Annotated in this window: 51 protein-coding genes and 1 riboswitch (2 of these 52 running past the window's edge); of the genes, 26 read left to right on the top strand and 25 right to left on the bottom strand. The window is 74.8% G+C overall.

Annotated features, from left to right (window positions below; translation table 11 throughout):
* From HL663_RS00505 to HL663_RS00485, 5 genes are all read right to left on the bottom strand, one after another.
* Positions 1–1452 carry the 5' portion of a DUF2339 domain-containing protein gene (locus tag HL663_RS00505; protein WP_173026545.1) on the bottom strand. 552 nt of this gene lie to the left of the window's left edge, so the window shows 1452 of its 2004 coding nt (coding positions 1–1452); it begins with the start codon at positions 1450–1452; its stop codon lies beyond the left edge, outside the window.
* An 84-nt stretch (positions 1453–1536) separates the two neighbouring features.
* The gene (locus tag HL663_RS00500) at positions 1537–2943 is read right to left on the bottom strand and encodes a S1C family serine protease (protein WP_173026544.1); all 1407 of its coding nucleotides are present in this window, start codon (positions 2941–2943) and stop codon (positions 1537–1539) included.
* A 65-nt stretch (positions 2944–3008) separates the two neighbouring features.
* Entirely contained in the window at positions 3009–4451 is a 1443-nt protein-coding gene (locus HL663_RS00495; protein WP_502709036.1) for a sensor histidine kinase, read from the bottom strand.
* A 2-nt stretch (positions 4452–4453) separates the two neighbouring features.
* Positions 4454–5167 (bottom strand): response regulator transcription factor, encoded by a 714-nt coding sequence (locus HL663_RS00490; RefSeq protein ID WP_173026542.1) that lies wholly within the window; start codon positions 5165–5167, stop codon positions 4454–4456.
* A 73-nt stretch (positions 5168–5240) separates the two neighbouring features.
* Positions 5241–5972, bottom strand: a complete 732-nt coding sequence (locus HL663_RS00485; RefSeq protein WP_173026541.1) for a hypothetical protein — start codon at positions 5970–5972, stop codon at positions 5241–5243.
* 108 nt (positions 5973–6080) lie between these two features.
* Between HL663_RS00485 and HL663_RS00480 the strand changes: the two genes are divergently transcribed.
* Positions 6081–7019 carry a hydroxymethylglutaryl-CoA lyase gene (locus tag HL663_RS00480; protein WP_173026540.1) on the top strand — a complete coding sequence of 313 codons (939 nt, stop codon included), beginning with the start codon at positions 6081–6083 and terminating at the stop codon, positions 7017–7019.
* Between the two features lie 10 nt (positions 7020–7029).
* Here the strand turns inward: HL663_RS00480 and HL663_RS00475 are convergent, their stop codons facing one another.
* Positions 7030–8319 (bottom strand): MFS transporter, encoded by a 1290-nt coding sequence (locus HL663_RS00475; RefSeq protein WP_286175812.1) that lies wholly within the window; start codon positions 8317–8319, stop codon positions 7030–7032.
* 296 nt (positions 8320–8615) lie between these two features.
* On the opposite strand from HL663_RS00475, the gene HL663_RS00470 reads away from it, so the two are divergent.
* Both HL663_RS00470 and HL663_RS00465 read left to right on the top strand, forming a co-directional pair.
* On the top strand, positions 8616–9014 hold the full coding sequence (locus HL663_RS00470; protein WP_173026539.1) for a cold-shock protein: 399 nt from the start codon (positions 8616–8618) through the stop codon (positions 9012–9014).
* Entirely contained in the window at positions 9014–9760 is a 747-nt protein-coding gene (locus HL663_RS00465) for a DUF3027 domain-containing protein (RefSeq protein WP_173026538.1), read from the top strand. Before HL663_RS00470 ends, HL663_RS00465 begins: the two co-directional genes overlap by 1 nt.
* A 39-nt stretch (positions 9761–9799) precedes the next feature.
* On the opposite strand, the gene HL663_RS00460 is transcribed toward HL663_RS00465, so the two are convergent.
* Positions 9800–10063: a DUF2530 domain-containing protein gene (locus tag HL663_RS00460; RefSeq protein WP_286175810.1), complete on the bottom strand. Its 264-nt coding sequence runs from the start codon at positions 10061–10063 to the stop codon at positions 9800–9802.
* Positions 10064–10136: 73 nt separating this feature from the next.
* Here HL663_RS00460 and HL663_RS00455 point away from each other — a divergent pair, with 73 nt between their 5' ends.
* The 3 genes from HL663_RS00455 to HL663_RS00445 all read left to right on the top strand — a co-directional run bounded on the left by HL663_RS00455 (position 10137) and on the right by HL663_RS00445 (position 13560).
* Entirely contained in the window at positions 10137–11636 is a 1500-nt protein-coding gene (locus tag HL663_RS00455; protein WP_173026537.1) for an NCS2 family permease, read from the top strand.
* A 176-nt stretch (positions 11637–11812) separates the two neighbouring features.
* Positions 11813–12256, top strand: coding sequence for a MarR family winged helix-turn-helix transcriptional regulator (locus tag HL663_RS00450; protein ID WP_286175809.1), 444 nt, complete (start codon positions 11813–11815; stop codon positions 12254–12256).
* The gene (locus HL663_RS00445) at positions 12253–13560 is read left to right on the top strand and encodes an MFS transporter (RefSeq protein ID WP_173026536.1); all 1308 of its coding nucleotides are present in this window, start codon (positions 12253–12255) and stop codon (positions 13558–13560) included. Before HL663_RS00450 ends, HL663_RS00445 begins: the two co-directional genes overlap by 4 nt.
* 181 nt (positions 13561–13741) lie before the next feature.
* Here the strand turns inward: HL663_RS00445 and serC are convergent, their stop codons facing one another.
* The 3 genes from serC to HL663_RS00430 all read right to left on the bottom strand — a co-directional run bounded on the left by serC (position 13742) and on the right by HL663_RS00430 (position 17693).
* Positions 13742–14869 (bottom strand): phosphoserine transaminase, encoded by a 1128-nt coding sequence (gene serC, locus HL663_RS00440; protein ID WP_173026535.1) that lies wholly within the window; start codon positions 14867–14869, stop codon positions 13742–13744.
* Between the two features lie 628 nt (positions 14870–15497).
* Positions 15498–16613 carry a citrate synthase 2 gene (locus tag HL663_RS00435; protein ID WP_173026534.1) on the bottom strand — a complete coding sequence of 372 codons (1116 nt, stop codon included), beginning with the start codon at positions 16611–16613 and terminating at the stop codon, positions 15498–15500.
* 129 nt (positions 16614–16742) lie between these two features.
* Positions 16743–17693, bottom strand: a complete 951-nt coding sequence (locus HL663_RS00430) for an NYN domain-containing protein (RefSeq protein ID WP_173026533.1) — start codon at positions 17691–17693, stop codon at positions 16743–16745.
* A gap of 66 nt (positions 17694–17759) precedes the next feature.
* Between HL663_RS00430 and HL663_RS00425 the strand changes: the two genes are divergently transcribed.
* Positions 17760–19043: an MFS transporter gene (locus HL663_RS00425; protein WP_353654108.1), complete on the top strand. Its 1284-nt coding sequence runs from the start codon at positions 17760–17762 to the stop codon at positions 19041–19043.
* 80 nt (positions 19044–19123) lie between these two features.
* Positions 19124–19801: a pyridoxamine 5'-phosphate oxidase gene (gene pdxH / locus HL663_RS00420; protein WP_173026532.1), complete on the top strand. Its 678-nt coding sequence runs from the start codon at positions 19124–19126 to the stop codon at positions 19799–19801.
* A gap of 21 nt (positions 19802–19822) precedes the next feature.
* On the opposite strand, the gene HL663_RS00415 is transcribed toward pdxH, so the two are convergent.
* The 3 genes from HL663_RS00415 to HL663_RS00405 all read right to left on the bottom strand — a co-directional run bounded on the left by HL663_RS00415 (position 19823) and on the right by HL663_RS00405 (position 22003).
* Complete coding sequence (locus HL663_RS00415; protein ID WP_173026531.1) at positions 19823–20353, bottom strand: hypothetical protein; 531 nt, start codon at positions 20351–20353, stop codon at positions 19823–19825.
* 145 nt (positions 20354–20498) lie between these two features.
* The gene (locus HL663_RS00410) at positions 20499–21266 is read right to left on the bottom strand and encodes an SDR family NAD(P)-dependent oxidoreductase (protein WP_173026530.1); all 768 of its coding nucleotides are present in this window, start codon (positions 21264–21266) and stop codon (positions 20499–20501) included.
* Positions 21263–22003 carry a hotdog fold domain-containing protein gene (locus HL663_RS00405; protein ID WP_173026529.1) on the bottom strand — a complete coding sequence of 247 codons (741 nt, stop codon included), beginning with the start codon at positions 22001–22003 and terminating at the stop codon, positions 21263–21265. The genes HL663_RS00410 and HL663_RS00405 overlap by 4 nt, the downstream gene beginning before the upstream one ends.
* Positions 22004–22106: 103 nt before the next feature.
* Between HL663_RS00405 and HL663_RS00400 the strand changes: the two genes are divergently transcribed.
* The 7 genes from HL663_RS00400 (at position 22107) to HL663_RS00370 (ending at position 30473) form a co-directional block, all read left to right on the top strand.
* Entirely contained in the window at positions 22107–23297 is a 1191-nt protein-coding gene (locus tag HL663_RS00400; RefSeq protein WP_173026528.1) for an MFS transporter, read from the top strand.
* A gap of 143 nt (positions 23298–23440) precedes the next feature.
* Positions 23441–24139, top strand: coding sequence for an iron-dependent transcriptional repressor DtxR (locus tag HL663_RS00395; RefSeq protein ID WP_173026527.1), 699 nt, complete (start codon positions 23441–23443; stop codon positions 24137–24139).
* A gap of 119 nt (positions 24140–24258) precedes the next feature.
* Positions 24259–25056, top strand: a complete 798-nt coding sequence (locus HL663_RS19275) for a VldE C-terminal domain-containing protein (protein WP_173026526.1) — start codon at positions 24259–24261, stop codon at positions 25054–25056.
* Positions 25057–25294: 238 nt separating this feature from the next.
* Positions 25295–25460, top strand: a riboswitch (cyclic di-AMP (ydaO/yuaA leader).
* Positions 25461–25463: 3 nt separating this feature from the next.
* Positions 25464–26261, top strand: a complete 798-nt coding sequence (locus HL663_RS00385; protein ID WP_173026525.1) for a C40 family peptidase — start codon at positions 25464–25466, stop codon at positions 26259–26261.
* Positions 26262–26419: 158 nt separating this feature from the next.
* On the top strand, positions 26420–26911 hold the full coding sequence (locus HL663_RS00380; RefSeq protein WP_173026524.1) for a DUF3253 domain-containing protein: 492 nt from the start codon (positions 26420–26422) through the stop codon (positions 26909–26911).
* Positions 26912–27018: 107 nt separating this feature from the next.
* Positions 27019–28809 carry an ABC transporter ATP-binding protein gene (locus HL663_RS00375; RefSeq protein ID WP_216842639.1) on the top strand — a complete coding sequence of 597 codons (1791 nt, stop codon included), beginning with the start codon at positions 27019–27021 and terminating at the stop codon, positions 28807–28809.
* 56 nt (positions 28810–28865) lie between these two features.
* On the top strand, positions 28866–30473 hold the full coding sequence (locus tag HL663_RS00370; RefSeq protein ID WP_216842638.1) for a phytoene desaturase family protein: 1608 nt from the start codon (positions 28866–28868) through the stop codon (positions 30471–30473).
* Here HL663_RS00370 and HL663_RS00365 read toward each other — a convergent pair.
* Positions 30460–30957 carry an SRPBCC family protein gene (locus HL663_RS00365; protein ID WP_173026522.1) on the bottom strand — a complete coding sequence of 166 codons (498 nt, stop codon included), beginning with the start codon at positions 30955–30957 and terminating at the stop codon, positions 30460–30462. The two genes, HL663_RS00370 and HL663_RS00365, sit on opposite strands and share 14 nt — an antisense overlap.
* 289 nt (positions 30958–31246) lie before the next feature.
* Between HL663_RS00365 and HL663_RS00360 the strand changes: the two genes are divergently transcribed.
* From HL663_RS00360 to HL663_RS00350, 3 genes are all read left to right on the top strand, one after another.
* The gene (locus HL663_RS00360) at positions 31247–32026 is read left to right on the top strand and encodes a sigma-70 family RNA polymerase sigma factor (protein WP_173026521.1); all 780 of its coding nucleotides are present in this window, start codon (positions 31247–31249) and stop codon (positions 32024–32026) included.
* Between the two features lie 518 nt (positions 32027–32544).
* The gene (locus HL663_RS00355) at positions 32545–32829 is read left to right on the top strand and encodes a hypothetical protein (RefSeq protein WP_173026520.1); all 285 of its coding nucleotides are present in this window, start codon (positions 32545–32547) and stop codon (positions 32827–32829) included.
* 126 nt (positions 32830–32955) lie between these two features.
* Positions 32956–33804 (top strand): SDR family oxidoreductase, encoded by an 849-nt coding sequence (locus tag HL663_RS00350; protein ID WP_173026519.1) that lies wholly within the window; start codon positions 32956–32958, stop codon positions 33802–33804.
* A 160-nt stretch (positions 33805–33964) separates the two neighbouring features.
* Here HL663_RS00350 and HL663_RS00345 read toward each other — a convergent pair whose 3' ends face one another.
* The 7 genes from HL663_RS00345 to HL663_RS00315 form a co-directional block, all read right to left on the bottom strand.
* The gene (locus HL663_RS00345; RefSeq protein ID WP_173026518.1) at positions 33965–34705 is read right to left on the bottom strand and encodes a GAF and ANTAR domain-containing protein; all 741 of its coding nucleotides are present in this window, start codon (positions 34703–34705) and stop codon (positions 33965–33967) included.
* 124 nt (positions 34706–34829) lie between these two features.
* Entirely contained in the window at positions 34830–37199 is a 2370-nt protein-coding gene (gene ppsA / locus HL663_RS00340; RefSeq protein ID WP_173026517.1) for a phosphoenolpyruvate synthase, read from the bottom strand.
* A gap of 94 nt (positions 37200–37293) precedes the next feature.
* Positions 37294–38133, bottom strand: a complete 840-nt coding sequence (locus HL663_RS00335; RefSeq protein ID WP_173026516.1) for a pyruvate, water dikinase regulatory protein — start codon at positions 38131–38133, stop codon at positions 37294–37296.
* A 4-nt stretch (positions 38134–38137) separates the two neighbouring features.
* A complete protein-coding gene (locus tag HL663_RS00330) occupies positions 38138–38791 on the bottom strand; it encodes a LutC/YkgG family protein (RefSeq protein WP_173026515.1) in 654 nt (217 codons plus the stop codon).
* Entirely contained in the window at positions 38788–40257 is a 1470-nt protein-coding gene (locus HL663_RS00325; RefSeq protein WP_173026514.1) for a LutB/LldF family L-lactate oxidation iron-sulfur protein, read from the bottom strand. The genes HL663_RS00330 and HL663_RS00325 overlap by 4 nt, the downstream gene beginning before the upstream one ends.
* Entirely contained in the window at positions 40254–40955 is a 702-nt protein-coding gene (locus HL663_RS00320) for a (Fe-S)-binding protein (RefSeq protein WP_286176076.1), read from the bottom strand. The genes HL663_RS00325 and HL663_RS00320 overlap by 4 nt, the downstream gene beginning before the upstream one ends.
* A 65-nt stretch (positions 40956–41020) precedes the next feature.
* Positions 41021–42799, bottom strand: coding sequence for an L-lactate permease (locus tag HL663_RS00315; RefSeq protein ID WP_173026512.1), 1779 nt, complete (start codon positions 42797–42799; stop codon positions 41021–41023).
* A 161-nt stretch (positions 42800–42960) separates the two neighbouring features.
* Between HL663_RS00315 and HL663_RS00310 the strand changes: the two genes are divergently transcribed.
* The 3 genes from HL663_RS00310 to HL663_RS00300 all read left to right on the top strand — a co-directional run bounded on the left by HL663_RS00310 (position 42961) and on the right by HL663_RS00300 (position 46261).
* Positions 42961–43704, top strand: coding sequence for a FadR/GntR family transcriptional regulator (locus HL663_RS00310; protein ID WP_286175804.1), 744 nt, complete (start codon positions 42961–42963; stop codon positions 43702–43704).
* 128 nt (positions 43705–43832) lie between these two features.
* On the top strand, positions 43833–44567 hold the full coding sequence (locus HL663_RS00305; RefSeq protein ID WP_173026511.1) for a response regulator: 735 nt from the start codon (positions 43833–43835) through the stop codon (positions 44565–44567).
* Complete coding sequence (locus HL663_RS00300; RefSeq protein WP_173026510.1) at positions 44564–46261, top strand: sensor histidine kinase; 1698 nt, start codon at positions 44564–44566, stop codon at positions 46259–46261. Before HL663_RS00305 ends, HL663_RS00300 begins: the two co-directional genes overlap by 4 nt.
* A gap of 16 nt (positions 46262–46277) precedes the next feature.
* Here the strand turns inward: HL663_RS00300 and HL663_RS00295 are convergent, their stop codons facing one another.
* Positions 46278–46709: a PNPOx family protein gene (locus tag HL663_RS00295; RefSeq protein ID WP_173026509.1), complete on the bottom strand. Its 432-nt coding sequence runs from the start codon at positions 46707–46709 to the stop codon at positions 46278–46280.
* A gap of 231 nt (positions 46710–46940) precedes the next feature.
* Between HL663_RS00295 and HL663_RS00290 the strand changes: the two genes are divergently transcribed.
* From HL663_RS00290 to HL663_RS00275, 4 genes are all read left to right on the top strand, one after another.
* Positions 46941–47639: a helix-turn-helix transcriptional regulator gene (locus HL663_RS00290; protein ID WP_173026508.1), complete on the top strand. Its 699-nt coding sequence runs from the start codon at positions 46941–46943 to the stop codon at positions 47637–47639.
* 304 nt (positions 47640–47943) lie between these two features.
* On the top strand, positions 47944–49494 hold the full coding sequence (locus HL663_RS00285) for an AMP-binding protein (RefSeq protein ID WP_173026507.1): 1551 nt from the start codon (positions 47944–47946) through the stop codon (positions 49492–49494).
* Positions 49495–49657: 163 nt separating this feature from the next.
* Complete coding sequence (locus HL663_RS00280) at positions 49658–50644, top strand: LLM class flavin-dependent oxidoreductase (RefSeq protein WP_173026506.1); 987 nt, start codon at positions 49658–49660, stop codon at positions 50642–50644.
* 178 nt (positions 50645–50822) lie between these two features.
* Complete coding sequence (locus HL663_RS00275) at positions 50823–51776, top strand: DMT family transporter (RefSeq protein ID WP_173026505.1); 954 nt, start codon at positions 50823–50825, stop codon at positions 51774–51776.
* A gap of 33 nt (positions 51777–51809) precedes the next feature.
* Here HL663_RS00275 and HL663_RS00270 read toward each other — a convergent pair whose 3' ends face one another.
* From HL663_RS00270 to HL663_RS00260, 3 genes are read right to left on the bottom strand one after another with little or no spacing between them, the layout of a single operon-like run.
* Entirely contained in the window at positions 51810–52637 is an 828-nt protein-coding gene (locus HL663_RS00270; RefSeq protein ID WP_173026504.1) for a glycosyltransferase family 2 protein, read from the bottom strand.
* Positions 52634–53659 carry a hypothetical protein gene (locus HL663_RS00265; RefSeq protein ID WP_173026503.1) on the bottom strand — a complete coding sequence of 342 codons (1026 nt, stop codon included), beginning with the start codon at positions 53657–53659 and terminating at the stop codon, positions 52634–52636. The genes HL663_RS00270 and HL663_RS00265 overlap by 4 nt, the downstream gene beginning before the upstream one ends.
* Positions 53656–54780, bottom strand: a complete 1125-nt coding sequence (locus HL663_RS00260; protein ID WP_286175803.1) for a glycosyltransferase family 4 protein — start codon at positions 54778–54780, stop codon at positions 53656–53658. Before HL663_RS00260 ends, HL663_RS00265 begins: the two co-directional genes overlap by 4 nt.
* 302 nt (positions 54781–55082) lie before the next feature.
* On the opposite strand from HL663_RS00260, the gene HL663_RS00255 reads away from it, so the two are divergent.
* On the top strand, positions 55083–56880 hold the 5' portion of the coding sequence (locus tag HL663_RS00255) for a putative bifunctional diguanylate cyclase/phosphodiesterase (protein ID WP_173026502.1). It continues 386 nt past the right edge of the window; the window shows 1798 of its 2184 coding nt (coding positions 1–1798); the start codon lies at positions 55083–55085; its stop codon lies beyond the right edge, outside the window.

The following is a 56880-nucleotide window of genomic DNA, read 5'->3' as shown; positions in this document are numbered from 1 at the left end:
GCCGATCCCGGCTCCGAGGCCGAGCGCGATCCGCGAGCGCGTCGCCCCGGCGACCGCGAGGTGGGCGAGGGCGAGGAGCAGGAGGCCGCTGCGCACGAACCCGTCCGGCGTGCCGGAGAGGACCGCCAGCACGGCGGCGACGCTGCCGGCGGTGGCCGTCGTCACGAGCAGGTGGGACGCGACGCGCCCGACCGGCGCCCGGCCGAGGGCCGTCGCGGCGAGCAGGAGCACCGCGCCGACGGCGCCGTGGACGAGGGAACGCGGGGTCTGCGGCAGGGCGGCCGCGGCGGCCAGCGCCCCGGTCGCGACGATGGCGAGCGCGGCGCTCGAGGCGATGTCGTCGGCGTCGCGGCGCACCGACAGCGCGGAGGTGACGAGGGTGCCGGCGAGGACGAGCAGCCCCACGGCGACGAGCGGCACGGCGCCGGGCCGTCCCGCCGTGGAGGCGGCGCCGGCCAGCAGGGCCAGGGTCACGGGCACGACGCGGACGAGCGTCAGCCACGGGGTCGTGCGCCCTGCGGTGGCCCACCACCCGACGGCGGCGAGCACGGCGAGGACGGCCGCGAGCAGCCAGTCGGCGCGGCCCGCGACGACCGGGGCGAAGAGACCGGCCCCGCCGACGAGCAGCACGGCGAGCAGCTCGCTGCCCCAGCGCCGCGCGAGCGCCGAGCCGAGGGCCGCGACCCCCAGGCACAGCAGGACGCCGGCCCCCGCGGGCAGCCATCCGTAGAGGGCCGTGACGGCGACGACGTCGAGGTAGGCGACGGCCGCCCCGGTGGCCACGAGGGCCACGGGTGCGCTCCCCGCGGGAGAGCCCGAGTCGCGGTCGCGCGCCCCTCCGCGCACGCCGAGACCACCGAGCAGTCCTGCGAGGAGCGCGCCGGCGGTGACCCGCGCGCCGGGGCCGAACCATCCGTGCCGGACGGCGAGCACGAGGAGCATCGCCACGCCCGAGAGCGTGATGACGGCGCCGGAGACGGCGAGGACACGGGTCACCGCGCCCTCCCGGCGGTACCAGGGCTCGACGGGGGCCGACGGCGCGAGCGGGCCGACGAGCGGGCGCCCACCGGGTGCCCCGGTCGGCGGCGCTCCCCACGTGGGGGGTGCCACCGGGTGGCCCGACGCCACCCCTGCGGGCGACGGGCCGACCGGTGCCGGGCCGACGGGAGCCGGACCGGCCGGTGCACCGGCCACCGCCGGGACGGGGACTCCCTGGTGTCCCGTCCCGGCGGCCTGGTGCGGGACGCCGCCCTGCGCGGCTCCCGCGACCCCGCCCTGCGCGGGGTCACCCGACCGGACGGCGGCCGACGCCGTGCGGGGGGTGGTCGTGACGACCGGCGGCACCTCGAGCTCGCGGCGGAGCCGGGCGAGGCCGTTGCCGACGGTGTACATCCGCTGCATCGCGTCGGCGAACTCGACCTCGAGGCGTGCCACGTCGTCCCGGTGCGTCATGCCCCCAAGACTCCCGTCGGACGCCCACGGGGCGCCTGAGCACCGGTACTCAGCCGGGCTCGGGCGCCCCGTGGAGCGGGCGGCTCAGCCCTGGCTGCCGGCGGCCGCGGCGAGCGTCGCGCGGATGTCGGTGCTCCTGCCGTCGCGCAGGACGGTCAGGGTGACGGTGCTGCCGACCGACTGCTCGCGGACGTACCCGATGAGCGACTCCGCGCCGTCGACCGGGTCGCCGTTCATCGCGACGATGACGTCACCCTGGCGCAGGCCGGCCTTCTCGGCGGGCGTGCCGGCCTCGACCTTGGTCACCTCGGCGCCGGAGCGGGTGGCCGAGCCGTCGGAGGCGCTGCCGTCCTGCGGGTAGACCCCGAGGTAGGCGTGCTGGGCCTTGCCCGTGTCGATGAGCTGCTTGGTGATCGACTGCACCTCGGTGACCGGGATCGCGAAGCCGATGCCGATGCTGCCCGACTGCCCGCCGGAGGACTGGCCGAGCGAGGCGATCGAGGAGTTGATGCCGACGAGGCGGCCCGACGCGTCGACGAGGGCGCCGCCGCTGTTGCCGGGGTTGATCGCGGCCGAGGTCTGGATGGCGTTGGTCACCACGGGCTCCGCGGTCTGCTGCTGCTGCTGGAACCCGCCGTTGAACGGGTTCTGCTCCTGCTGCGGCTCCTCGGCCTGGGTGCTCACCGGGCGGTTGAGCGCGCTGACGATGCCGGTCGTCACCGTGCCGGCGAGGCCGAGCGGGTTGCCGACGGCCATGACCGGGTCGCCGACCGAGAGGGCCTCGGAGTCGCCCATCGCGATGGGGGTGAGGTCGTCGGGGGCGTTGTCGATGGTGATGACCGCGAGGTCGGTCGAGGGGTCGGTGCCCCGGACCTGCGCGGAGAAGGTGCGGCCGTCGGCGAGGGTCACCTGGAGCTTCTGCGCGCCGGCGACGACGTGGTTGTTCGTCACGACGTGCGCGTTGCCGTCGATGATGACGCCCGAGCCCTGCGCCTCACCGTTCGCGAGCTGCGCGGTGATGGCCACGACGCTCGGCGAGACCGCCTTCGCGGTGGAGGCCCAGTTGGGGGCCGAGGCGTCGGCCTGCTGCACCGGCACGACGTCCGCGCCGCGACCCGACTGGGAGGTGGACACCGTCGACGTCGTCGAGGTGTCGTCCATCAGCCGGGTCGCGGCCAGGGTGCCGCCGGAGGACAGGACGGCGGCGAGGACCGCGACGCCGACGATCTCGGCGCCACGGCGACGCCCGGACCCGCGGGAGGGGACGCCCGAGGGTCCGGACCCCCCGGCCGGCCCGAACGGCCCCGACGGAGGGGGAGGGGCCATCGGACCGGTCGGGGTGCTCTGGGGGTACCCGGTGGGGACCGGGGTGGTCGGCGAGCCCTCGCCCGTCGGCTGCGTCGCGGTGGTGGCACCACCGTGCGGGGTGTACCACTGCGGGGCGGTCCACGGGCCGGGGTTCTCCGGGGTGCGGGGCTGCTGGTCGTTCATCGCCGACGGGTCTCCTTCTGCTCGACTGGATCCCACTCAACGCCCCCGAGGTGGACGTGCGCTGGTCAGTGGCTGGGAGTCCGCTGTGCGAACCGGACGACGAACGTCGCGCCGCCGCCCGGGGTCTCCGCGACACCCACCCGGCCGTGGTGCCCGGCGACGATGGCGGCGACGATCGCCAGCCCGAGGCCGGTGCCGCCCCCGCCGGCGCGCCCGCGCGAGGGGTCGGCCCGGTAGAAGCGCTCGAACACCTTCGTCGAGATCTCGGGGGGCACGCCGTGCCCGTGGTCGCGCACCTCGAGGCTCGGCACGCCGTCGCGCAGGCCGACGGCGACCTCGACGGGCGTCCCGTCGGGGGTGTGCCGCAGCGCGTTCGCGACGAGGTTGGTGACGACCTGCCGCAGCCGGGGCTCGGACCCCCGCACGACCGTGGGCTCGACGCCGCCGTCGAACCCCACGAGCTGGATGCGTCGCTCGGGGGCCCGGGCCCGCGCGTCGGCGACGGTGTCGGCGGCCAGGACCGTGAGGTCGACGTCGGTGTGCTCGACCTCGGGCTCCTCGTCGAGGCGCGCGAGGGTCAGCAGGTCCTCGACGAGGGTGCTCATCCGGCCGGACTCGGCCTCGATGCGCTCCATCGCGGAGCCGACGGCCTCGGGGTCGCGCACGGCGCCCTGGCGGTAGAGCTGGGCGTAGCCGCCGACGGTCGCCAGCGGGGTGCGCAGCTCGTGCGAGGCGTCGGCGACGAACTGGCGCATCCGCTCCTCGCTGGCCTCCCGGACGGCGAAGGAGGTCTCGACCTGCGCGAGCATCGCGTTGAGGCTGCGCGCGAGGGAGGTGACCTCGTCGTCGGCCTGTCGCACCGGGATGCGCTGGGTGAGGTCGCCCTCGGCGATGGCCGCCGCGGTGTCCTCGATGCGGCGCAGGGGCCGGAAGGCGCGCCGCACCGCGAAGTGCCCGAGCACGAGCGAGAGCACGAGCGCGATGGTGCCGATGAGCGCGGTGGAGACCAGGAGGCGGGTCACCGTGTGCGACACCGGTTCCAAGGGCACGCCGACGGCGATGACCGCGTCGCTGTCGGTGACGCGCGCGGCGATGAAGCGCCACTTCATCCGGTCGTTCTTCGACCCGACGGTGAAGGGGGTCTGGGTGCGCACCCGTGCGTCGGACGAGACGAGCGAGGGCAGGAGGGGCTCCGACTCCTGGCCCGCCGGGCGGCGCACGAGCTGGCCGGCGGGGGTCTGGATGGCGAACGCGTAGCTCGTCGGGAGGGACTCGGTGGAGCGGTCCTGGATGTCGGCGATCGCCTGGGTGGCGACCGGGCTGAGGACGCTGCGCAGCTCGGCGTCGACGCGGGCGTCGAGGTCGCTCTTGAGCAGGTACGCCGTGACCATGCTCGTGAGGATGAGCGCCGCGCCGACGAGGACACCGACGATGAGCAGGAGGCGGGTGCGCAGCGGCACCGCCTCCAGCCGGCCGACGACACGGGCCGCCGACCGGGAGCGGGACACCATCAGGCCTGAGGGGGCAGGCGCAGGACGTAGCCCACGCCGCGCTTGGTGTGGATGAGCGGCGGGGCGCCCTCGACGTCGATCTTGCGCCGGAGGTAGGAGATGTAGGACTCGACGATCCCGGACTCGCCCCGGAAGTCGTAGTCCCAGACGTGGTCGAGGATCTGCGCCTTGGACAGCACCCGGTTGGGGTTGAGCATGAGGTAGCGCAGCAGCTTGAACTCGGTCGGGCTCGTCTCGATGACGCGCGCCCCGCGGCGGACCTCGTGGCTGTCCTCGTCGAGCTCGAGGTCCTCGAAGCGCAGGACGGGCCGGTCCTCGTCGAGGTCACCGCGGGTGCGGCGCAGGACGGCCCGGATGCGCGCGACGACCTCCTCGAGGCTGAACGGCTTGGTCACGTAGTCGTCGCCGCCGACGGTCAGGCCCTTGATCTTGTCGTCGACCGAGTCGCGCGCGGTGACGAAGACGATGGGCAGGCGCCGGCCCTGGTCGCGCAGCCGGCGGGTGACGGTGAAGCCGTCCATGTCGGGGAGCATGACGTCGAGGACGCACAGGTCGGGCTGGTGGTCGTCGGCGACCTTGAGGGCCTCCGAGCCGCTCGCGGCGGTGGCGACGTCGAACCCGGCGTACCGCAACGAGGTGGCGAGGAGCTCGCGGATGTTCGGCTCGTCCTCGACGACGAGGAGCCGGGCCTCGGGGGGCTGCGTGGTGCTCACGTCTCCCAGTCTCGCGCCGAAGTCTGGGAGTCGGCTGGACGTCCGCTGGGCGGGACCGGCGAGCCGCGGCCCGTCAGGTGCCGGTGAAGGCCCCGTTCGTGCCCGCGAGGACGATGATCCCGACGAGCGCGAGGACGCCGAGGCCGATGGCGACGCCGAACGAGATCCAGCCCCAGCGGGCCATCCTGCGGGAGCTCTCGGGGTCCGAGGACTGCTTGGTCAGGCCGACGATGCCGAAGACGAGCGCGGGGATGAACACGATCCCGACGCAGAACGCGATGGTGATGACCGTGGTCAGCCCCGACACGATCGTCAGGACGAGGGCGCTCGTGTTGTTGCGGGGCGCGGCGTAGGGGGAGCCGGGGGCCCCGGGGGCCCAGGCCGGGTCGATCCCGTAGGGCGAGGGCGCGCCGGGGGCCGGCGGGTACCCGGCACCGGGCGGCGGCGGGTAGGCGGCCGGGGCGGGCGAGCCGTAGGGGTTCGCGGGCGGGGTGGGAGGGGCGGACGGGAACGGGCCCGCGCCGTACGGGTCGGACGCGGAGGGGGCGGGAGGGGCCGGGGCGTCCTGCGCGGCGTCGTACGCCGGCAGGTCGTAGGACGGGGTGGAGTAGTGCGGCGGGTCCGCGGCCGGGGGCGCGGGCGGCGCCGGCGGGGTGAAGGGCTGGGTCGCCTCCGGCCCGACCGCCCGGGTGTCGTCCGCACCGGGCGCCGCGTCGGTCGACCACGGGTCCGTCGTCCCCTGGTCCGTGGGCTCCGGGAGCGGCGGGGGCGCGGTCGGGTCGCGGTGGTCGTCGCTGCTGCTCACGGTGTCTGGGTTCCCCTCGGGTCGGGGCGGCTGCGGATCGGCCACCGCGCACGAGGATAGAGGGCGGGCGGCATCCCCCGTGGAGGTCCGGCGTGTCAGGATCGAGGGGTGAGCCGTGCACTGCCGCAGGTCGAACCGGACCCCTCCCTCCCGGAGCGGGTCACCGTCTACGAGGTCGGGCCGCGGGACGGGCTGCAGAACGAGTCGGCCGTCGTGCCCGCCGCCGTCAAGGCCGAGTTCGTCCGGCGCCTGGTCGCCGCGGGGCTGGAGACCGTCGAGACGACGTCGTTCGTCGACCCGCGCTGGGTGCCGCAGCTCGCCGACGCCGAGGAGGTCCTCGGGCTGCTCGGCGAGGGCGGGCGCGGCCCCCGCCGGCCGGTGCTCGTCCCCAACGTCCGCGGCCTGGACCGGGCGCTCGCCGCCGGTGTCGGTGCCGTCGCGATCTTCGGCAGCGCGACCGAGACCTTCGCCCGCAAGAACCTCAACCGCTCGCTCGAGGAGTCGGTCGCGATGTTCGCACCGGTCGTCGAGCGGGCGCGGGCCGAGGGGCTGTGGGTGCGCGCCTACGTGTCGATGTGCTTCGGGGACCCGTGGGAGGGGCCGGTGCCGGTGACCCAGGTCGTCGACGCCTGCCGACGGCTCATGGACCTCGGCTGCGACCAGCTGTCCGTCGGCGACACCATCGGTGTCGGCACGGTCGGGCACGTCCACCGGCTGCTCGAGGGGCTCGACGCGGCCGGCATCGGGCCGGAGCGCACCGGCGTGCACTTCCACGACACCTACGGCCAGGCCCTCGCCAACACCCTCGCCGCCCTGCGCGACGGCGTGAGCGTCGTCGACGCCTCGACCGGCGGCCTCGGCGGGTGCCCCTACGCGAAGTCGGCGACCGGCAACCTCGCGACCGAGGACCTGGTGTGGACCCTCGAGGGCGCCGGCGTCGCGACGGGAATCGACCTCGACGCCCTCGTCGAGACCTCCGCCTGGATGGCGGGGGTGCTCGGTCGGCCCTCGCCCTCGCGGGTGGTCAAGGCGCTGACCGGCGGCTGAGCCCGGGGCGTCAGCGGGGGCGGACCCCGTTGACCTCGGGCGAGATGCGCCGCTCGAGGGCGAGCGCGAGCACGGCGACGGACCCGAGGCAGACGAGCAGGACGGCGACGAACACGCCGGCGAGCCGGCGGTCGAGCAGCCACCCGGCGGCGATGGGCGCGGTGATCGCGCCGACCTGGAAGGCCATCCCGGAGACGGCGTTGTACCGGCCGCGGTCGTGGTCGCTCGCGAGGTCGTTGACGATGGCGGGCACGGTGGGCTGCAGCAACGTCTCGCCGAGGCCGAAGAACACGTGGAAGACGATGACGCCGGTCGCCGCGGCGAGCGTGCCCGCGACGAGCCCGGTGGCGCCGAGCAGCGCCCACGCGAGCGCCCACAGGACGACGAGGCCGAGGAAGACGCGCGTGCGGCGGCGGCCGTCGATGCGGCGCAGCACGAGGAACTGCATGAGCACGATGACGGCCGTGTTCGCCGCGAAGGCGAAGCCGATCGTGCGGGTCGAGACCTCGCTGACCTGGCGGGCGAACGCCGGGAAGCCGGCCTCCATCTGGCCGTAGCCGACAAAGCTCGAGAGGAAGGTGAGCGCCGTGAGCCAGAGGACCGCGGGCTGCCGGAGGATCGCGAGGTAGCCGGTGCCCGCGGCGTCACCCGGCGCCGGGGGCGGCGGACGACCCGCGACGGAGCGCAGCGGGCCGAGCAGCAGGGCGATCGGGACGAGGACGCAGACGGCGTCGACGACGAAGATCGCGCTGAAGGTGCCCGGGCGGGAGACGTCGGCGAGGAAGCCGCTGACGACGCCGCCGATGCCGATGCCGAGGTTGACCAGGGCGAAGTTGATGCCGAAGTACTGCGTGCGCAGGCGGCCCTCGACGATGCTCGCGATCATCGCGTTGAACGACGGCCACCCGACGCCGAAGCTGATGCCGAGGAGGACGACGGCGACGGTGAGGCCGGTGACGGTCGTCGCGAAGGCCATGACGAGGGCGCCGAGGACCTGCGCGAGCAGCCCGGCGATGACGACCGGGCGCGCGCCGACCCGGTCGGTGATGACGCCGACGGGCGCGGTGACGACGACGGCCACGCCGGCGATGAGCCCCATGAGCAGGCCGGTGACCGACAGCGGGACGCCGCGGACCTCGTGCATGTAGATGGCGGTGAACGGCAGCGTCATCCCCCGCCCGAGCGTGGAGATGGCCGTCGTCGACAGCAGCCAGCGCCCGGCCGGGGGCAGCGCCGCCCAGAAGCCGCGCACCGTGAGGTGCGCGTCGTCGGTGACGGGGGAGGCGGCGGGCTCGGGCACCGGGACACGCTCCCACGAGCCGCCGACACCGGGCGACCGGGTTCTCCGCCCGCCCCGGTCCGCCGGTCGTCCCCGGCCCGCCCGCTCGTCACCTGAGTATCGGGTCACCCGATACGGCGGCGCTCCACCCGGGAACGGTCGTCGGGGGAGGCGCGGCGTTCTCGGGTCGCCCGATCCGCGTGGGGTCGGGCGGGGGCGCGAGAACCCGGCAGCGCGGTGTCGGCCCCAGCGGTTAGCCTTGGCTGCGGTGCCCGCTCCCGGGTGCCCCGCGCGTACGACGATGGATGAGGTGGACCGTGCCGACTGGCAAGGTGAAGTTCTTCGACGCCGAGAAGGGCTTCGGATTCGTGTCCGGCGACGGCGGCGAGGGGGACGTGTTCGTCCCGGCGTCCGCCCTGCCCTCCGACGTCCAGGGGCTCAAGGGGGGCCAGCGCATCGAGTTCAGCATCGCCGAGGGCCGCCGCGGCGCCCAGGCGATGGCCGTGCGCGTCCTCGACCCCGCGCCCTCGGTGGCCACCAACCGCCGCGTCCGCGACCGCAAGCCGGCCGACGAGATGGTCGTCATCGTCGAGGACGTCATCAAGCTCCTCGACTCGCTCTCGGAGTCGCTGCGCCGCGGCCACTACCCGGACAAGCAGCACGGCAACCAGGTCGCGCAGGTCCTGCGGGCCGTCGCCGCCGACCTCGAGCTCTGATGGCGCCCGCCACCACGGTGCGTCCCGACGCCACCCTGCGCGACGCGGTCGACGTCGCGCGCGACGCGCTGGCCGAGTTCGCCGAGCCCGGCTCCGTCGGCGAGCACCTCGGCATGGAGATGGTCGACGAGCGCCTCGCGACGCACTACTTCACGTGCACGGCCGCCGCGTACCGCGGCTGGCGCTGGGCGGTCTCCGTCGCGCGCGTCGCCCGCTCCAAGACCGTCACCGTCTGCGAGACCGACCTCGTCCCCGGTGAGGGTGCGCTGCTCAGCCCCACGTGGCTGCCCTACGCCTCGCGCCTGGCGCCGGGCGACCTCGGCCCCGGCGACGTCACGCCGTACCTCGACGCCGACCCCCACCTCGAGGCCGGCTGGGAGGCCACCGGCGAGGAGGACGTCGACGCCGCCGCGCAGTGGGAGCTCGGCCTCGGCCGGGTCCGCGTGCTGTCGGCCGAGGGCCGCGACGTCGCCGCCCGCCGCTGGTACGACGGCGACAACGGCCCGGCCGCCCCGGTCGCGGTCAAGGCCCCGATGCCGTGCTCCTCGTGCGGCTACTTCCTGCCGATGGCCGGCGCCCTGCGCGCGGTCTTCGGCGTCTGCGCCAACGAGTGGTCGCCGTCCGACGGCAAGGTCGTCAGCCTCGACCACGGCTGCGGCGCGCACTCCGAGGCCGACCTCGAGGCCCCGGCCCCCGAGCGGGTGCCGGCACCGATCCTCGACGACAACGCCCTCGACCTGACCTGACCTGACCTGACGGTCGGTCCTCCGACGCCGCCGGCCGCCTCAGGCGCCGGCGGCGTTGCCGCGCCCGCGGCGCACGTACCACCAGGCGAACGCGCCGAGGGCGAGGCCGGTGACGCAGGCCCACGGCCACCACGAGCGCTCGCCCGTGTGGAGCGAGGGCACGAGCAGGCTGACGACGAGGGCCACGGCCCAGACGCCGGACCCGACGAGCACGAGCGTGCGCGTCGGCACGTCCGGGGGGTCGACCGGGGCCGAGCGCCCCAGCAGCGCGGGGTCGGGGGCGCGGGTGGGCTCGTCGGTCACGGCGCCAGCGTAGCGATCTCGCCGACACACCCCCGAAACCCGCGACGCTCCCGGCGCCACTAGCCTGCTCGCCATGGCCGAGACCACGACCACCGCCGACGCGGGCCCCACGCACCCGGGCTACCTCGAGCGGTTCTTCCACATCCACCAGCGCGGCTCCACCGTGGGCCGCGAGGTCCGCGGTGGCGTCGCCACCTTCTTCACGATGGCGTACATCGTCGTCCTCAACCCGCTGATCCTCGGGTACGTGCAGGACGCCGACGGCAAGTTCCTCGGCGGCGGCGACGCCCCGAACCTCGCGGCGATCGCGGCGGGCACGGCGCTCGTCGCGGGCGTGCTGACCATCCTCATGGGGCTCGTCGCGAACTTCCCGCTCGCGCTGGCCACCGGGCTCGGCCTCAACGCCTTCGTCGCCTACGCCATCGCGAGCAAGATGACGTGGGCCGACGCGATGGGCCTGGTCGTGCTCGAGGGCCTGGTCATCCTCGTCCTCGTGCTGACCGGCTTCCGGCAGGCGGTCTTCCACGCCGTCCCGGCCCAGCTGAAGACCGCGATCTCGGTGGGCATCGGCCTGTTCATCGCGCTCATCGGGCTCGTCGACGCGGGCTTCGTGCGCCGCACCGGCGCGGGCACGGTGCCGGTCGAGCTCGGCATCGGCGGCCAGCTCGCCGGCTGGCCGACGCTCGTCTTCGCGCTCGGTGTCGTCCTCATCGTCGCCCTGTGGGTGCGCAAGGTCCGGGGCGCGATCATCATCTCGATCATCGCGATGACCCTCGTCGCCTTCGTCGTCGAGGCGATCGCCAAGGTCGGCCCGACCGTGGTCGGCCAGAACGCCGACGGCACGAACAAGATCAACCCGCTCGGCTGGAACCTCAACGTCCCCGCGTGGCCCGACCAGGTCGACGCCATCAACTTCGGGACGCTCGGCGAGTTCAACCTCCTCGGCTCCTTCGACCGCGTCGGCGTCGTCGCCGCCGTGCTCCTCGTCTTCACCCTCCTGCTCGCCGACTTCTTCGACACGATGGGCACGATGACGGCCATCGGTGCCGAGGCCGGCCTGCTCGACGAGGAGGGCAACCCCCCGAACACCCAGCGCATCCTCGTCGTCGACTCCGTCGCCGCCGCCGCGGGCGGCGCGGCGGGCGTCTCGTCGAACACCTCGTACATCGAGTCGGCGTCCGGCGTCGGCGAGGGCGCGCGCACCGGCCTCGCGTCCGTCGTCACCGGCGTGCTGTTCCTCGTCGCGGTGGTCTTCGCCCCGCTCGTCAAGATCATCCCCAACGAGGCGGCCGTCCCGGCGCTCGTCCTCGTCGGCTTCCTCATGATGCAGCAGGTCAAGGAGATCGCCTGGGACGACGTCGAGATCGCCATCCCGGCGTTCCTCACGATCATCCTCATGCCGTTCACCTACTCGATCACGGCGGGCATCGGCGCGGGCTTCGTCGTCTACGTCCTCATCAAGATCGTGCGCGGCAAGGTCCGCCAGGTCCACCCGATGATGTGGGTCACGGCGCTGCTCTTCGTCGTCTACTTCTTCATCGAGCCGATCACCGAGGTCGTCACCAACCGCTGAGGCCCCACGGCAGCCGAGGCACCCGAGGCGCCCGTCCCGCACACCGCGGGGCGGGCGCCTCGGCGTGCGACGGGCTCCTGTGCGGCTGCGGCCCCGCTCGTCGCAGGACGGTGGAATAGTTAGCCACGGTAATGAGTTGTGCTAACGACTGATGACGACCACCGCTGGAGAACCCCGTGCCCGCACCCGCCCCGACGATGACCCGCACGCAGAAGGACCGCCTGACGAGCGACCTGCGCATGGTGTGCATGCGCATCTCGCGCCGGGTGCGCTTCGAGAGCTCCACCGAGCTGGCGCCGCACCAGTTCTCGGCGCTCGTGCGCCTCGAGGACGGGCCGCGCACGCCCAAGGAGGTCGCGGAGATCGAGCAGGTCTCGGCCCCGAGCATGAGCCGGACGGTCAACGGCCTCGTCGAGCGCGGGTTGGTCGCGCGGGCCGACGACCCGACCGACGGCCGGCAGGTCATCCTCTCGCTGACCAAGGAGGGTCGGCGGGCCATCCGCGAGACCCGCAGGCGGCGCGACCAGTGGCTGGCGACGCGCCTGGAGCGGCTGACCGACGACGAGCGTGCGCTCCTCGCCGAGGCGACGGCCCTGCTCGAACGGGTGGCCGCCGAATGAGCCCCACCTTCACCTCGCTCGAGATCCGCAACTACCGCCTGTGGTTCCTCGGCGGCTTCGTCTCCAACGTCGGCACCTGGATCGGCCGCGTCGGCCAGGACTGGCTCGTCCTCACCGTGCTGACCGCCGGCTCGGCGACCGCCCTCGGCATCGTCACCGGACTGCAGTTCCTGCCCTTCCTCCTGCTCGCGCCGTGGACCGGCCTCATCGCCGACCGCTTCTCGCGGCGCAGGATCCTCCTCGTCACGCAGAGCATGCTCGCGCTGACGAGCCTCGTCCTCGGCGTGCTCGCCGTCACCGGCGCCGCCCAGCTGTGGCACGTCTACGCCATCGCGCTCGTCCAGGGCGTGACGACGGCGATCGACAACCCGGCGCGGCAGGTCATCGTCTCCGAGATGGTGCCGCCCGAGAAGCTCGCGAACGCCGTGGCGCTCAACTCGGCGTCGTTCAACGCCGGCCGCCTCATCGGCCCGGGCGTCGCCGGTCTGATCATCGCGTGGTGGGGCACCGGCGAGGCGCTGCTGCTCAACACGCTGACCTTCGTCTTCGTGCTCGCGGCGCTCGCGATGCTCAACGTCTCGCAGCTGCGCTCGCCACGACGGGCCAAGGGGCGCGGGGGCATCCGCGAGGGGTTCGCGTACGTCAAGCAGCGGCGCGACATCCAGCTCGTCATGCTGCTCGTCTTCGTGCTCGGGACGTTCGGGATGAACTTCCAGATCACGATGGCTCTCATGGCGACCAAGGTGTTCGACAAGGGGGCCGGCGAGTTCGGGCTGCTCGGGTCGATCATGGCGGTCGGGTCGCTCACCGCGGCGCTGCTGTCGGCCCGCCGCAAGGAGCCGCGCCTGCGGGTGCTGCTGCTGGCGCTCGTCGGGTTCACCCTCGCCGCCACCGCCGCGGCCGTGGCGCCCTCGTACTGGCTGTTCGCGCTCGCCCTCGTGCCGGTCGGGCTCACCGCCCTCACGGCGATGACGACGGCCAACGCGATGGTGCAGACCCGGGTCGCCCCCGAGATGCGCGGGCGGGTCATGGCCCTCTACATGGCGATCTTCATGGGTGGCACGCCGGCCGGCGCGCCCCTCATCGGCTGGATCTCCGAGCAGTTCGGGCCGCGCTGGACCATCGGCATCGGGGCCGTCGCGGTCGGGCTCGCGCTGGTCGGTGTCTCGTTCTGGCTGGCCCGGGCGGAGAATGTCCGGGTGAGCTACGAGTCGCAGCGCCGCCCGCGCGTCAGCGTGACGACGGTGCCCAGCGCCGACGACCGGGACGAGCACCGGGTGCCCCTGCCGGAGCCGGCGCGGTGACGCCGCTCTTCCGCCGCCGGATGACCCTCGGGGTGCTCGCGGTCCTCGTCGTCGTCGCGGTCGTCTACGCCGTCGTCGGCGGCTGACCCGCGGTCCCACCCCCGCACACGAGGCCGCCCCGGCACCGTCCTCGTGGACGGGCCGGGGCGGCGTGCGTGCTGCGGGTGGGGGCGGCAGCCGGTCAGGCGAGGCGCTCGACGACGTGCTCGACCGAGGCGATGAGGCGGCTCACGTCGTCGGGCTCGACCGCCGGGAAGCAGGCGACGCGCAGCTGGTTGCGGCCGAGCTTGCGGTACGGCTCGACGTCGACGACGCCGTGCGCCCGCAGCGTCTTCGCGACGGCGGAGGCATCCACCGCGTCGTCGAAGTCGATCGTCGCGACGACCCGGCTGCGGTGGTCGGGGTCGGTGACGTAGGGGCTGGTGTACTCGGTGCGCTCGGCCCACTCGTAGAGGCGGCCGCTGGAGTCGGCGGTGCGACCGGTGGCCCACTCGAGGCCGCCGTTCTCGTTGAGCCACTCGACCTGGTTGGCGAGCATCGCGAGGGTCGCGACGGCCGGGGTGTTGTACGTCTGGTCCTTGCGCGAGTTGTCGATCGCGGTCGGGAGGCTGAAGAAGTCGGGCACCCAGCGGCCGGACGCGGCGATCTCGTCGACCCGGGCGAGCGCCGCGGGGGAGAAGAGGCCGAGCCAGAGGCCGCCGTCGGAGGCGAAGGACTTCTGCGGGGCGAAGTAGTAGACGTCGGCCTGCGAGACGTCGACCGGGAGGCCGCCCGCGCCGGAGGTGGCGTCGATGAGCACCAGCGCGTCGTCGTCGGCGCCCTCGACCCGGCGGACCGGGGCCATGACGCCGGTGCTCGTCTCGTTGTGCGCCCACGCGTAGGTGTCGATGCCGGCCTCGGCGACGGGGTCGGGGCGGCTGCCGGGCTCGCTCGTGATGATCGTCGGGTCGCCGAGGAAGGGGGCCTTCTTCGTGACCGAGCCGAACTTGCTCGAGAACTCGCCGAACGCGAGGTGCTGGGCGCGGTCGCGGACCAGGCCGAAGGCGGCGATGTCCCAGAACGCGGTCGAGCCGCCGTTGCCGAGGACGACCTCGTAGCCCTCGGGGACGTCGAAGAAGGTCGCGAGGCCCTCGCGGACCGACTTGACGAGGTTCTTGACCGGCGCCTGGCGGTGGGAGGTGCCGAGCACCGTGCGACCGATGGCGGAGAGGGCCTCGACCTGCGCCGGGCGGACCTTCGAGGGTCCGGAGCCGAAGCGACCGTCGAGGGGCAGCAGGTCGGCGGGGATGGTGATCGGGGCGTCGCTCACGTGTCGTCTCCGTGGTCGGTCGGTGCCGGCGGGGGCCGGCCGGGTCCGCCCGGTGGTCCCGGGCGCGGGTCCTCGGGCGGGCGCCGGACCGGCACGGGCGCGGGCGCCACGGACCGAGGATGGCCGGGCCGGCATCGTCGACGGACCACGACCGCCGCCCATCCTCACAGCCCGTGACCGGATGGCGGACGTCGGGTCCACCAGATGAGAGGACCGTCACGCGCGTGGCGGGCCGTCGGGGCGGGCGGAGACGTCAGCGACGACCCCGCACGTGCGGGCTTTCCGCGGTTCGGTCGGGTGCCGGACAGCGACAACCCGGCACGTGCGGGCTTTCCGCGGGTGGGTCGGGTGCCGGACAGCGATAACCCGGCACGTGCGGGCTTTCCGCGGGTGGGTCGGGTGCCGGACAGCGATAACCCGGCACGTGCGGGCTTTCCGCGGGTGGGTCGGGTGCCGGACAGCGATAACCCGGCACGTGCGGGCTTGTCGGGGCTGGCTGGACTCCCGGACAGCGATATCCCCGCACGTGCGGGGATGGCGCGGGTGGGTCGGGCCCGGACGCGGCGACGCCCCCGGCCGGGTGGCCGGGGGCGTCGGTGCGCTGTGCGTGGTGGCTCGGCGCCGGGGGTCAGTCCTTGGCGCGCCAGCCCGCGACGTCCGAGAGCGGGCGCTCGCCGGGGCCGACGTAGCGCGAGCTCGGCCGGATGAGCCGGCCGGTGCGCTTCTGCTCGAGGATGTGCGCCGACCACCCGGCCGTGCGGGCGGCGACGAACAGCGGCGTCATCATGTCGCCCGGGACCTCGGCGAAGTCGAGCAGCACGGCCGCCCAGAAGTCGACGTTGGTCTCCATCCGGCGCTCGGGGTAGCGCTCGGCGAGCTCGGCGATGGCGGCCTTCTCCAGCTCGAGGGCGACCTCGTAGCGGGGGGCGCCGAGGCGCTTGCAGGTGTCGCGGAGCACCGCGGCGCGCGGGTCGTAGGCCCGGTAGACCCGGTGCCCGAAGCCCATGAGGCGCTCCTTGCGGTCGAAGACGCCCTTGACGTACTTGACCGCGTCGCCCATCTCCTCGACGCCCTCGATCATGTGCTGGGCGCGAGAAGGGGCGCCGCCGTGCAGCGGGCCCGACAGCGCACCGATCGCGCCCGAGAGGCAGGCGGCGACGTCGGCGCCGGTGGAGGCGATGACGCGCGCGGTGAAGGTCGAGGCGTTGACGCCGTGCTCGGCCGCGGAGATGAAGTAGGCGTCGATGGCCTCGACGTGCTTGGGGTCCGGCTCGCCGCGCCAGCGGATCATGAACCGCTCGGGGATGGTGCGGCCCTTGTCGACCTCGGACTGCGGGACCATCGGGCGGCCCTGGCCGTGGGCGGACTGGCCGATGAAGGAGATCGCCATGACCGAGGCGCGGGCGAGGTCGTCGCGCGCCTGCGCGTCGTCGATGTCGAGCAGCGGCTTGAACCCCCACACCGTCGCGAGCTGCGCGATGGCCGACTGCACGTCCACGCGGATGTCGCCGGTGTGGACCGGGAGCGGGAACGGCTCGGCGGGCGGCAGGCCCGGGTCCATCTCGCCGTCGACGAGGAGCCCCCACACCTGCCCGAAGGACACGGTCCCGACGAGGTCGTTGATGTCGACCCCGCGGTAGCGCAGCGCCCCGCCCTCCTTGTCGGGCTCGGCGATCTCGCTCTCGAAGGCGATGACGCCCTCGAGTCCGGGATAGAAGTTCGGGTCGTCCGTGGTGCTGGGCATCGAATCCCCGTTCGCTCGTCGTCCTTGTCGGGCTGGCCCATTGTGCACGTCGCCGTGCCCGTGCCTCACCCGTGGGACCGGCGGGTGGGACGGTGTCGTCGCCGGGTGGTCGCGCCGCCCGGCGAGCGGTCAGCCGGCGCGGGGGTCGCGCACGGCCATGTCGGGGGAGCCGCCGTCGCGGATCTCGAACAGCTCGGAGGCCTCGAGGAGCTTGCTCAGCTTGGCGTAGCCGTAGTTGCGCGAGTCGAACGAGGACTGGTTGGAGATGCGCTGGCCGACCGTGCCGATCTTCGCCCAGCCGGAGTCGTCGGCCGCGCTCTCGACGGCGCGGCGCAGCAGCGCGACGAGGCGGTTGTCGCCGCGCAGCTGGGCGCGGGTCGCGCGCTCGGGCGGCGGGTTGCCGTTCTTCGCGCTCGCGCGGGCGGTCTTGGCCGGGGCCTTGGCCGCCTTGGTCGCGGTCTTGCGCGGGGCCTCGGCGGCGTCCTCGCCCCCGACGGTCGCGACGGTGGCCCTGCCCGCGGTGGTCGCCTTCTTCGTCGCGCGGCGGGGCGCGCGGCCGGTCGCCGGCTCCGGGGCGGCGGCCTCCGCCGTCTCCACGGTGTCGGGCGCGTCGGGGGCCTCGGTGGCGTCGGCCTGGCCGCTCGGGGCCGAGAGGCGGTCGAGCACGAGGAAGCGGGTGCACGCGCTCTGGAACGGCGCCGGGGTCTTGGAGTCGCCGAACCCGTAGACCGCGACCCCGTGCTCGCGCAGGTGCATGACGAGCGGGGTGAAGTCGGAGTCCGACGACACGATGGCGAAGGCGTCGGGCCGCTGCGTGTGGAGGATCTCGACCGCGTCGACGGCGAGGGCCATGTCGCTGGCGTTCTTGCCCTTCGAGGGGTCGAACTGCTGCATCGGGCGGATCGCGTTCTCGTGCAGGATCTCCTGCCAGCCCTTGAGCTCGGACTTGGTCCAGTTGCCGTACGCGCGACGGATGGTCGTCTCGCCGAGGCCCGCCAGCTCGTTGAGGATGACGTCGAGCCGGCGCGCGCGGGCGTTGTCGGCGTCGATGAGCAGCGCGATGCGCGCGTCGTCGGTCATGGTCGCGAGGCTACGCGTGCGCACCGCGGGTCGGGGCCGGTCCGTGCGGTGGGGGATGATGCGCCGGTGCTGCGCTCGCTCCTCCCGGACCTCACCCCGTTCCGGGAGAACCGGGACTACCGGCGCCTGTGGACCGGCTTCACGCTCTCCAACGTCGGCTCGCAGATGGCGGTCGTCGCCGTCGGGCTGCAGGTCTACGACCTCACCGGGTCGACGGCCTCGGTCGGGCTCGTGGGGCTCTTCGCGCTCGTGCCGCTCGTCGTCATGGGGCTGTACGGCGGGGCCCTCGCCGACCACCACGACCGGCGGCTGGTCGGCCTCGTCGCGACGCTCGTGGCGAGCGCGACGAGCCTCGTCGCCGCCGCGCAGGCCTGGGCCGGCAGCACCTCGGTCTGGCTGCTCTACGGCATCGTCGCGGTGTGGAACGGCGCCTTCGCCGTCTCGTCGCCGGCGCGCACGAGCATCTACCCGCGCATCCTCGAGCCGGCCCAGCTGCCGGCCGCCAACGCGCTGTCGGTCTTCGCGATGAACACGGCGATGACGGTCGGGCCGCTGCTCGCCGGCGTGCTCGTCGACCGGGGCGGCTACCGCCTGGCGTACACCGCTGACGCCGTGCTCACCCTCGCCGCGGTGACCAGCCTCTGGCGCCTGCACCCGGTGCCCCCGGACCGCGGGGAGGGCGACGACGCGCCCAGGAGGGTCGGGCTGCGCTCGGTCCTCGACGGCTTCGGCTTCCTGCGCACCGCCCCGAACGTGCGGATGACCTTCGTCGCCGACATCGCGGCGATGCTCCTCGCGCAGCCGCGCGTGCTCTTCCCGGCGGCCGGCGCGGTCATCCTCGGCGGCGGGGCCACGACCGTCGGCGCGCTCTACGCCGCGACCGCCGTCGGCGGCATCCTCGCCATGACCCTCTCCGGCCGGCTCGGCGGGGTGCGACGGCAGGGCGCGGCCATCATGGTGAGCGTCGCCGGGTGGGGCGTCGGCATCAGCGGGCTCGGTGTGGCGCTGCTCGCGGCCGACGGGCTGGTGTCGCGGGAGCACGCGCTGCTCCTGGCCCTCGCGGCGATGGCGTTCGCGGGGGCGGCCGACGCGGTGAGCGCGGTGTTCCGGACGACGATCCTCCAGTCGGCGGCGCCGGACCGGATGCGCGGACGGCTCCAGGGCGTGTTCATCGTCGTCGTCGCGGGCGGCCCTCGTCTCGGTGAGCTCGCCGGCGGCGGGGTGGCCGAGCGGGCCGGCGAGGGGTGGACCGCCGTCGGTGGCGGCATCGCGTGCGTCGCCGCCGTCGTCCTGCTCTCGCTGTGGCAGCCCGGGTTCCTGCGCTACGACGCCCGCCGGCCGACGCCCTGACCACCGCCGCCTTGCACGGCCGGGGTCCGGTCGTGCGCAGGCGACCTCGGGTCGTCGGCGGGCGGTCCTAGGGTGGCGGCATGGACCCACGACGCATCGACTACACCGGTGACGGGCTCGCCGAGGAGCAGCTGCTGGAGACCCCCTTCGCCCAGGTGAGCGCCTGGGTCGACGACGCGGTGCGCCGCTCGGACGAGCAGGGCGACGTCGTCGAGCCGCTCGCCGCGTCCGTCGCCACCGTCGACGCGGAGGGCCGGCCGAACGTCCGCACCGTGCTCCTGCGCTTCCTCGACGAGCAGGGTCCGGGCTTCGTCACGGCCCTCACCTCGACGAAGGGCCGCGAGCTGACGACGAACCCGCACGCCGCCGCCGGGCTGACCTGGGCCGCGATGTACCGCGCGGTCCGGTTCCGCGGCCGCGCGGTCGAGCTCGAGCGCGAGGCCGTCGAGGAGTACTGGGCCTCGCGACCGTGGGGCTCGCGCATCTCGGCGTGGGCGTCCGACCAGTCGCGCCCGGTCGGCTCGCGCGCCGACCTCGAGGCCGCCTACCGCGCCCGGGCCGAGGAGTTCCCCGACCACGGGTCGCAGGACGACGTGCCGGTCCCCGACTTCTGGGGCGGCTTCCGCATCGTCTGCGACGAGGTCGAGCTCTGGGCGGGCCGCCGCAACCGGCTGCACGACCGCATCGTCTACACGCGCGTCGGCGAGGGCGACCTGTCCGACGCCGCGTCGTGGGAGGTCTCGCGCCGCCAGCCGTGACGACGGGCGCGGGCGCGGTGCTCAGCCGCGCCCGCGGACCTCGTCGAGGAAGCGGGCGGCCTTGCGGCGCACCGAGGCCGAGCGATGGGTGGTCTGCACCTCGAGCAGCGGGACCACCGACCCGGTGGTGACGTGCCCGTCGCGGTGCAGGCCGACGAGCGTGGCCATCGACTGCGCCGCGACGATCCAGTCGACCTCGGTCGTGCGCAGGCGCCCGGTCAGCCAGCGGACGGCCTGTGCGCGCTCGTCGTCGTCCAGGTCGAGGAGGGCGAGCAGCTGCGCGACGTGCCACTGCACCGACGCCTGCTCGCTGCGGGCCAGCTCGCCGAGGAGGTGGGGGAGGTGGGGCTGCCCGAGGGAGGGGTCCTCGCGGACGAGCTTCTCGAAGGTGTCGACGGCGCGCATCCGCACCCAGGCGTCGTCGGCAGAGATGCACGCGACGAGCTCGTCGACGCGCGAGGGGTCGGTGCGCAGCAGCGCGAGGACCTCGCCGGCGCGGCCCAGCGAGTTCGAGCGACCCCCGGCGGCGAGGACCTCGGCGAACGGCTCCACACCGGCGAGGGTAGGCCCGGCCGCGCCCGCTGCGGAGAAGGGCGCGCCTCACCCCGGAACGGTTCCGGGGTGGAGCGCGGCCGTATCGGGTGACCCGATACGCGGGGGACGCGTGGGGCGCCGGGGATGCGGAGGGCGCGCGGGGTCAGGAGGTCAGGCGCTGGACCTTGTGCGGCGCGGCCTGGGCCCGGGGCTTGATGACGAGGAGGTCGACGTTGACGTGCGCCGGCCGGGTCGCCATCCACGCGATGGCGTCGGCGACGTCGTCCGCGACGAGCGGGCCGGGGACGCCCTCGTAGACCTTGTCGGCGCGCTCCCGGTCCCCGTCGAAGCGGGTCAGCGAGAACTCCTCGGTGTGCACCATGCCCGGCGCGACGAGGGTGATGCGGACCGGCTGGTCGACGAGCTCCAGGCGCAGCGTCTCGGTCATCACGTGGACGCCGTGCTTGGCGACCGTGTAGCCACCGCCGCCCTCGTAGGCGACGAGCCCGGCGACCGAGCCGACGTTGACGACGATGCCGTCGCCCGCCGCCACGAGCGCGGGCAGCAGCGCCTTGGTGACCTGGAGCGTGCCGAGGACGTTGGTGTCGTACATCCGGCGCCACTTCTCGACGTCGGCGCCCGCGACCGGCTCCAGCCCCAGGGCGCCGCCCGCGTTGTTGACGAGCACGGCGACCCGGTCGCCGGCGAGGGCGGCCAGGCGCTCGACGTCGGCGGGCACGGTGACGTCGCACGCGACGGCGACACCGTCGAGCTCGGCGGCGAGGGCCTCGACCCGCTCGGCGCGGCGGGCCGCGCAGACGACCCGGAAGCCGTCGGCGGCCAGACGGCGCGCGGTGGCGGCGCCGATGCCGCTGCTCGCGCCGGTGACGACGGCGGTGGGGCGCTGCGCCCCGGTGGGCACGGTGCTCACGGCTGCTCCTTCGGGCGGACGGACGCGGGGTCGACGGCGATCCAGGTGGCCTCGGCGCGGCCGAGCATCTCGCCGTCGCCGGCGTGCAGGGTGCTGGCCGACCAGTGGCGCCGGCCCTCGGCGCCACGCTGCCAGGCGGTGACGACGAGGCGCTCGCCGGGGGCCGGGACGCGCCAGACGCGGGCGGTCATCGTGCCGAGGACCATCGGGCGCCCGGCGATGCCCGCCGACCAGCCGCCGGGGCAGTCGAGGGCGGCCCAGACGACGGCGAGGTCGACGTCGTCCGGCACGGTCCACGGCGTGGCGTACCGGCCGCTGTCGTCGGCGAGCGGGCCGGGCCGCAGCCGCAGGCCGTCGCCCTCGGTGCGGCCGGTGCCGCAGGAGTAGCAGGTGGGGAAGGGGTGGTCGGCCTCGCCCTCGTAGCGCTCCTGCGCCGCCTGCGCCTCGTCCCACGAGGCCGGCGGGGGCACGGGCTCGTCGAGCTCGGGCACCGCGGTGCCGGTCGCGACGAGGACGTCGCCGTCGAGCAGCCGGAGCACGGAGGTGCCGGTCAGCGGGTCGGGGTCGTCGCCGACGACGGCCATCGGCCGCTCCAGGGGCGGCGGCGCCGACAGGCGTACGCTCACGGCGGGCAGGGGGCCGGAGGTGCGGACGTGCGCGGCGAGCGAGCCGCTCACCCATCCACCGTTGCCGGACTCGGGGGGCCCGCAGAAACGGCGGGGGACGGTCAGCTCCACCGGGTCACCGTAACCACCGCGATCGGGCCCGTCCTGTTGCGTGCGTCACGCGGACGTGATTGTCTCGATGTAAACAATCTTGATGTCGAGAGAAAGGCGTCGGATGGGTGACGCGGAGTTCTCGCTGCGGCGCATCGCGGTGCCCGCCTTCGGTCCGACGGCGCTGTGGTCGGTCGGCATCGGGGCGGTCCTGCCCGTCATCGCCCTCAGCGCCCGCGACCTCGGCGCCTCCGTCTCGGTGGCCGCCCTCTTCGTCGGCCTCGGCACCGTGTCCGAGCTCGTCTCGGCCGTCCCCGCCGGCGTCGTCGTCGACCGGCTGGGGGAGCGGCGGGCCCTCGTCCTGGCCGGGCTCGCCGACGCCGCGGCCTCGCTCCTCGCGCTGCTCGCACCCTCGCTCGCGGTGCTCGCGCTCGCCGTCGTGCTCACCGGTCCGACCGGCGCCGTCTTCCTCCTCGCCCGCCAGTCCTTCCTCACCGCTGCGGCGCCCGTCCACCTGCGGGCCCGCGCGATGTCGACGCTCGGCGGGGTCGCGCGGATCGGGCTCTTCGTCGGCCCGTTCGTCGGGGCGCCGCTCGTCGCGGTCTTCTCGCCGCAGGCCGCCTTCGGGGTCGCCGTCGCCGGGGGCCTGGCCGCCGCCGCGCTCGCCTGGGCCTCGCCGGACCTCGGCGCGCACGCCCGGCCGGCGGGTGCCGACGCGGCCGCGGAGCGCGTGCCGGTGCGTGAGGTTGCCCGCCGGCACCGGGCGGTGCTGCTCACGGTCGGGGTCGGCGTCCTCGCCATCGGCCTGGCCCGCTCCTCGCGGGTCGTCGTCGTGCCCCTGTGGGCCGAGCACGTCGGCCTCACCGCCGCCCAGACCTCGCTCCTCTTCGGCGTCGCCGGCCTCGTCGAGGTGCTGCTCTTCTACCCGGCGGGCTCGCTGATGGACCGCCGCGGGCGCATCTGGGTCGCCCTGCCCGTCACCGTCCTGCTCGGGATCGGGCTGCTCGTGCTGCCCCTGACGAGCACGCTCGTCGGCGTCGGAGCGGTCGCCGTCGTCATGGCGGTCGGCAACGGACTCGGGTCGGGCATCGTCATGACGCTCGGGGCGGACGCGGCGCCCGAGCAGGGCCGCGCGCCCTTCCTCGGCCTCTGGCGGCTGCTCTCGCTCGTCGGGCACAACGGGGCCTCGATCGTCGTCGGGGCGCTCGCGGCCGTCGCGTCCATCGGCGCCGCGAGCGTGACGGTCGGGGTGCTCACGGTCGCCGGGGGAGCGTGGCTCCTGCGCTGGCTGCCGCGCTACGAGCCCGAGCGCTGACGCCCCTCGTCCGCCGTGCCGCGAACGTGGGTGAGGAAGAGCGGTGTGCCGACGTTCTTCACCCACGTTCGCGGGAGGGGCGGCGGGCCGGGGCGCGGGCCGAGGGGGAGGGGCCGTCGGCCGGTCGGATTAGGCTTGCCTGCGTGACCGACCTCATCGACACCACGGAGATGTACCTCCGCACCATCTTCGAGCTCGAGGAGGAGGGCATCACGCCCCTGCGTGCCCGCATCGCCGAGCGGCTCGGCCACTCCGGTCCGACGGTGTCGCAGACCGTCGCCCGGATGGAGCGCGACGGCCTCCTCGCCGTCGCCGGCGACCGCCACCTCGAGCTGAGCGACGAGGGGCGTCGGCTCGCGACCCGCGTCATGCGCAAGCACCGCATCGCCGAGCGCCTCCTCGTCGACGTCATCGGCCTGGAGTGGGAGTACGTCCACGACGAGGCGTGCCGGTGGGAGCACGTGATGTCCGACCGCGTCGAGCGCAAGATCCTCGCGATCCTCCCCGACCACCTCGAGTCGCCCTACGGCAACCCGATCCCCGGGCTCGACGAGCTCGGCGAGGTCGGCGAGGTCGTCGACTTCCGCTCCGGCCTGACGACCCTCGACGAGGTCGCGACGGAGGAGACCTGCTCGGTCGTCGTGCGCCGGATCGGAGAGCCGGTCCAGGTCGACCACGAGGCGTTGGCCCTGCTCACGAGCGCCGGCCTGCTCCCCGGCCAGCCGGCGCGGGTGCGCCGCGACGGCGTGCGCGTCGTCGTCTTCCGCGAGGGCGCGGAGGAGGCCACGGGGGTGTCGCTGCCCGTCGACATCGCGGGTCACGTCTTCGTCGCCGCGGTGTGACCGGACGGCCCCTCCGCCGGCCCGCCGAGCGGCCCCTCCCCGTTACCGAAACGTGACTTCCTCCGACCTCTGCCGTACGGTGGCCGCTGAGCCGTACCCACCCCGGAAGTAGATCTGCTGTGTCCTCACCCTCTCGTGTCCCCGGTCGACGCCGTGCCCCCGGCCGCGTCAAGCGCCTCCCCGACGGCCTCGCCGGCCGCGGTGCCTCGTGGGCCGTCAAGTCCGCCGCCGGCCTCTGCGTCGTCGGCGGAGCGGCCGTCGCGCTGACCGTCCCCGCCGAGCTCGCCGACGCCGAGACCGAGCCGACCGCGGCCGTCGCGGCCGCCCCGGCCGGGGTCGCCGCCGCCGTCGCCGACCGCTCCTCCGAGGCCCGTGCTGCCCGCTCCGAGCGCCGCGAGGCCGCTCCGGCCGCCGTGGCCCCGGCCGGCGCCGCCCCGGTGCGGCCCGACGCGCTCGGGGTCGCCGGTGTCAAGGCGGTCGCCAAGCCGAAGCCCAAGCCGAAGCCCAAGCCCGCCCCGGTCGCCGACGCCGCCGGTGGCGCCTCCACCGCGCAGGCCCCGGCCGCCGGCTCGTGGAACGGCGCGATGTCCTCGAAGTGCACGAACATCGGGCTCATCCCGGACGCGGTGCGCCTGTGCTCCGCCGTCGACGCCGCGCTCAGCCCCTCGGTCATCGGTGGCCGTCGCGCCACCGCGGACGAGCACGGCACCGGCCAGGCGATCGACTTCATGACGAGCGGGGCGCAGGGCGACGCGATCGCCGCCTACGTCCAGGCCCACGTCAGCGAGTTCAACGTCAAGTACCTCATCTGGCAGCAGCGCTACTGGGCGCCGGGCGAGGGCTGGAGCCTCATGGAGGACCGCGGCTCGCCGACCCAGAACCACATGGACCACGTGCACGTGACGGTCAACTACTGACCGACGCCCGCACCCCGCACACGGCGTTCCCGGCCTCGGCCGGGGGCGCCGTCGCGCTTTCCGTGGCGCACGCGGCTCGACATCGTTGTCATCGGCAGTTGCGCCGCCCAAGAACTGCCTGAGAGGACGCTCCGTCACCTTTTTGTGACCTTCTCGTGACCGCTGTTATGGTCGACGCGGTCGCCGACCCGGACGACGACCTCCCCGACGGGCCCGCCGAGTCCTGCCCCCGTCGACGGATTGACTCTCACGAACCGCTGGCAGGAGCGGGGGAACCACTTGCGGCGTCACGACCCCGGTCGAGGCGCCTTGGGGTGAAGCCGGCGAGGTCCACCAGGACCCCGACGGCCGGGCAACCTCAGCCCGAACCCGACAGCTCACCTCGTAGGCACCTGAGAGGTTCTTCCGTGTCCGAGCACATCCACGGCCGGCATCGCCAGCCCGCGCGCTACAACCCCGTCTCCGAGCTGTCGAGCATCGTCAGGGCCGCCGGTGAGACCGGGGCCCGCGCCTCCGCCGTCCTCGCCGCCTCCGGTGGTCTCGTCGCCACCTTTGCGCTCCCGGCCCACGCGGCCACCGCGCGCACCGAGGCCGCGACCACCCACTCCACGACGACCGTCGCCGCGCCCGCCTCGCTGCGCGCCGCGGCCGCCGCCCCGGCCGTCGTCGCCCCCACCGTCGCCGCGCCGACCGCCAAGCCCACCGCGACCTTCGGTGTCGCCGGGGTCAAGGCCGTCGCGAAGCCCAAGCCGAAGCCGAAGCCCAAGCCGGTGGTCGTCGCCGACGCCCCGGTCGCCGCGGCCGTCTCGGCCCGCTCCGAGGGCTCGGCCAGCCGCTCCTCGCAGCGCGTCGCCGTCTCGAACGTCGCCCAGTCCGCGAGCGGGGTCGTCAACATCGCCCGCACGCTCCTGGGCATCCCGTACGTCTACGGCGGCACGACCACCGCCGGGTTCGACTGCTCGGGCTTCACCTCGTACGTCTTCGCCAAGGCCGGCGTCTCGCTCCCGCGCACCGCGGCGGCGCAGCAGTCCGCCGCCACGCCGGTCAGCAACCCGCAGCCGGGTGACCTCGTGTTCTACGGCTCCCCGGCCTGGCACGTCGGCATCTACACCGGCAACGGGATGATGATCGACTCGCCGAAGCCCGGCAAGTCGACCTCGGAGCGTCCGATCTTCGCCGGGGTCAGCGGCTACGGCCGCTTCTGACCCCTCACGACCGCGGCGCCCCGGACTCCCTGCTCGTCCGGGGCGCCGTGCCGTGTCCGAGGGCTGACGCCCCCGGGCCGTCCTGAGCTCGCCTCGCCGCCCCGACGTCGTCGTGCCGCGCCGGCCGCGGCCGGCCCCCGGGCGCGTAGCGTGCCGGGATGGCCGCCGAGCGTGACGACGTCGAGCGCACCCCCGACGGGCGGTACGTCGTCGTCGACGGCCGCCGCTGGCGCGCGAGCGACCCCGGCATCCCGGACCGGCTGCGCGCCGAGCTCGTCGCCGAGCTGATGTCCGCCCGCCGCGCGGTGCGCACCGAGGGCGACGCCGCGCGGCACCGGGTGCAGGACGCCAAGGTCGCGCTCGGCGAACGCGGCGAGCCCTGGTGGGAGGAGCCCTCCGACGACGGCCTCGCCGAGCGGATGGCCGCCACCGCCCGCGTGCTCCTGCGCCACCGGCCCGAGGGCACGACGTGCCCGAGCGAGGTCGCCCGCGTCGTCGGCGGTGAGCGCTGGCGCCCGCTGACCGCTCGCGTGCGCGCGCTGGCCCACGACCGGGCCGGGGAGCTCGAGGTGCTCCAGCGGGGGGCAGCGGTCGAGCGCGACGCCACGGGGCCTGTGCGCATCGGGCGGGGTTCGCGCTTCCCGGGGTGAGGCCGCCCCGGGCGGCGCGCCGGCGCCCCCCACCGCTCGGTTAGGGTGCCCTTACCGGTGTCGGGCCCCGTCCGTGCGCCACCCCCGATCCCCGCCGCGAGGACCCGTTGCCCGAGCTGCCCGCACCGCCCACCCGTCCCCTCGCCGCCCTCTGGGGTCGCTACCGCCGCCACCGCACGCGGTTCGTGCTGGCCGTCGCGGTCTCGACCGTCAACAAGGTCGCCGACGTCGTCCCCGAGCTGCTCATCGGCGCGGCCGTCGACGTCGTCGTCCGGGGGGACGGCTCCTTCGTGGGCGAGCTGCTCGGCCTCGAGTCGCGCCAGGCCCAGCTGGTCTGGCTCGCGGTCATCAACGCGGTCGTGTGGGTCGTGGAGTCGGCGAGCGAGTACGTCGCCGCGCTGCTCTTCCGCGGGCTGTCGCAGGCGGTCGAGCACGACCTGCGGGTCGACGCCTACGACCACGCCCAACGCCTCGACCTGCGCTGGCACGAGGGCCGCTCGTCGGGCGCGACGCTCGCGACGGTCAACGACGACGTGAACCAGCTCGAGCGCCTGCTCGACGTCGGCTTCCCGGCCATCTGGCAGACCATCCTCAACGTCCTCATCGTCGGGGTCGTGTTCGCGGTCGCGTCGTGGCAGCTGCTCGTGCTCGCCTTCCTCCCCATCCCGGTCATCGTCGTCGCCTCGCTGCGCTACCAGCGCACGCTCGAGCCGTACTACCTCCGGGTGCGCGAGGGGGTCGCCCGCCTCTCGGGGGTGCTGTCGGCCAACCTCGGCGGCCTCGCGACGATCAAGGCCTTCACCGCCGAGGCGCGCGAGCGCGACCGGGTCCGGGAGGCGTCGGCGGCCTACCGCGACGCCAACGTCGAGACCATCCGCCGGTCGGCGGCGTTCGTCCCGCTCGTGCGGATGGCGATCCTCGCCGGCTTCACGTGCACCCTGCTCGTCGGCGGCCTGTCGGTGCTCGACGGCGGGCTCGCGGTCGGCCTCTACTCGGTGCTCGTCTTCATGACCCAGCGGCTGCTCTGGCCGCTGACCGACGTCGCGACCGTGCTCGACCTCTACCAGCGCGGCCGCGCCTCGACGGCCCGCATCCTCGCCCTGCTCGCCGTGCCGGTCGAGGTCGACGAGGGCGACCGCGAGCTCGCGCAGCCGGTGCGCGGCCGCCTGGAGTTCCGGGGCGTCCGTGCGGGGTACGCCGACGGCCCGGACGTCCTGCACGGCATCGACCTCGTCGTGCCGGCCGGTGAGACGCACGCGCTCGTCGGGACCACCGGCGCCGGCAAGTCGACCCTGCTGCGGCTGCTGCTGCGCTTCGACGACCCGCGCGAGGGCGCCGTGCTCGTCGACGGCACCGACGTCCGGACCCTCACGTGGGCCTCGCTGCGCGGGGCGATGGGGTACGTGGCGCAGGAGGTCCACCTCTTCGCGGGCACCGTCGCCGAGAACCTCGAGTACTCCCGCCCGGGGGCCACGCGCGAGCAGCTGGCCGAGGCGGTGCGGCACGCCGCGGCCGACGACGTCGTCGAGCGGCTGCCCGGCGGCCTCGACGGCGAGGTCGGCGAGCGCGGCCTCACCCTCTCGGGCGGCCAGCGCCAGCGGCTGGCCCTCGCCCGGGCGCTGCTGCGCGAGCCGGCGGTCCTCCTGCTCGACGAGGCGACGAGCGCGGTCGACACCGAGACCGAGGCCGCCATCCAGCGCTCGGTGCGGGAGGCGAGCGCGGGGCGCACGGCGCTCGTCGTCGCGCACCGGCTCTCGACGGTGCGCCACGCCGACCGCATCTGGGTCATCGACGCCGGACGGGTCGCCGAGTCGGGGACGCACGACGAGCTCGTGGCGGCGCAGGGGCGGTACGCGGCCCTCTGGGCGGTGCAGACCGGCGAGGCGGCGCTGCCGTGACGCGGGGAGCGCGCGGAGTGCGTTTTCGCCCGGTCGGGGCCGGGTAGCGGGTGCTCGTGGACACCTGTGACGCCGTCGTCGTCGGTGCCGGGCCCAACGGGCTCGTCGCCGCCATCGCGCTCGCCGACGCCGGCTGGGACGTGCTGCTCGTCGAGGAGCAGGACGAGGTCGGCGGCGCCGTGCGCAGCGCCGAGGTGCTGGCGCCGGGTGTCGTCACCGACCTGTTCAGCGCCTTCTACCCGCTGGCGGCGGCGAGCCCGGTCATCCGCGACCTCGGCCTGGAGTCGCACGGCCTCGCCTGGCGGCGCTCGCGCGACGTCCTGGCCCACCCGCTCGCCGACGGCCGCTGCGCGGTGATGCACGCCGACGCCGACGGCACCGCGGCCCGGCTCGACGAGGACGCCCCGGGGGACGGCGAGGCCTGGCTGCGGATGGTGCGGCAGTGGCAGCGACTGCGCGACCTGCTGCTCGACGCCCTCTTCACGACCTTCCCCCCGGTGCGCCCGGGGGTGCGGCTGGCCCGGGTGCTCGGCGCCGCGGAGGGGCTCGACCTCGTGCGCCGGCTCGCGCTGCCCGTGCGTCGGCTCGCCGCCGAGGAGTTCCGCGGCACCGAAGCCGGGCTCCTGCTGGCGGGCAACGCGGCGCACACCGACGTGCCGCCGGACGCCGCGGGCAGCGGCCTGTACGGGTGGCTGCTCAGCATGCTCGGGCAGGACGTGGGGTTCCCGGTGCCGGAGGGCGGCGCGGGCCGGCTGTCCGGGGCGATGGCCGCGCGCTTCCGGGCGGCCGGTGGGCGGGTGCTCACGGGGACGGCGGTCGAGCGGGTCGAGCTGCGCGGACGGCGCGCGACCGGCGTGGTGCTCGCCGACGGTCGGCGCGTGCGGGCCCGGCGCGCGGTCGTCGCCGACGTGTCGGCCCCGGCCCTCTTCGGCCGGATGCTGCCCGCGGGCACGCTGCACCCGCGCCTGCGCGAGCGGCTCGAGCGCTTCGAGTGGGACCCGTCGACCCTCAAGCTGAACTGGGCTCTGTCGCAGCCTGTCCCGTGGGCCGCCGAGGGCGCGCGGCAGGCCGGCACGGTGCACCTCGGGGTCGACGCCGACGGCCTCGTCCACGCGTCGGCGGCGACGACGACCGGGCGCCTGCCGTCGCCGCCGTTCGTGCTCTTCGGGCAGATGGGCGTGGCCGACCCCACCCGCTGCCCGCCCGGCACCGAGACGGCCTGGGGGTACACGCACCTTCCGCGCACGCTGGCCGGCGACGCCGACGCGGTCGCCGCACAGGTCGAGGCGGTCGAGGGCGCGGTCGAGGCGGTGGCCCCGGGCTTCCGCGACGTCGTCACGGCGCGGCTGGTCCAGACGCCGCTGGACCTCCAGGCGGCGAACGCCAACCTCGACCTCGGGGCCCTCAACGGCGGGTCGTCGGCGCTGCACCACCAGCTCTTCCTCCGGCCGGTGCCGGGCCTCGGCCGGCCCGAGACACCGGTCGACCGGCTCTTCCTCGCGTCGGCGTCGGCCCATCCCGGCGGCGGGGTCCACGGGGCCTGCGGGTGGAACGCCGCGCGGGCCGCGCTCGACGGGCAGGGGCCGGTGGGGGCTGCGCGTCGCGCGCTGTCCCGGACGGTGTGGCACCGGGTGCTCGGGCCGGAGCGGGTCAGCCCCCGCTGACGGCCCGCCCCGGACGGGGCACGCCGGCGGCGTCACGGCGCTCGGCGAGCAGCGCCAGCCGGCGCAGCGACTCGACGTTGCGCGGATGGATCGCGGCCTGCCGCAGAGGGACCGGCACGAGGGTGCCGGGGCCGCTCACCGCATCCTCGCGGAGGGTGACGGCGCACCCGTCGCCGGCCGGTCGCAGCTCGATCAGCACGTGCGCCTCGCCCATCGGCCAGCCGCGGGCGCGCAGGAGGAGCATCCGGCCGGCCTCGCAGTCCTCGACCTCCGTGGTGTCCGAGAGGAGCAGCGGCCATACCCCCACGCTGTGCGCGATGCTCGTGCCGACGGCCGGCCAGTCGGGGTCGACCGCGCGCACGCGGGCCGCACCGACGACCCACGAGGGGTAGGACCAGCCGTCGGCGAGGACGGCCCAGACGTCCTCGGGACGGGCGGCGACGGTGCGGTGGACGGGGGGCCGGTGGGCGGCGGGCGTCGTCATGCCTGATCGGTACCCGGGGTGGGGCGGCGGAAACGCTCCGGCGGCCCCGCGAGCCCTCCTCCGCGTGACCTGCGGGGGTCCGGGCGCGACCGCACGCGCAGGAGCGCAGGTCGCCCGCAGAACACGTCGGGTGGGGGCGGGACGTGCCCGACCGGGCGCGCGCGGCCCGTGACGTCCGTGTCAGCAAAGCCCCGTGGGCGGCCCGTGAGTGGCATGGTCGTGTTCTCGGTCCAGACCCGGCCGCTCGGGTCAGACAAGGTGCCCTCCTTCTTCTTCATGGAGGACAGCCATGTCCACGACCCTTCGCAGCGCCCCTCCCACCGAGCGCGACCAGGTGGTCGACGGCCTGCTCACCCGGGTGGCCGTCAGCACGGACCCCGACGAGCGGCGGCGGCTTCGCGCCCAGGTCGTCGAGGAGATGCTCCCGCTGGCCGACGGTCTCGCGCACCGGTACGCCCGGCGCGGTGTCGACCGCGACGACCTGGAGCAGGTCGCCCGCACCGCGCTCGTCGCGGCCGCGGAGCGCTACCAGCCCGGCTCCGGCTCGGGGTTCGTCGCCTTCGCCGTCCCCACCGTCACGGGCGAGATCAAGCGCCACTTCCGCGACTGCGGGTGGGTCGTGCGTCCGCCGCGCCGGGTGCAGGAGCTGCGGGCCGAGCTGGTCGTGGCCGAGGAGTCGCTGCGGCACCGGCTCGGGCGAGAGGCGACGGTCGGTGAGATCGCGGTCCTGCTGGAGTGCGAGCCGGCCGATGTCGAGTCGGCACGGTTGTGCGGCAGTGGTTTCCGACCGGTCTCGCTCGACGCCCCGGTGCTGTCCGGGGGCACGGAGGGTGACCGGCTGGCGGAGATCGGGGACGTCTACGGCCGCTTCGAGCTGCACAGCGACCTGCGGCGGGCGCTGTCGGGCCTCGGCGAGCGGGACCGGCGGGTGGTGCGGATGCGGTTCGTCGAGGAGCGGACGCAGTCCGAGATCGGGTCGGTGCTCGGCGTCAGCCAGATGCAGGTGTCGCGCATCCTCTCGCGCATCCTGCGCCAGCTGCGCGGGAGCCTCGACGCCGTGGCCGCCTGACCGGGCCGTGCCGGGGCGCGGCGGCGGGCGGGCAGAGGTGTGGTGCCCCGGGATCCACGCGGTGCGGGAGGTTTCACCCGCACCGCGCGGGCAGTGGTTGCGTCGCGGGAGGTTCCCTGCCGCGACTCGTGCACAGATGGCGCCACGGGAGGTTTCCCTGGCATAGCGCGGGCGGTGGTTGCGTCGCGGGAGGTTTCCCTCCCGTGGTGGGTGGGAAACCTCCCGGGGGAGGTGGTTCGTGGGGGGAGCAGTGTTTCCGCGGCGCCGACCCGGGTAGGACTCCACCGGCCGACCGGCACGCCGGACCGCACCATCCCCGGTGACCCCCTCGGCCGGGCAGCGAGGTTACGCACGCCGCAGGACCTCACGCCCACCGCCGACACCACCGCCCGCACGGGCGAGCACCTCTGGGAGACCACCATGGCCGCACCCCTCGTCGTGACGGCCACGGTGGCCGTCGCCCCGGCCCCCGGTGGCGGGGACCTCCTCCACGGCACGCCGACGACGCGGGGTCGAGGATGAGCGCCGCCCGGCTCAGCGACGTCGGGGCCGCCTCGTGCCGTCGGTGCGGCCGCCTCGTGGCGATGCTCCGCGCCGAGGTCCCGCTCACCCCCCGTGCCACGCCTGCGCTCTTCTGGGTCGACGCCGTGCGACAGTGCCGCTGCGAGGCGACGCTCCTGCCGCGACCGGCGTCGCTGCCGTCGTCGGTCCGGGTGCGCCTGCGCGAGGTGGTCGCCGCCTCCGCGCTCGCCCGCCCGTGGGAACAGCTCGTGACGCGCGAGCCGCTCGAGATCCTCGTCTGAGGTTGCCGGCCGGACGGCCCGCGGCGGGGCGGGCGCATCCGGCCGGGTGTGGGGGAGCCGACGGCGGGTAGGGACGGCGGGTGCCGCCGGACCCGGCGGCGCCCGTCGACCGAGGAGCACACCCCGATGAGCGAGATCCCCGCCCAGGAGCAGGAGTGGCCGGGCACGACCGCGGCGCTCGACCCACGGCCGGACCACGGCGAGACGTCGTGGGTGGGACGTGACCGCCTCGTCGGCAAGCGCGTCCTCGTGACCGGCGGCGACTCCGGCATCGGCCGCGCGGTCGCCGTCACCTTCGCCCACGAGGGCGCGACCCTCGTCCTCACCCACCTCCCGGAGGAGGCTGACGACGCGCGCGAGACCGTCGCGGCGGTCGAGGCCGCCGGCGGGCGCGCGGTGGCCGTCGCGGCCGACCTGCGCACGCACGCGGCCGTCGTCGAGGTCGTCGAGCGCGTGCGCGGCGAGCTCGGGGGTCTCGACGTCCTCGTGAGCAACGCCGCCTTCCAGATGACGCACGACCGCCTCGAGGACTTCCCGCCCGAGCAGGTCGAGCGGACCTTCGCGACGAACGTCTTCGCGACCTTCTGGCTCGTGCGCGAGCTGGCCCGCGACCTCGAGGAGTCGCGGGGCTCGGTCGTCGTCACGACGTCCGTGCAGGCCTACCAGCCGGCCGAGCACCTGCTCGACTACGCGGCGACCAAGGCGGCGCTCACCAACCTCGTCGTCAACCTCGCGCAGGAGCTCGGCCCGCGCGGCGTGCGGGTCAACGCGGTCGCGCCCGGGCCGATCTGGACCCCGCTCATCCCGGCGACGATGCCCGCCGAGAAGGTCGAGGGCTTCGGCACGCAGACGCCGCTCGGGCGGGTGGGCCAGCCCGTCGAGGTCGCCGCGGCGTTCGTCTTCCTCGCCTCCGACGAGGCGAGCTACGTCTCGGGGACCGTGCTCGGCGTCACGGGCGGCAAGCCCGTCTTCTGACCGGCACCCGGCACCCGGCACCCGACCACCCACGAGCGCGCCCCGCTGCACGGAGGGGACGGATGGCCACCGGGGCGGCCGCTGCTTGACCGCACCGGTGGCCATCCTTCCTGTGACCTGCCCGGACGGGACCCCGCCGAAACCCGCGACGGGCTCCGGATCAGCGTGAGGTCGGTCTCGGGAGCTCGCCGGTCCGCGCCACCTCGGCCGCGAGGTCGCGGATCTTGCGGTTGGTGTCCTGGCTCACGAGGCGCAGCATCGCGAAGGCCTCCTCGTGCGGCACGCGGTGCGCGGCCATGAGCACGCCGACGGCCACGCCGATCTCGCGGTTGCTCGTGAGGGCCTTCTCCAGGTGCTCGGCCCGCTCGTGCGCGAGGTAGGCGGAGACGAGCAGCGAGCACTGGGTCGCGAGGAGGAGGGCGTCCCGCTCGGAGCGTTCGTCGAAGGCGTCCGGGGCCGTGGCGTAGAGGTTGAGGGCGGCGACGGAGCCGTTGCCGTCGGGCAGCACCAGCCGCCGCGCGTGGACGCTCGTGACGCCGACCTCGCGGTGCACCCGCTGCCCGTACTCGGGCCAGCGCGGGTCGTCCTGGACGGCGCCGGTGCGGAAGACGTGGTCCTCGACGACGGCGTCGACACAGGGGCCGGAGCCGAGCTCGTACTGCACCTGGTCGGCGGCCAGCGCGTCGTCGTGCGAGGTCGCGAGGGTCGTCAGCGACTCCGAGCGCATGACGGTGATGCTGCACCACTCGGCGCCGTGCACGAGGTCGGCGCTGCGTGCCACGAGCGCGCCGAGCAGCCGGCGGGTGCCGGTCCGCCCGTCGTCGGCGGGCGCGGCGGCGAGGAGCTCGGCGACGAGGTCCAGCGGACCCTCGGTGGGTGCTGCGGTGGGTTCGGTCGGCACGAAGGCCCTCCGTCGGTGGGTGTCCGGTTCGGTCTCCACCATGTCTACCGCGTCCGGCGGCGCCCGGCGCCCTCGAGGCCCGCCGGCCGGCCCCCGGGACGAGGGCCGGCCGCGCCGGGGGCCGTCAGCCGCGCTTGGCCAGGCGCAGCCAGGTGTCGACGACGGTGTCGGGGTTGAGCGACATCGACTCGATGCCCTCGTCGACGAGCCACTCGGCGAGGTCCGGGTGGTCCGAGGGGCCCTGGCCGCAGATGCCGACGTACTTGCCGCGCTCGCGGCAGGCGCGGATGGCCATCGAGAGCAGGGCCTTGACCGCCGGGTCGCGCTCGTCGAAGGAGCCGGCGACGAGGGAGGAGTCGCGGTCGACGCCGAGGGTCAGCTGGGTCAGGTCGTTGGACCCGATCGAGAAGCCGTCGACGTGGTCGAGGAAGGCGTCGGCGTTGACCGCGTTCGACGGCAGCTCGCACATCATGACGACCTGGAGGTCGTTCTTCCCGCGCTCGAGGCCGTGCGACGCCAGGAGCTCGATGACGCCCTCCACCTCGGCGACGGTGCGCACGAACGGGATCATGATCTTGACGTTGGTCAGACCCATCTCGTCGCGGACGTGGCGCAGCGCCTCGCACTCCATCGCGAAGCACTCGGCGAAGTCGGCCGAGAGGTAGCGCGCCGCGCCGCGGTACCCGAGCATCGGGTTCTCCTCGTGCGGCTCGTAGCGCGCGCCGCCGAGCAGCCCGGCGTACTCGTTGGACTTGAAGTCCGACAGGCGCACGATGACCGGCTCGGGCGCGAAGGCGGCCGCGAGCATCGCGACGCCCTCGGCGAGGCGCCGGACGAAGTACTCGCGCGGGCCGGCGTAGGCGGCGATGCGCTCCTCGATCTCCGCCTTGATGCGCGGCTCCTGGTCGTCGAGCTCGAGCAGCGCGCGCGGGTGGATGCCGATCTGCCGGTTGACGATGAACTCGGTGCGGGCCAGGCCGATGCCCCGGTGGGGGAGGCGCGAGAACTCGAAGGCCTGCTCGGGGGTGCCGACGTTCATCATGATCCGCGTCGGGATCTCGGGCATCTCGTCGAGCGTCGTCTCGGAGACGGTGAACTCCCGCAGGCCGTCGTAGACGAAGCCGGTGTCGCCCTCGGCGCACGAGACGGTGACCTCGCGGCCGTCGGCGAGCTCGTGGGTGGCGGTGCCGGTGCCGACGACCGCGGGGATGCCGAGCTCGCGGGCGATGATCGCGGCGTGGCAGGTGCGCCCGCCGCGGTTGGTGACGATGGCGCTGGCGCGCTTCATGATCGGCTCCCAGTCGGGGTCGGTCATGTCGGCGACGAGGACCTCGCCGGGCTGGAAGTCGTGCATCGCCCCGATGTCGGTGAGGACGCGCACCGCGCCGGCGCCGATCTTCTGGCCGATCGCGCGGCCCTCGACGACGACCGGGCCGCGCTCCTCGAGCCGGAAGCGCTGCTGCACACCGCCGGCCGCGCGTGACTTGACCGTCTCGGGGCGCGCCTGGAGGACGTAGAGCTTCCCGTCGACCCCGTCGCGGCCCCACTCGATGTCCATCGGGCGGCCGTAGTGCTCCTCGATGCGCAGGGCGGTGCGCGCGAGCTCGGTGACCTCGTCGTCGGTCAGGCTGAGGCGGCGCTGCTCGGCGACGTCGACGGGGACGAACTCGGTCGTGCGGCCGACGGTCGCGTCCTGCGTGTAGACCATCTTCGTGGCCTTGGCGCCGACGCCGCGCTTGAGGACCGCGGGGCGGTCGGCGCGCAGCGCGGGCTTGTGGACGTAGAACTCGTCGGGGTTGACCGCGCCCTGGACGACGCCCTCGCCGAGGCCGTAGGCGCTCGTGATGAACACGGCGTCCTCGAAGCCCGACTCGGTGTCGATGGTGAACAGGACGCCCGAGGCGCCGATGTCGGAGCGGACCATCCGCTGGACGCCCGCCGAGAGGGCGACGACGTCGTGGTCGAAGTCGCTGTGCACCCGGTAGGCGATCGCGCGGTCGTTGTAGAGCGAGGCGAAGACGAGGCGGATGGCGTGCAGGACGTTGTCGATGCCGCGGACGTTGAGGAAGGTCTCCTGCTGGCCGGCGAACGACGCGTCCGGGAGGTCCTCGGCGGTGGCGCTGGAGCGGACGGCGAAGCTCGCCTCGTCACCGGCCTCGCCGGCCAGGCGCTCGTAGGCCGCGCGGATGTCGCGGTCGAGGTCCTCGGGGAACGGTTGCGCCTCGACGGCCTCGCGGATCTCGTGGCCGACCTCGGCCAGGCGCCGGGTGTCGTCGACGTCGAGGTCGGCGAGCAGGCCGGAGATGCGCTCGGCGAGCCCGGTCTCGCCGAGGAAGCGCCGGTAGGCCTCCGCGGTCGTGGCGAACCCGTCGGGGACGGCGACGCCGGCGGCCGAGAGGTGCTGGACCATCTCGCCGAGCGAGGCGTTCTTGCCGCCCACGGACTCGACGTCGTCGAGGCCGAGCTCGCGGAACCAGCGGACGGTGGTGGTCATGGCGGGGGTCCTTCCGGGGGACGGGGCGCGCGGGTCGTGCGGTGGTGGTGCGGGGTCGCCGGGGTGTCGGCGAGGGACAGGATGGCAGCCCGGGTCAGCCGGAGCCCTTGAGCTGGCGCGTGTGCATGATCACGGCGGCCATCTCCTCGACCGACATCCCCGAGGAGTTGATGACCGGCAGGCGGTGCGCCCGGTAGAGCTCCTCGGCGCGCTTGAGCTCCCAGGAGCACTGCTGGAGCGAGGCGTAGGGCGAGTCGGGCCGTCGCTCGCTGCGCACCTGGCTCAGGCGGGCCGGCGTGGAGGTCAGCGCCACGCACCGGTCGAGGTAGGGACGGACGGCCTCGGGCAGCTCGCTGGCCCGCAGGTCCTCGTCGACGAGCGGGTAGTTGGCCACCTTCACGCCGTGCTGGAGGGCGAGGTAGAGCGAGGTCGGCGTCTTGCCGCAGCGCGAGGGGGCGACGAGCACCAGCTCGGCCTGCTGGAGGTTGCGCAGGCTCGCGCCGTCGTCGTGCTCGAGCGAGAAGTCGATGGCCTTCATCCGCCGCTCGTACCGGTGGATGTCGCCGAGCCCGTGCAGCGCCGGCACCTTGGGGCTCGCGTTGACGTGGAGGACGCGCTCGACGATGTCGAGGTGGCTGCCGAAGAGGTCGATGAAGGCGCACCGGGTGCTGCGCAGGACGTCGCGCAGCTCGGCGTCGGCGACGCTCGAGAAGACGATGGGGGTCGTCGACTCGGTGACCGCGGAGTCGAGCTCCTCGACGACGCGCTGCGCCTGCTCCACGGTCGTGATGAAGGGAATCTTCCGGCGCACGAAGTCGAGGGTCGGGAACTGGTTGATGATGAGGTTGCCGAGCGTCTCGGCCGAGATCCCCGTCCCTCCGGCGAGGAAGAACACCGGTGTGGGGGAAGCCTGTTCGTCGTCGGCAGCAGCCATCGGGTCAGACCTCCTCGTCGACGAGCACGACGACGAGGGTACGCGGTCCGTGGACGCCCTCGACCCGCTCGAGCTCGATGTCACTCGTGGCGCTCGGCCCGCTGACCCACGTGAGCGGCCGGGCGTGCTCCGCACCGGGGCGCAGCCGCCCCACCGCCTCGGGCACGTCGTGGACGACCTGCCCGGAGCGCACGACGCAGACGTGGAGGTCGGGGACGAGCGTGAGGGCGCGCCGCCCCTGGTCCGGGCCGTGGTCGAGGACGACCGTGCCCGTCGTGGCGATGCCGACCGCCGCCGCCGTGACGACCGCGTCGACCGCGTCGAGCTCGGCGTCGACGGTGACGTCGGCCTCGGCGACCACGCGCACGGCGCCGCCCACCGCGTCGCGCCACGCCGGGTCGAGACCGGTCGGCAGCACCGCTGTGCCGCAACCGTGCTCGCGCAGCGCATCCGCCACGGCGTCGGCCACCCCGGAGGGCATGACCCGGACGACCTGAGCCCGGTAGTCGGCGACGTTCTCGACGAAGAGGTCGAGGGTGGTCACCCGGCCGGGCGACGTCTCCTCGACGACGGTGGTCGGGGCGCGGTCGGCCGGGGTGGTCGTCACGTCGGCCGTCGCGCCGCGGACCCGGGCGAGGATCTCGTCGCGCGCGCTCATCGGGACCCCTCCCCGCGCTCGCGGGCCCACCACTGCCGGAAGGTCTCGGTCGGTGGCGTGGGCACGTCCCGCGCGCTGCTCCAGGCGCCGAGGCCCGGCACGGTCCGGATCGTCCGGTCCCCGATGACGCGGCCGGCGGTCGTGGCCGCCTTCTGTGCGGCCGAGAGCCGCTTCGGGTCCGACAGGACCCAGGCCGCGGCGGCCATCGCGGCCGACTCGGCGGTGCGGCCCTCCTGCTCGACGACCCGCCCGCGCAGCTCGACGAGCAGCTCGGGGATGTCGATGCGCACCGGGCAGGCGTCGAAGCAGGCGCCGCAGAGGCTCGAGGCGTACGGGAGCGACTTGTCGACCTCGCTCGCCGTGCCGCGCAGCTGCGGGTTGAGGACGGCGCCGATCGGGCCCGGGTAGACCGAGCCGTAGGCGTGCCCGCCGGTGCGCTCGTAGACCGGGCAGACGTTGAGGCACGCGGAGCAGCGGATGCAGCGCAGCGCCTGGCGCCCGACGCGGTCGGCGAGGACGTGGCTGCGGCCGTTGTCGAGGAGCACGACGTGGACGTCCTGCGGGCCGTCGCCGTCGTGGGCGCCGCTCCACATCGTCGTGTAGGGGTTCATCCGCTCGCCGGTGCTCGAGCGGGGGAGCAGCTGGAGCATCGGGGCGAGGTCGTCCCACCGGGGCAGGACCTTCTCGATGCCGACGACCGACACGAGCGTCTCGGGCAGCGTCAGGCACATCCGGCCGTTGCCCTCGGACTCGACGACGACGAGGGTGCCCGTCTCCGCCACCGCGAAGTTGGCCCCCGACACCGCGACCTTGGCACGGAGGAACTTCTCGCGCAGGTGCAGCCGGGCGGCCTCGGCGAGGCGGGCGGGGTCGTCGGTCAGGTCGTCCGGCGCGGGGCGGCCGACGCCGGCCATCTCGCGGCGGAAGATGTCGCGGACCTCGCTGCGGTTGCGGTGGATCGCCGGCACGAGGATGTGGCTCGGCCGGTCGTGCCCGAGCTGGACGATGAGCTCGGCGAGGTCGGTCTCCCAGGCGTTGACCCCCGCGGCCTCGAGGGCCTCGTTGAGCTCGATCTCCTGGGTGACCATCGACTTGACCTTGACGACCTCGTCGACCTGCTTGTCCCGGACGATGCCGAGGACGATCGCGTTGGCCTCGTCGGCGTCGCGCGCCCAGTGCACGGTCGCGCCGTTCGCGGCGAGGGAGGCCTCGAGCTGCTCGAGGTAGTCGCCGAGGTGGGCGAGCGCCTCGTCCTTGGCCTCGGCGCCGGCGACGCGCAGCGCCTCCCACTCCGGGACCTCGGCGACGACGCGCGCCCGCTTGTCGCGGATGGTGTGCGTCGCGTGCCTGAGGTTGCGGCGCTGCTGGGTGTTGGCCAGGGCCTCGCGGGCGGCGGTGGGGAACTTCGGCATCCCGACGAAGACCGGCGAGGTCTCCTGGAGGGGTCCGGGGGTGGTCGTGGTCATGCCTGGTCCTCCTCGGTCGAGGCGAGGACCTCGGCCAGGTGCAGGTGGCGGACGCCGGCGCGCTGCCGGCCGAGGATGCCCCCGATGTGGGCGAGGCAGGAGTTGTCGCCGGCGACGAGCACCTCGGCGCCGGTGCCGACGACGGCCCGGGCCTTGTCCGAGCCCATCGCGACCGAGACGTCGGCGTTCTTCATCGCGAAGGTGCCCCCGAACCCGCAGCACTCGGTGGCGCCGGGCAGCTCGACGAGGTCGATGCCGCGCACGGCCCGCAGCAGCTGCAGCGGCCGGTCGCCGACGCGCAGCATCCGCAGCGAGTGGCAGGTCGGGTGGTAGGTGACCCGGTGCGGGAAGTACGCGCCGACGTCGGTGACGCCGAGGACGTCGACGAGCAGCTCCGAGAGCTCGAGCACCTTGGGGACGGTGCGCTCGACGCGGCTGGCGAGGCGGTCGTCGCCGGCGAGCTCGACGATGCCCCGGTGCTGGTGGCGGACCGAGCCGACGCACGAGCCCGACGGGGCGACGACGGCGTCGTAGTCCTCGAAGACGTCGACGAAGCGGCGGACGAGGGGCAGGGCCTTGGCCCCGTAGCCGGTGTTGGTGAGCATCTGCCCGCAGCAGGTCTGCTCGGTGGGGAACTCGACCGTGCAGCCGAGCCGCTCCAGCAGCCGGACGGTGGCCTTGAGGGTGTCGGGCCACATCGTGTCGTTGAAGCACGTGGCGAACAGCGCGACCCGCAGGTCGGTCGCCGGGCGGGCGGCGGCGCTCACGGGAGCATCCACGACAGGACGGTCGACTGCAGGCCCACGAGGAGGCACATCGCGAGGATCAGGCCGACGCTCCATGGCAGGACCTTACGGAGGATGTCGGCCTCGCGCCCGAGCAGTCCCACGGAGGTCGCGGCGATCGTCAGGTTCTGCGGGCTGATCATCTTGCCGACCACGCCGCCGGAGGTGTTGGAGGCGACGAGCAGCGTCGGGTCGATGCCGGCCGTCTGCGCGGCGCTCTGCTGGAGCGTGGCGAAGAGGGCGTTGGCGCTCGTGTCCGAGCCCGTGACCGCGGTGCCGATCCAGCCGAGGGTCGGGCTGAGGTAGGCGAACAGGGCGCCGGTGCCGGCGATCCAGGTGCCGATGACGATCGTCTGCCCGGAGAAGTTCATGACGTAGGCGAGGGCGAGCATCGAGGCGACGGTGAGGAAGGCCCAGCGCATCCGGTGTGCGACGGCCCACGCCTCGGCGCCCCAGCCGCGCATCCCGACGGCGTAGACGGCGGTGACGACGAGCGAGCAGAGCAGGAGCATCGTGCCGGGCGAGCTGAGCCACGGCAGCGTGTAGGTCGTGGCCGCGCTCGGCGTGCCCTTGAGCGTGAGCACCTCGCCGGACAGGCCGGGCCACGGCACCTTGACGTCGGTGCCGACGAGCCAGGTCTTGACCGGGGTGACGAGCTTGACGACGCCGAAGACCGCGATGACGAGGAGGTAGGGGAAGAGGGCCATGACGATGCGCCCGCCGGTGAGGTCGCGCGAACGCCGGCCCAGCTCGTCGGCCGAGGCGGCGTGGGCGTCGGCCGGCGGGGTGCCGGTGCCGCCGGAGGCCGGGGCGCCGACCGAGGCGAGCTCCCGCTCGCGCTCGACCTGCATCGTCGCCAGCGCGGTCTCGCGGCCCTGCGGGCGCCACACCTTGAGGAAGAGGACCGCGGCGGCGAGGCCGGCGAGCGAGGCGATGATGTCGGTCAGCTCGACCGAGACGTAGGTCGCGGCGAACCACTGCGCGAGGGCGAAGGTCAGGCCGACGACGACCGCGACGGGCCAGGTCTCGCGCACCCCGCCGCGCCCGCCGGCCATGAGGACGAGGAGGAGCGGGACGAAGGCGGCGAGCACCGGGGTCTGGTGCCCGACGTAGGCCCCGATCTCGTGGTACGGGATGCCGGTCAGGGTGCCCGCGGTGATGATCGGGGTGCCGACGGCGCCGAACGCGACGGGGGCGGTGTTCGCGAGGAGGACGACGGCGGCGGCGCGCAGCGGCGAGAAGCCGAGGGCCATGAGCATGACGCCGGTGATGGCGACGGGGGCGCCGAAGCCCGCCAGCGCCTCGAGCAGCCCGCCGAAGCAGAAGGCGATGATGATCGCCTGGATGCGCGGGTCGTCGCTGATGAGGTGGAAGGTCGCGCGCAGGTCCTCGAAGCGGCCCGAGCGCACGGTCACCTGGTAGAGCAGGATCGCCGTGAAGACGATCCACATGATCGGGAAGAGGCCGAAGGCGGCGCCCTGCGTGGCCGACAGCGCGGCGAGGTGCACGGGCATCCCGAAGGCGAGCGAGGCGACGAGCACCGCGACCGCGACGGCCGTGAGCCCGGCCCAGTGGGCCTTCCAGCGCAGCACCCCGAGGGTGACGAAGACCGTCACGAGGGGGAGGAGCGCGACGAGCGCGGAGAGGGTGAGGCTGCCGCCCACCGGGGTGAGCTCGGGCCGGAACTCCGTCGGGACGGTCAGCGCCGTCGCGGGTGCTGTCGTCACTGCGGTCAACGCCGCTGCTGTCACCGTCATGGGGTCCTCCGGGTCGCACGTCTCTGGGCCGGGTCCTGAATGGTCAGACCATTCGGGGATGCGTCGACGGTAGGGGCGGCTGCGACGTCGTGTCAATGGTCTGACCATTATTGGTCCGACCATTCCGCGTGTCGCCCGGCGCGGCGTGGCATCCTGAGCGCGTGAGCGCCGCTGCCGACCCGATGCCCGTCCCCGACGCGGGCGGCCTGCGCGCCTTCGAGCTCGTCCTGCGCTGGGTCGACGAGCGGATCCTCGGGGGTGAGCTCGAGGTCGGCGACCACCTGCCGGCCGAGCGCGACCTCGCCGCGCAGCTCGGCGTCAGCCGCGCCGCGGTGCGCGAGGCCGTCCGCACGCTGCAGGCCCAGGGGGTCGTGCGCTCCTCGGTCGGCGCCGGCGCGGCCGGCGGCACGACGCTGACCACCGTGCCGAGCGGGGCCCTGGGCCGGCTGCTGCGGCTGCACGTCGCGCTCGTTGCGTTCCCGCTGCCCGACGTCGTCGAGGTCCGCATCGCGCTGGAGCGCCTCAGCGTGCGGCTGGCCGCCACCCACGCCACGGCAGAGGACCTCGCGGCGATGCGGGCGCTGTTGGACGAGATGGCCGACCCCGGCATCGACCGCGCGCGGTTCAACGACTGCGACACCGCCTTCCACGTCGCGCTCGCGGCGGCCGCGGGCAACGCGCTGGCCCGCGACCTCACCTCGGCGATCCGCGAGTCGATGCGTCTGCCCATCCTCGACCGCTTCCGCCACCTCGCGGTCTGGGACGACGTCGCCCCGGTGCTGCGGCGCGACCACGAGGAGATCTACGCCGCGGTCGCGGCCGGTGACGCCGACGCGGCCGCCGCCGCGACCGAGCACCACATCCGCTCCGCCTGGGTCGCCCTCTCCGCGACCGCCCCCGCCTGAGCTGCCCCGCGAAGGTGTGTGAACACGCCGGGCGATCCCGGCGTGTTCACACACGTTCGCGGTGAGGCGGGGTCGAGGACGGTCCGGAGGGCGGTGACGCGGGCGCCGTTCCGTGGTTCCATCGGCGCATGAGGTCCACCGCGACGGAGCGGGTCGGCGAGGCACGCCCGCCGACGGTCCTCGTCGTGGACGACGACGAGGCCATCCGCACCGTGGTGCGCTGGCAGCTGGACGACGACGGCTACCGGGTGCTCGAGGCCGAGGACGGCCCGAGCGCGCTGCGGCGCATCCGGGACGACCGCCCGGCGCTCGTCGTCCTCGACCTCTCGCTGCCCGGGCTCGGCGGCCTCGACCTGCTGCGCCGGGTGCGCGAGGGCCGGACCGGCCGCTCGGACCTGCCGGTCATCGTCCTGTCGGGGCGCAACGGCGAGACCGACCGCATCGTCGGCCTGGACCTCGGCGCCGACGACTACCTCGTCAAGCCCTTCTCGCCGGGCGAGCTCGCGGCGCGGGTGCGCTCGGTCCTGCGGCGCAGCAGCCCCGAGCTCTCCGCGGAGGGCGTCGTCGTCGGGCGGCTGCGGGTCGAGCCGGCCGCGCGGCGCGTCCTCCTCGACGGCGAGGACGTCGAGCTGACCCCCAAGGAGTTCGACCTCGTCGCCTTCCTCGTCACCCACCCGCGCCAGGTCTTCAGCCGCGCCCAGCTGCTCGACCGGGTCTGGAACTCCTCCTCGGAGTGGCTCGGCGAGGCGACGGTCACCGAGCACGTCCATCGCCTGCGGCTCAAGCTCGAGGAGGACCCGGCGCACCCCCGGATGCTGCTCACCGTCCGGGGCGTCGGCTACCAGCTGAGCGACCGCGGATGACCACCGTCGAGGAGCGCGGCGCCGTCGACGTGCTCTCGCTCGACGACGTCCGCGAGATCCTCGACCGGCAGACCGAGGTCCTCGAGATGGTCGCCGGGGCCGCCCCGCTGACCCACGTGCTCGGGCGCATCCTCGTCTCGCTCGAGCGGCTGATGCCCGGGGCGCGCTGCTCGGTGCTGCTCCTGGACCGCGACCGCGGCACCCTCCACCACGGCGCCGCCCCGAGCCTCGACGGGCCCTACGTCGCGGCCATCGACGGGCTGCGCATCGGGGAGGGCCAGGGCTCGTGCGGGACGGCGGCCGCCCTCGACGAGCCCATCGTCGCCGTCGACGTCCGCACCGACCCGCGGTGGACGGCCTTCCGCCACCTCGCCGACGCGGCCGGCCTGCGCAGCTGCTGGTCGACCCCGATCGAGGGGCGCGACGGGCGTCCGGTCGGCACCTTCGCGGTCTACCACCCCCACCCGCACCGGCCCGGGGGCCGCGAGCAGCTGCTCGTCGACCGCTTCACCCACCTCGCGTCCGTGGCCATCGGCCACAGCGGGCTCATCGGCGACCTCGTCGAGAGCGAGGAGCGCTTCCGTCGCTCCTTCGACGCCAACTCGCTCGGGATGGCGATCCTCGGCCCCGACCGCACGGTGACGACCGGCAACCCCGCGCTCACGGCGCTGGCCGGCGGCGCGGATGCCGTGCTCGGCCGGCCCGTCACCGACCTCCTGACCCCCGTCGGCGGCTCGCTCGGCGCCCTGCTCGACGCCCTCGACCCCGACGCCGCGGCGCCGGTCGTCGCCGAGGCGCTGCTCCACCGCCGAGGCCGCCCGGACGTCGAGGTCGAGGTGACCGTCTCCCGGCTGCCCGGCCGGGACGGCACACCGGCGCGCTGGGTCGTCAACGTCCTCGACCTCACCGAGCGGCGCGCGGCCGAGCGCCACCAGCGGGCGCGCCTCGAGGCCGAGACCGCGCGCCGCACCGCCGAGCGGCTCTCGCACGGGAAGTCCGAGCTGCTCGCCGCGCTCGGGCACGAGGCGCGCACGCCCCTCCAGGCGATCGTCGGGTTCGCCGAGCTGCTCGGGACGATGGACCTCGACGAGGGCCGCCGCCGAGAGGCCCTCGCGCACATCGACGCCGCCGCGGGCCACGTGCTCGACCTGCTCGGGGAGGTCCTCGACCTCAGCCGCCTCGAGGCCGGGGCGCTGCCGATCGCGCTCGAGCCGGTGCCGCTGCGCGAGGTCGTCGACGAGGTCCTCGGCCTGCTCTCGGCGACGGCCGCTCGGCGCGAGGTCGAGCTGCTGTCGCTCCTCGGTGACGACGTCGTCCTCGCCGACCGACGCCGGCTGCGCCAGGTGCTGCTCAACCTCGTCGGCAACTCCATCCGCTACGGCTCGACCGACGGCGTCGTCCGGGTCCGCGGGCGCTCGTCCGACGCGCGCGCCGTCGCCTTCTCGGTCGACGACGACGGTCCGGGCATCGCCCCCGAGGTGCTGCCCCGGGTGTTCGCCCCCTTCGTCACGTCGGCGCCGGGCGGCGACGCGTCGAGCACCCCCGGCGCCCCGGGCGACGCCGGCGGGGTGGGCCTCGGCCTCGGCCTGGCCCACGGGCTCGTCGTGGCGATGGGCGGCACCCTCGAGGTCGGGGCCACGGGGCCGGACGGCACGTCGATGCTCGTCCACCTGCCGCGTGCCGGCGGCCGGTGACCGAACCCGGTGCGGCTCAGGCGTCCTGCGACGCCGCCCACCCCGTGAGGCCGACCACCCGGCAGACGAGGATGCGGTGGAAGGGCTTGTCCGCGTACTGCGGCACGGTGCGGGCCAGCCGGTCGCCGAGGTCGTCGGTGACCGACGTCGGCGGGTCGGGCAGGTGCTCCAGCTGCGCGCGGACCCACCACAGCCGCGACCAGTCCTCGGTCTCCCAGTGCTCGACGAGCAGCGAGCCCCGCGGGTCCGCGTCCAGGTTGTCCTCGCGGCGCAGCCGGGTCGACGACTTGGGCTTGACCGTGTCGATGGGGACGCCGACGTGCCCCGCGTCGTCGAGGGCGTAGACGACCGGCTGGGGGTCCGGGCCGCGCTCGGGGTGCAGGGTGACGAGCACGCCGTGGACCTCGGCGGCCAGCCGGGCGCGCGCCTCGTCGGGGTCGAGCCTCATAACGTCTCCTCGGACCGGAGGGACGCCTCGCCGGCGTCCTCGTCGGCTCAGGCTAGGGCGCGTTCGTCATCGGACCCTCAACGCGCGCGACCCCCTGCGCCCACCCCTGGGGGCGGGTGTCGCGGGGGACCGGCATACTCGCGGGTAGCCCACGATCGACGGGACGGGAGGGCGGTCATGACCGGCAGGCAGTGGCCCGGCTCCAGGTTCGCCCCCTCACAGCGTGCGGCGGTGCTCGACGCCGGCATGGCCCTGTGGGCCGAGCGGACCCGGCTGTGCGCCGAGCTCGCCGAGGGCGGCTCGAGCGAGTGCCGCATCGGGGCCGTCGGCAACGACGTCAACGAGTGGCTGACCGCCGACGCGGTCGGCTGGAGCCACCTGCTGTCGGTGCGGCCGACCGCGACGCCCGCCCAGCTGCGGATGAGCCTGCCCGGCAACCGGGCCCTCGTGGAGCGCGGCCTGCAGATGGTCAGCGTCTTCGACTACGAGCGCCTCGACGACGAGTGCCGCCGGATGCTCGTCGAGGAGCCGGTCGGCGACTACCTCTTCGCGGTCGCCGACATCCAGATGAAGGTCATCGACCACGAGCGGGTGCTCCTCGAGGGGCCGACCGTCGACGGGCGCTTCTCGGTCCTCGAGGTGCGCTCGGCCCGGGTGCTCGAGCAGGCGATGCGCTACTGGAACACCGTCCTCGTGTCGGCCTTCGAGTGCGGCCGCGAGCGGGCCGAGCTGGGGTGGCTCAGCGAGCGGCAGCAGCGGGTCGTCGGGCTCATGCAGACCGGGATGACGGACGAGGCCATCGCCCGCCAGCTGCACGTCAGCGTGCGCACCGTGCGCTCCGAGGTCGCGCACGTCCTCGAGACCCTCCAGGTGCGCTCGCGCTTCTCCGCGGGCTTCCGCCTCGGGCGTGGCGAGGTCCTCCCGGACTGAGGACGGGCCCGGCCGGCGCCGCTCTTGCAGGTTGCTGCAACGGGGCTGACAGGGCTCGGGCCGCCGGGTGAGGATGCTGGCGGCGCCGGCCCGGGGCGCTCCGACCGGTCGGCCGCACCGAGCCCCTGCACGGGGTGGACGTCCGGACGACACCGGGGGGAGACCGGATGCGTCCCCGGGCCGGCTGCCTCCGAGGGCGACCCCGTGGGTGGAGGGGCCTGCGCGGGTCGGCCCTCCTCATCGGACGCTCAACGCGGCCCCGTGCGCCTTGACGCGCCGCCGCGGGCGCGGCGAGGTTGGACCCATGAACCTCGCGACGTGGGTGGAGCGCAACGGACGCCGGCTGCGGGGACGCCCCGCCACGGCGGTGGGCGAGCGGGTGACCGGGACCTGGGACGAGACCGCGGGCCGCGTCGCGGCCGTCGCCGGAGGGCTGCGCGGGCGGCTGGGGCTGGCGGAGGGTGACCGGGTCGCCCTCCTCATGAGCAACCGTCCCGAGTACCTCGAGGCGCAGTTCGCCGTGTGGCACGCCGGGCTCGTCGCGGTGCCGGTCAACGCCCGGCTGCACCGTGAGGAGGTGGCCTACGTCCTCGAGCACAGCGGCGCGGCGGTCGTCGTCACCGACGAGGAGCACGCCGAGGTCGTCGGTCCGCTGCTCGAGCGGCTTGAGGGGCTGCGCGCGGTGGTCGTCGCCCCCGGCCCGGACTGGGACGCCCTGCTCGCGGCCGAGCCGGTCCCGTTGTCCGACAGGGGATCCGACGACCCGGCCTGGCTCTTCTACACGAGCGGCACGACGGGCCGACCGAAGGGTGCGACCCTGACCCACGGCAACCTGCTCATGGCCTCGCTCAGCTACTTCGCCGACATCGCGGCCATCGGCGACCGCGACAGCGTGCTGCACGCCGCGCCGCTCTCGCACGGCTCCGGCATCTACGGGCTGCCCCACGTCGCGAAGGGCGCGGTCAGCGTCTTCCCCGCGAGCGGTGCGCTCGACGGCGCCGAGCTCGTGGGCCTCCTCGCGCGCTGGCCCGGGCTGTCCTTCTTCGCCGCACCGATCATGGTCAAGCGCCTCGCCGCCGACCCCGCGCTCGCCGGCGCCGACCTCTCGGGGCTCCGGACGATCATCTACGGCGGCGCCCCGATGTACCTCGCGGACCTCGAGGAGGCGCTCGCGACCTTCGGTCCGCGGCTGGCGCAGATCTACGGCCAGGGCGAGACGCCGATGACCATCACCGGCCTCTCGAGGGCCGACCACGCCGAGAGCGACCACCCCCGCTGGCGCGAGCGGATGGCGGGAGTCGGGTTCCCGCGCACCGACGTCGAGGTGCGCGTCGTCGACGCCGACGACCGGCCGCTGCCCCCCGGCGAGGCCGGGGAGGTGCTCGTCCGCGGTCGCGTCGTCATGGCCGGCTACTGGGACGCGCCCGAGGCGAGCGCCGAGGCGCTGCGCGGCGGCTGGCTGCACACCGGCGACATCGGCAGCCTCGACGACGACGGCTACCTCACGCTGCGCGACCGCTCGAAGGACCTCATCATCAGCGGCGGGATGAACATCTACCCGCGCGAGGTCGAGGAGGCGATCATGACCCACCCGGGGGTGCAGTCGGTCGCCGTCGTCGGGCGTCCCGACCCCGAGTGGGGGGAGTCGGTCGTCGCCTTCGTCGTCGCGGTTGGTGACGGGCCGGCGCCGACGGTCGAGGACCTCGACCGCGCCTGCCTCGAGCGCATCGCCCGGTTCAAGCGCCCCAAGGAGTACCACCTCGTCGACGCGCTCCCGACGAACAACTACGGCAAGGTCCTCAAGCGCGAGCTGCGCACCTGGCTCGCGGACGGCGTTGTCCCGGACGCCCGGTGAGCGGGGGTCGAGGCGCGTCGGGGCGCGTTGAGGAAACCATGAGGACGGGCCCCCTTGTCACGCCGGGAGGCCGGGCGGTTCGCTGGGGGCACGGTCGGAGCGGACCTCGACGCAGGGGAGCTGCGGGCCGACCGGCCGCGACCCGTGAGGAGATGTGTGACCGATGAAGCTCGCCCTCTACCTGCCCAACTTCCGCAACCACGTGACGGTCAAGGAGCTCGAGGACCTGACCGACCTCGCCGAGGAGCTCGACTTCGACTCGGTGTGGACCCTCGACCGGATCATCGTCCCGGAGGCCTCGGACCGCGGTGAGCTGCAGTACCCCTTCGGGATGATGGAGCAGTTCCCGCCCCAGATGCCGGTGGCCGCGAACGGCCAGTGGTTCCAGGGCTGGCCGCTGCTGCCGTGGCTCGCCGCGCGCACCTCGAAGGTCCGCATCGGCATGAGCATCACCGACACCCCGTACCGCTCGCCGGGCGTCTTCGCGGCCGAGTGCGCGACCATCGACCACCTGTCGGGCGGCCGGCTCAACGTCGGCATCGGCGCCGGGTGGATGCCCGAGGAGTTCGACGCCGCGAGCGCCACGCACCTCTTCCCCCGGCGCCACGCCCACGTCCGCGAGACCATCGAGATCTGCCAGGGCATCTGGGCCAACGAGACCTTCGAGTACCACGGCGAGTTCGCCGACTTCGCTCCCTCCGGCTTCGGGCACAAGCCCCTGCAGAAGCCCGGCCCGCCGATCTTCTTCAGCGGCCTCAAGGACCCGAAGCGCTCGGCCCGCCGCGTCGCGAAGTACGGGCTCGCCGGCTGGATCGGCATCCAGGACACCCCGCGCGAGCTCGCCGACTGGCGCGCCGCCATCGCGGGCGAGCTCGAGGCGCTCGGCAAGTCGATCGACGACCTCGAGATGAGCAGCATGATCTGGTTCACGATCACCGACACCGAGACCGACCAGACCGACAACCGCAAGCTGACGAACATCCTCGTCGGCACCGAGCAGCAGATCACCGACCGGCTCAAGGCCTACCAGGAGGCCGGGCTGACGATGCCGCTCCTGTGGCCGCCGTTCGCCGACGTGCCGGTCTCGAAGACGCTCGACGACCTCAAGCGGCTGAAGAACGACATCATGCCGAAGGTCGAGGCCTCCTGACCTGTCCCGTGGACGGTCGGTGCGGACGCGCCCGCCCGTCCACGTCCGGCCGGAGACCGGTGCACCCCCCACCCGTCCCGGCCACCCCGCACGACCCCGGCGCCCCGGAAAGCGCGCCGGGGCCGTGCGGGACCTCTGCCCGTCGCACCCCGCCCCGCCCCGCCCCCGAGGAGGACGCGTGACCCGCTCGCGCACCGCAGGAGACCGCACCTGGCTCGTCGCCCTGGCCGCGACCCTCTGGGGCGTCTCGTCGCTCTGGCGTGGGCCGCTCGCCCGCGAGTACCCCTCGCTCGCGATCGTCTTCTGGGAGCACGCCGTCCTCACGGTCCTCACCGCGTGGTGGCTGCTGCCCGCCCTGCGTCGCCTGGCCCGCGCCTCGATGCGCACGCAGCTGGGCGTGCTCGTCATCGGCGCCGGCTCCTCGGCCCTCGCGACCGTGATGTTCACCGCCGCCTTCGCGACCGGCGACCCCATCACCCCGCAGGTGCTCCAGAAGCTGCAGCCCCTCATCGCCGTCGCCCTGGCCGCCGTCCTGCTCGGCGAGCGGCTGCGGCGGACCTACCTGTGGTTCGCGCTGCCCGCCCTCGTCGGCGCGTGGCTCCTGGCCTTCCCCGACCCGCTCTCGGTCGGCGTCTCGAGCGCGCAGGCGGCGCTGCTCGCGCTCGGGGCCGCGGCGCTCTGGGCCGCCGGCACGGTGCTCGGTCGCGCCGCCAGCGCCGAGCTCGGGTTCGCCGACCTCACGTCGCTGCGCTTCGCCCTCGGCCTGCTCACCCTGTCCGTCACCGCGATGGTCACCTCGACCCCGCTGGCGCTGGGCACCGACGCGGCGGTCGACATCCTCCTGCTCGCGCTCGTCCCGGGGCTGCTGGCGCTCGTGCTGTACTACCGGGCGCTCGGGTACACCCCGGCCTCGCGGGCCACGCTCGCCGAGCTCGCCTTCCCGGTCTCGGCGGTCGTCGTCGGGGTGGCCGCCCTCGGCGCGCGGCCGACGGGCTCGCAGTGGCTCGGGTTCGTCGTCGTCCTCGTGGCGGTCCTCGCCCTCGCCTGGCACGAGCAGCGCAGCACCCGCCCCGCCGTCGCCGTCCCCGACGACGCCCGCGAGGCCCTGGCGCCGCCCCGCGAGCGCGTGTGAGCCCGCGGGGGGAACGCCGGTCCGCCGGCGCGGTCAGGGGGTCGTGACCCAGCGACCGTCGGGCCGTCGACGCACGAGCCCCAGCCCGTCGAACTGCTCGAGCCACCCGGTCATCGGCCACCACCCCCACACCTCGGCGAACCGGTTGGCGTTGGCGACGATGTCGTCGACGTGCTGCACCGGCGGGTTCGGGCTCGGGTGCCACTGGTGCACGGCCCCGGCCCCGCCGACGAAGAGCAGCCGGCCACCGGCGCGGGCCAGCCGCTGCCCGACGTCGGTGTCCTCGGCGCCGTAGCCGACGTAGCCCTCGTCGAAGCCGCCGAGGGCGGCGAGGTCGCTCGCCGTCACGGCGAAGGAGAGTGACCAGAAGAGGTTGACGTCGTCGACGACGCGCACCTCCGGCGGGTCGAGCCGCGGTCGGGCGGGGTGGTACCGCGGCGGCCGTGGTCCCTCGGCGGGGTCCACCTCGTACGCCACGTCGCCGCAGAGGATGGTCGGCCCGTCGTCCGGGTTCAGCGACCCGAGCAGCTCGCCGTACCGGGCGACGAGGGAGTCGGCGGGGACGCAGTCGACGTCGAGCAGCACGAGGTGTTCGGCCCCGGCGGCGACGGCGGTGGCGACCCCGAGGTTGCGGGCGGCGGCCAGCGGCAGGCGCCCCTGCGGCCGCCCGGTGCTCGCGTGACGGACCTCCCAGCCCGTCGGCACCTCGGCCCGCACGACCTCCGGGACGGCCGGGTCGTCCATGGCCACGACGACGAGGAGGTCGGGCGCGCGGGTCTGACCGCGCAGGCCGGCCAGCTGGCCGCGCAGGTGGTCGTGCCGACCGTGGACGATCGTGACGACCGCGAGGGAGGCGCTCACGAGGCCATCCCGGAAGCCCGGCCTGGGCGGGCGTCGACGCCGCGCCCGGCCAGGGAGTCGAGCCAGGCCGCGGCCTCCCGGGCTCCCCGACCTGTGCTCCAGCGCGACCACCCCTGCCCCCCGCGGAGGGTGGCTTGCTCGAGGAGGCCGGGCCAGTCGTCGGCCGACGGCCAGCCGAGGGCACCCTCGGCCAGGTCCAGCCGGCGCACCGCCCGCACCGTCGCCTCCTGCTCGCCGAACGGGCGCTGCTGGGCCACGACCACGGCCGCCGCGCGGGCGGCGGCGACGTCGGCCACCGCGTTCTGGCCCGCGTGGGTGACGACGACGTCCGCGGCGCACAGCTCGCGCCAGAGGTCGGGGGAGGGCCGGGCCGGGCTGCGCTCGGTCCACTCCCACCCCGGCGTCGCGGCGCGCGCGGCGTCGACGGCGCCCGCTCCGGCGTCCGTGCCACCACCGCCCCACACGACGAGGGCACGCCGGGGCCCGCCCTCGGGAGCCCGGTCGGCCCGCGGGCGGTCGTCGAAGCGTGAGAGCCCGCCGGCGAAGTGCGCCTTGTCGCTCCACCGCGTCGGCCAGCCGCCGTCGTGCGCTCCCTCCGGCCACGGCGCGAGCAGGCCGTCGGCGAGGTCGTACGCGGTCAGGTGGGGGCGGTCCACGCGCTCGCCGGGCAGGGCGACGACGACGACCGGCACCCCGCAGAGCCGGACGGCCAGGGCCGCCTCGACGGAGACGTCCGTGACGACGAGGCGCGGACGGGCCCGGGCCACCCACGCCGTGAGCGCTGCCGTCCGCTCGCGGACGCCGCTGTGGTGCACCGGGGCCCAGTGCAGGACGCCGCGGGCGTCGAGGTCGTCGCCGCCCGCGGGGTCGTCGTCCGCCGGCAGGCGCACCCAGCGGTCCTCGAGGCCCGCGGGCGCCGGGAGCGTGCTCAGGCCGACCACGGGGGAGCGCAGGTGCGCCGCGACCGCGCGCATCCGCGTGAGGTGCCCCAGCCCGTGGTGGTGGACGTAGTAGCCGATCACGCGGCGCCGCGCAGGGGCAGCATCGCGTCGTAGACCTCGAGGTAGTCGTCGACCATCCGGTCGACCGAGCACGACCGCACGGCGTGCGCGCGACAGGTCTCGCGGTCGAGGGCGACCGCTTCCTGGACCATGTGCGCGGCCGCGAGGACGTCGCCCCCGGGCACGAGTCGACCGACGTCGCGGGTGACGAACTCCGGCAGGCCCCCACGCGCGAACGCGACGACCGGTGTGCCGCAGGCGAGGGACTCGGCGGCGACGAGCCCGTACGGCTCGTCCCAGACCGGGGTCACGAGGGTCGCGGCGCTCGTGCCGAAGAGCTCGACGAGCTCGTCGGTGCCGAGGTGGCCGAGCAGCTCGATCCCGCCGCCCAGCCGCGGACGGACCATCGCCTCGACGTACTCGGCGTCGCCGACGGGGCCCGCGAGCCGCAGCGGGCGACCGGCCGCGCGGGCCGCGTCGATGGCCAGGTGCGGCGCCTTCTCGGGCACCAGGCGTCCGACCCAGGCGAGGGCGTCGCCGCCCCCGCCCGCCGTCCAGCGCCGGACGTCGACCCCGTTGGGCACGACGTCGGCCGTGGTCACGTGGCTCCAGGCGGCGCGCGTGTGGTCGCTGACGGCGACGAAGCGCGAGCGGGTGTCGTCGGCGATGGCGATGGCGGGCTCGAGCCACGGGGTCGGGGGCGTGTGCAGCGTCGTCACCATCGGGGCGCGCGCGGCCGCGGACATCGCCACCGGCAGGTGGTGGAGGCTGTTGTTGTGCACGACGTCGACGTCGTCACGACGCTGGAGCTCGAGCATCAGCTGGAGGTAGGCGTGGTGCTCGGTCAGCCACGTCGCCGGCGGCATCGCGACGTCCTGCCGGGCGGTGTCGCTCAGCGCGAGCGGCTGCGTCCGGAGCACCCGGGCGGCCAGACGGGGGTCGCTCCCCGGACCGGCGAAGACGGTCACCTCGACACCGCGCTCCCGCAGCCCGCGGCACAAATTCCAGGTCAGGGACTCCAGGCCCCCCGCGAACGGCTCCGCGAGCGGGAAGCGCGACGAGGCGACGAGGACGACGTGCAGGGGGTCGGCCGGACCGCGCGGAGCCGACGGGCGCCGGGGGGCGGCAGCGACGACGTCCACCACCCACCTCCTGACGACCGGCTCGAACGTGCGGCCGACGACGTGGTGAAGGCAGCCGACCGGTCACCTACCCCGCCCTGCGACGCACAAACGCCTCGCCGACCCGCGGGGTCCGGCTGCGCGAGCGCCGGGAGCGCCGGAAGCGCGGGGAGTGCCGGCGTGCGGACGACGTCGGGCCGACGGTCGGGCAGACCGCCTCGGTCGAACGGCCAGTGTGCGCCCCGTCGGTTCGCCCCCGACGCCGGCGGGTCCCTAGCGTTTTCCGTGGGGTCCGAGCCGCGGACGCCAGACCAGGAGCTGTGATGATCCGCGACGGCCGGACCAGGCTGCGCTCGACGGCGACCGTCGTGGGCACGCTGCTCGTCGTCGTGCTCGAGATGGCCTTCCTCACCGGTGTGTGGCACCTCGGGGACGCCCTCGACCGCGAGCGGGAGGCTGCCTCCGCGTTCTCCGCCGTCGCCACCTCCGGCGCGAGCACGCCCGCCGCGCTCGAGCGCCAGGTCGACGGCTTGCAGCGGTCGGGTCTCGACCTCTCGCCCGGCTCCGCGGGCGCGACCGCCGTCGCCGCCGCCCGCGTCGTCGCCACCAGCCCCGGCGACGCCCGGGCCCTCGCCGCGCTCGAGGCCGCCGACGCCGCCCTCGTGGAGGAGCTCGACGAGGCGTCCTCCGGCCGGGCCTGGCTCGCCTTCGCCATCCACGCCACCCTGCTCGTCGGCGTCTCCATCGGCTGGTTCGCCTGGTTCCGCCGCATCGTCGACCGGCACCGCACCCTGGAGCGCGAGCTGACCGCGCAGCGCATCGTCGACCAGCGCGAGCGCCGCCTCCTCGCCCTCGTCCAGAACAGCGCCGACCTCATCGTCGTCATCGAGGCCGACTCCACGATCTCGTTCGTCAGCCCCTCCGCGCCGGCCGTCATCGGCCGTACCCCGGACGAGCTCGTCGGGCTCCACGTCAAGGAGCTCGTCGGGGACGAGGCACCGGCCCTGCTCGCGCTCCTCACCGACGGCCGCACCGGAGACCAGCCGGTCCGCCTGCGCCTCGAGCGCGCCGACGGGCGCACCATCGTCGGCGAGGGGACGCTGACCAACCTCCTCGGCGAGTCGACCGTCGAGGCCTGGGTCCTCACCCTGCGCGACGTCACCGAGCAGCACGAGCTCGCCGAGCAGCTCTCCCACCAGGCCTTCCACGACGCGCTGACCGGCCTCGCCAACCGCGCGCTGTTCTCCGACCGCCTCGAGCACGCCATCGCCCGCCGCGAGGGCACCCTCGCGGTGATGTTCCTCGACCTCGACGACTTCAAGCAGGTCAACGACACCCGCGGGCACTCCGTCGGCGACCGGCTCCTCGTCGTCGTCACCGACCGCCTGCGGGCCGTCCTGCGCTCCGGCGACACCGCCGCCCGCCTCGGCGGCGACGAGTTCGCCGTCCTCATGGAGGGCACCGACCGCGCCTCGGCCGAGCAGATGGGCCAGCGGCTCCTCGAGGCCCTCGCGCAGCCGGTCGCCATCGACGGCGGGTCGTGGTCGGTCAAGGCGAGCCTCGGCATCGCGCTCGCCGACGCCCGCACCTCGACCGCCGAGGACGTCCTGCGCGAGGCCGACGTCGCGATGTACTGGGCCAAGGAGCAGGGCAAGGGCACGCTGCGGGTCTTCGACGCCGCGCAGCACGCCGTCACCCTCGACCGGATGACGCTGCAGGCCGAGCTCGTCACCGCGATCGAGCAGGGTGGCCTCGTCCTGCACTACCAGCCGACGGTCAACCTCCGCACCCGCGAGGTCACCGGCTTCGAGGCGCTCGTGCGCTGGCAGCACCCGTCGCGCGGCTTCCTCCCGCCCAACGAGTTCATCCCCGCGGCCGAGGCCTCCGGCGCGATCGTCGCCCTCGGGTCCTGGGTCCTCTACGAGGCGTGCCGCGCCGCCGTCGAGCTCCAGGGCGCGCACCGCGTGACGATGGCCGTCAACGTGTCGGCCCAGCAGCTGGCCCGGCCCGAGTTCATCACCGAGGTCGCCGAGGTCCTCGCGAGCACGACGCTCGACCCGACCCTCCTCGTCCTCGAGATCACCGAGTCGGTGCTCCTCGACGACATCACCGCCGCGTCCG

This window comes from Arthrobacter sp. NEB 688 (assembly GCF_013201035.1).
Classification (GTDB): Bacteria; Actinomycetota; Actinomycetes; order Actinomycetales; family Dermatophilaceae; genus Phycicoccus.
This window is presented reverse-complemented; position numbering and strand designations above follow the sequence as displayed.

Bases quoted from the DNA above. Each gene is read 5' to 3' on its own strand.
- HL663_RS00500 (WP_173026544.1), bottom strand. From the start codon at position 2,943: ATGAACGACCAGCAGCCCCGCACCCCGGAGAACCCCGGCCCGTGGACC.
- HL663_RS00465 (WP_173026538.1), top strand. From the start codon at position 9,014: ATGGCGCCCGCCACCACGGTGCGTCCCGACGCCACCCTGCGCGACGCG.
- HL663_RS00455 (WP_173026537.1), top strand. From the start codon at position 10,137: ATGGCCGAGACCACGACCACCGCCGACGCGGGCCCCACGCACCCGGGC.
- HL663_RS00445 (WP_173026536.1), top strand. From the start codon at position 12,253: ATGAGCCCCACCTTCACCTCGCTCGAGATCCGCAACTACCGCCTGTGG.
- HL663_RS00435 (WP_173026534.1), bottom strand. From the start codon at position 16,613: ATGCCCAGCACCACGGACGACCCGAACTTCTATCCCGGACTCGAGGGC.
- HL663_RS00430 (WP_173026533.1), bottom strand. From the start codon at position 17,693: ATGACCGACGACGCGCGCATCGCGCTGCTCATCGACGCCGACAACGCC.
- pdxH (WP_173026532.1), top strand. From the start codon at position 19,124: ATGGACCCACGACGCATCGACTACACCGGTGACGGGCTCGCCGAGGAG.
- HL663_RS00400 (WP_173026528.1), top strand. From the start codon at position 22,107: ATGGGTGACGCGGAGTTCTCGCTGCGGCGCATCGCGGTGCCCGCCTTC.
- HL663_RS00380 (WP_173026524.1), top strand. From the start codon at position 26,420: ATGGCCGCCGAGCGTGACGACGTCGAGCGCACCCCCGACGGGCGGTAC.
- HL663_RS00365 (WP_173026522.1), bottom strand. From the start codon at position 30,957: ATGACGACGCCCGCCGCCCACCGGCCCCCCGTCCACCGCACCGTCGCC.
- HL663_RS00360 (WP_173026521.1), top strand. From the start codon at position 31,247: ATGTCCACGACCCTTCGCAGCGCCCCTCCCACCGAGCGCGACCAGGTG.
- HL663_RS00355 (WP_173026520.1), top strand. From the start codon at position 32,545: ATGAGCGCCGCCCGGCTCAGCGACGTCGGGGCCGCCTCGTGCCGTCGG.
- HL663_RS00350 (WP_173026519.1), top strand. From the start codon at position 32,956: ATGAGCGAGATCCCCGCCCAGGAGCAGGAGTGGCCGGGCACGACCGCG.
- ppsA (WP_173026517.1), bottom strand. From the start codon at position 37,199: ATGACCACCACCGTCCGCTGGTTCCGCGAGCTCGGCCTCGACGACGTC.
- HL663_RS00335 (WP_173026516.1), bottom strand. From the start codon at position 38,133: ATGGCTGCTGCCGACGACGAACAGGCTTCCCCCACACCGGTGTTCTTC.
- HL663_RS00330 (WP_173026515.1), bottom strand. From the start codon at position 38,791: ATGAGCGCGCGCGACGAGATCCTCGCCCGGGTCCGCGGCGCGACGGCC.
- HL663_RS00325 (WP_173026514.1), bottom strand. From the start codon at position 40,257: ATGACCACGACCACCCCCGGACCCCTCCAGGAGACCTCGCCGGTCTTC.
- HL663_RS00320 (WP_286176076.1), bottom strand. From the start codon at position 40,955: ATGTGGCCCGACACCCTCAAGGCCACCGTCCGGCTGCTGGAGCGGCTC.
- HL663_RS00315 (WP_173026512.1), bottom strand. From the start codon at position 42,799: ATGACGGTGACAGCAGCGGCGTTGACCGCAGTGACGACAGCACCCGCG.
- HL663_RS00305 (WP_173026511.1), top strand. From the start codon at position 43,833: ATGAGGTCCACCGCGACGGAGCGGGTCGGCGAGGCACGCCCGCCGACG.
- HL663_RS00300 (WP_173026510.1), top strand. From the start codon at position 44,564: ATGACCACCGTCGAGGAGCGCGGCGCCGTCGACGTGCTCTCGCTCGAC.
- HL663_RS00295 (WP_173026509.1), bottom strand. From the start codon at position 46,709: ATGAGGCTCGACCCCGACGAGGCGCGCGCCCGGCTGGCCGCCGAGGTC.
- HL663_RS00285 (WP_173026507.1), top strand. From the start codon at position 47,944: ATGAACCTCGCGACGTGGGTGGAGCGCAACGGACGCCGGCTGCGGGGA.
- HL663_RS00280 (WP_173026506.1), top strand. From the start codon at position 49,658: ATGAAGCTCGCCCTCTACCTGCCCAACTTCCGCAACCACGTGACGGTC.